Genomic DNA, 57671 nt, shown 5'->3' on the forward strand with positions numbered 1-57671 from the left:
GTCGCCCAGCGTCAGCTCCAGGCTCGCCACCGGGCCCTCGACCGTCCGCTCGGCCGGGCCGCCCGGATCGCCGCCGACCCGCACCTCCCGGCCGTCCGCGAGCATCACCCGCGCCGCCGCCTCCCCGCTGGCCAGCACCGCGAGCCCGGACGTCCCGGACGGCCCGGCGACCGCGCACGCCGCCGGGCGGCTCCCGCGCCGGGCCGCCAGCACCCGCGCGGCGCGCCGCACCAGCTCCGCGCCGTCGCCGCCCGCCTCCGCGACCTGCCGCAGCGCGGCCAGCAGCGCGTCCACCAGCGGCGCGGTCACCGCGTCCGGCGCCGCGCACACCAGCGACAGCTCGCCCTCCTGCGCGACCAGCCCGTCGCCGGGCAGCGGCCGCGCGAACGCGCCGCCGCTCACAGCAGCCGTCCGCCGCGCAGCCTCCACCGCACGAAGAACACCCGGATCGGCCCGTTGACGAACAGCCACTGGCCGAGCCACACGAACACGAACATCGTCAGGAACATCGAAGCCGACACGTGTCCTTCGATGCCGGGAACGAGCCCCGCGTTCAGCAGCAGCCACATCACCGTCCCCTCCGGGACGACGGTCACCAGCCCGAACAGCGTCGGCCAGTCCTTGTCCCAGCGGAACTGCATCAGCAGGTGGTACGCCAGCTCCCACACCAGCCCCACCGCGATCACCGCGAGGAGCATCAGGAACGCCGTCCGGTACGCCGCGCCGAGCGAGCCGGGCCGGCCCGGCAGCACCGGGACGACCAGCGCGGTGAGCAGCGCTCCGACGGTGGCGAGCACGAACACGCGGGTCTGCAGGCGGCCGGCGAGGGTGGGGATCACGGTGGGGAGCTCCTGCTGGTCAGATGGGGCGGCCGGCGAACCACTTGATCCACTGGCCGGTCGAGCGCACCGGGCCGAGCCGCGCGCAGAACCCGCGCCGGGCCAGGTCGGCGGCGATGTCCAGCGCCGCGGTCTGCATGCCGAGGAAGCTGTCGACGGCCGGGAAGTGGTTGCCCGCGGCGGCGGCGCCGGAGGCGTACAGCACGCCGCCCTCGCTCTCGGCGCCGAGCACCTCGAAGTGCTCGCCGACCGCGAGCCGGCCCGCGCCGTTGCGCCGCGCGCCGCCGTACTGCAGCAGGTCGGCCAGCACCCGGTGCTCGGGCATGTCGGCCTCCAGCCCGGTGCAGTCGATGATGAAGTCCGAGGCGTACCGGCCGAGGCGCCCGTCGTCGCTGCGGGTCAGCGACAGCAGCCGCCCGTCCGGGGACGGCTCGACCCGGTCCACGACGGCCTGGAACGGGTGGTACCAGCCGCCCGCGCGGCCCTCGCGCATCTGCTGCTGCCAGCGCCGCAGCCGCGGCGTGGTCGTCCCGCCGACGGCCTTGGACAGCGCGGCGCGCCCCTCGGGCCCGGCGCGCCGGAACTGCGCCTTCAGCTGCCCGCCGAACGCCGACTTCGGCAGCGTGAACGCCTGGTAGGCCCAGCCGTCGCCGCCCTTGCGCCGCATCCACAGGCCCTGGCCGTGCGAGCCGGTGACAAACGTGCGGAACATGTGCAGGATCTGCGTCTGCAGCCCGTACTTCGCCCGGTCGTCCATCAGCCGCTGCAGCACCCGGGACGCGACGATGCCGGCGCCGCGCACCACCACCACGCCGGGACGCGACTTCAGCGTCTCGTACACGTGCTCGTGCGGCTCGTAGGCGTTGACGACGCGGTGGTAGTCGTTGTGGGTCTCGCGGAACTGCTGCAGGTCGGGCAGGAACTTCAGGCCCGGGTAGCCGACCGCCAGGTGCACGTACTGCGACCGCATCACGACCCGCTTGGTCGCCGACGCGCCGGGCGGCGGCGTCAGGACGGTGAAGTAGCCGCCGCCCATCCGGCGCCGCACCATCCGGACCTGCCCCTTGGCGAGCATCTGCCAGTAGGAGATCCGGTCGGCCTCCCGGCGGACCGTCTCGAACACGGTCGCCGCGCGGGGGCTGAAGAAGTCGGTCAGGATCGGCTCGGTCAGCACCTGCCACAGCAGCTTCACCGACTTGTCCTGCCACGCCTCGTGCAGCGCGTAGGAGGGGAAGCCCCAGATGTTGTCGGGCCGGGCGCCGGCGTCGGAGCGGATCCGCTCGCCCGGCGGCAGCTGCGAGACGCGGGTCAGGTACTCCCAGGACTGCCAGGGCGCGTCGCGGCTGGACAGCACCCGGATCGAGCCCGCCGGGACGCCCTGGACGCGCAGCACGTCCACAAGCGTGAACGACCCGAGCCCCCCGCCGACCGACACCAGCGGCGCGTCGTGGACCGGGATGCCCGCGGCCTGCACCTGCTGGTCGTGCCAGACCGGCGATCGGAGCAGTTCGGGCGTGAGATCACCAACTGGTCGGGCACCCTGCAACGACGTCCCCCGCGACAAGATCAGACGAATCGGCCGACACCCTATCCCAAACGGTCCGGCGTGCAGGGCCGATCGCGGCGGCCGCAGGATTGAACGCCGCCGTCCGGGTATGCGGTCGGGCATGTCTGCATCGGCGGAGCGTCTGCGTCAGGTCGGGAGGTTCGCGCAGGGTGGTAAGTACGTAAAGCGGGATAAAGCTGGAAAGGCGGCCGGTGCGGCCGAGGACTGGAAGACCGCGGCGCTGCGCCGCGACCTGGCCGACCGGGTGGACGGCGAGGTCCGCTTCGACCCGGGATCGCGCGCCGCGTACGCGCACGACTCGTCCAACTACCAGCAGCCGCCCATCGGCGTGGTGGTGCCCCGCACCGTCGAGGCCGGCGTCGAGGCGGTCGCGGTCTGCGCCGAGCACGGCGTGCCGGTGCTGTCGCGCGGCGGCGGGACGAGCCTGGCCGGGCAGTGCTGCAACACCGCCGTCGTCATCGACTGGTCCAAGTACTGCCGCGAGCTGATCTCCGTCGACCCGCAGCGGCGGACCGCGATCGTCGAACCCGGCGCGTGCCTGGACGACCTGAACGAGGCGCTGTCGGGGCACGAGCTGATGGTCGGCCCGAAGCCGTCGACCCACGACACCTGCACGATCGGCGGGATGATCGGCAACAACTCGTGCGGCGCGTCGGCGCAGGCGTACGGGAAGATGGTCGACTCGGTGGTCCGGCTGGAGGTGCTGACCTACGACGGCGTGCGGATGTGGGTGGGCCCCACCTCCGACGAGGAGTACGAGCGGATCCAGGCCGAGGGCGGCCGCCGCGCCGAGATCTACCGGGCGCTGCGCGCGCTCCGCGACGACGGCATGGAGCTGATCCGCACCCGCTACCCCGACATCCCGCGCCGCGTGTCCGGCTACAACCTCGACTCGCTGCTGCCCGAGAAGGGCTTCGACGTCGCGCGCGCCCTGGTCGGGTCGGAGTCGACACTGGTCACCGTGCTGCGCGCCGAGATCTGCCTGGTGCCGGTCCCGCCGTTCCAGTCGCTGGCCGTGCTCGGCTACGACGACATCTTCGCCGCCGGCGACGCGGTCAAGCGGGTCCTGCCGTCCGAGCCGCTCGCGCTGGAGGGCATGGACGACACGCTCCTCAACCTGGCCAGGCAGGACAAGCTCGCCGGGCCCGAGGTGCTGAAGGACATGCCGGAAGGCGCCGGCTGGCTGATGGTGAGGTTCGGCGGCGACACCAAGGACGAGGCCGACCGGCGCGCCCGCGAGCTGATCGAGCGCCTGGAGAACGAACCCGACCCGCCGCACTGCACGTTCGTGCACGACCCCGCGGTCGAGGAAATGCTCTGGAAGGTCCGGGAGGCCGGGCTCGGCGCCACCGCCTACCCGCCCGGGCAGCCCGACACCCACGAGGGCTGGGAGGACTCCGCCGTCCCGCCCGACCGGCTCGGCGACTACCTGCGCGACTTCCAGGCCCTCATCGACGAGTTCGGCTACGGCCCGGTGTCGCTGTACGGGCACTTCGGGCAGGGCTGCGTGCACACCCGCATCCCGTTCGACCTGGAGGACGAGAAGGGCACCGGCAACTACCGCCGGTTCATCGAGCGCGCGGCCCGCCTCGTCGTGGACTACGGCGGGTCGCTGTCGGGCGAGCACGGCGACGGGCAGTCCCGCGGCGAGCTGCTGCCGCTGATGTTCGGGGACGAGGTCGTCCGGCTGTTCGGGATGCTGAAGGCGATCTTCGACCCGCGCGGGAAGATGAACCCCGGCAAGGTCGTCCGCCCCTACCGCCTCGACGACAACCTCGACCACCTCGGCTACGACCCCGCCGAGCCGAAGACCCACTTCTCCTTCCCCGACGACAAGCACCGCTTCACGCACGCGGCGGCCCGCTGCGTGGGGATCGGCAAGTGCCGCGCCTCGTCCGGCGGCGTCATGTGCCCGAGCTACCGGGCGACGGGGGAGGAGGAGCACTCCACCCGCGGACGCGCCCGCATCCTGATGGAGATGATGCGCGGCATGCCCGGCGGCGGGCCGGACGGCGGGGTGCCGGACCCGGCGGTGCCCGGTCCCGGCGGCGCCGCGGTCATCACCGACGGCTGGCGCTCCGACGACGTCCGCGACGCCCTGGACCTGTGCCTGGCCTGCAAGGGCTGCCGCAGCGACTGCCCGGTCAACGTCGACATGGCGACCTACAAGGCCGAGTTCCTGTCCCACCACTACGCCGGCCGGATCCGCCCGCCCGCGCACTACACGATGGGCTGGCTGCCGCTGTGGGCGCGGATGGCCTCGGTGGCGCCCGGCGCGGCCAACACCGCGCTGAACGTCCCCGGCCTGGACCGGGTGATCAAGCGGCTCGGCGGCATCGCCCCGGAGCGGCAGATGCCGCGGTTCGCGTCCGAGCGGTTCACCGACTGGTTCAAGCACCGTCCCGCGCGCACCGGCGGCCGGCGGGTCGTGCTGTGGCCCGACACCTTCACCAACAACTTCCATCCGCACATCGCCAAGGCCGCCGTCCGCGTGCTGGAGGCGTCCGGCTACCAGGTCGAGGTGCCGCCGGTACCGCTGTGCTGCGGCCTCACCTGGATCTCCACCGGCCAGCTCGGCGTCGCGGCCCGCGTGCTGCGCCGCACCGTCGACGCCCTGGCGCCGCGGCTGCGCGAGGGGATCCCCGTGGTCGGCCTGGAGCCCAGCTGCACGGCGGTGTTCCGCGCCGACGCCCCCGAGCTGATGGAGGGCGACCGCGTCGAGGACGACGTCAAACGGCTGCGCGACCAGACCCGCACGCTCGCCGAACTGCTCGACGAGCACCAGGAGGAGGCCGGCGGCACCTCGCCCGTCGCGTCCCACGACGTGGTCGCCGGACTCGACCGGCCAAAGGTCCGCGCCATCGCCCAGCCGCACTGCCACCAGCACGCCGTCATGGGGTTCGGCACCGACGAGCGCGTCCTGGCCCGCGCCGGCGTCGAGGTCGAGACGCTCGACGTCGGATGCTGCGGCCTGGCCGGCAACTTCGGCTTCGAGAACGGCCACTACGAGGTGTCCACGAAGATCGCCGAACAGGGCGTGTGGCCCGCGGTGAAGGACGCCGACCCCGGCACGACCGTGCTGGCGGACGGGTTCTCCTGCCGCACGCAGATCGAGGCGGGCACCGACGCCCGCCCCCGCCACCTCGCCGAACTCCTCGCCGACCTGCTCCCCGACGACGACGGGGACTGACCGGCCGCGGCGCGGCGGTCAGCCGCGCGGGACCACCAGCGCCCACGACTTCACCGAGCCGTGCCCATGCCAGGGCAGATGGTCGGCGATGTGCCCGAACGAGGCGGCCGCGTCGCCGTTCATCAGCGTCACCTCGGTGATCGGCCCGGACGGCAGCCGCGCGCAGAAGGTGAACAGCCACACCGGGCGGTCCGGCAGCGCGTAGCCGGTGAACAGCTCCTCGATCACCACCTGCGTCGGGGGCCGGTCGGCCATCGCCGCCCGGTCGGCCTCGGTCAGCCCCCCGAAGTCGCGGGTCGCGACGGGCCCGTACCAGACCCGCGCGGACCGCTCGCCGGCGGCCAGCGGTGCCTCCGTCGCGTGCGCGGCGAGGTCGCTGCCGGGCAGCAGCGCGGCGGCGAACACCGGGAACACCGTGTGCGCCCAGCCGTCGAGCGCGTCGGCGGCCGGATGCCGGTCGCCGCCCGGCACGCCCACGGCCTGGTCCCAGGCGAACATCCCGCCGAAGCTCGGGTGCGACACCCCGATCGGCAGCTGGACGAGCCCGTTGTCCTGCGGCTGCGGCGCGGCGATCGCGATCCGCACGCCGGTGCCGGCCACCTCGACCTCCGCGCCGCCGGCGGACGCGGGCAGCCCGTGCCCGTCCGCCAGCATCCGCGCGAGCAGCCCCGCGATCTCTTCCGCCCCGATGTCCATGATGATCACCGTAGCGGGGCGGGCCCGCGGGCACCCGCCGTTCCCCGGATCGGCCCGCGGCGGGCGGGAGCCGTCAGGCGGTCAGGCCGACGAGGGCGTCCAGGGTCCGGCCGAGCGGCGCGTCCAGGGTCACCAGCGCGTGCTCGTCGCCGCGCGTCGCGCCCCGGTTGATGATCGCCACCGGGATGCGGTGCCGCGCGGCGTGCCGGACGAACCGGTACCCCGACAGCACCGTCAGCGACGACCCCAGCACCAGCAGCAGCCCGGCGGACTCGGTGAGGGCGTAGCAGTCGCGGACCCGGGCGGGCGGCACGTTCTCCCCGAAGAAGATCACGTCGGGTTTGAGCAGGCCGCCGCAGCGCGCGCAGTCCACCGTCCGGAAGGAGGCGACCTCGGCGTCCGACAGCACCGCGTCGCCGTCCGGGTTGATCACGTCGGGGCGGGCGTCCCAGCCGGGGTTGGCGGCGCGCAGCCGCTCCTCCAGCCGCGTCCGCGGCGTGCGCTCCCCGCAGCCCAGGCACACCACGCGTTCCAGGCCGCCGTGCAGCTCGACGACGCCCGTGGCGCCCGCCGCCTGGTGCAGGCCGTCCACGTTCTGGGTGATGATCCCGGCGAGCAGGCCGCGCCGCTGCAGCTCGGCGACCGCCCGGTGGCCGGTGTTCGGGCGGGCGCCCGCGATGTGCCGCCAGCCGAGGTGGCTGCGCGCCCAGTAGCGGCGCCGCGCCGCCGCGTCGCCGGTGAAGCGCTGGTAGGTCATCGGCTCGGCGCGCCGCCGCCGGCCGGTCTCGCCGCGGTAGTCGGGGATGCCCGACTCGGTGGACAGCCCCGCCCCGCTCAGCACCACCACGTCGCCGTCGGCGGCCAGGTCGGCCAGCACCGCCAGCTCCGGGGCCGCCGCCCCCGCCCGTTCTTCAACAACCTGCGTCACCTCTCCATGGTGCACGACGGCGCGGCTGACCGTCCGTCCTGACAGAGCGTGAGCGTCCGCCCGTCGCGAACGGGCCGATCTTGACCGCGTTGACTGACTCCCGTCACGACCTGACCGGGATACGTGCAGGTCAGATGCCCCAATGACGGAGTTCGAGCAATTTTCTGGCGGGTGGTGACCGAAGTCGGTCACGGGTGCTACGTTCCCCTGCGTGACCTCGAGCAAGCGACGTGCGCAGATCGTGTCATCGGTGCGCACGAAGGGGGCGGCGTCCGTCCGGGAGCTGGCCGCGAGCCTTCGGGTGAGCGAGTCCACGATCCGCCGCGATCTGGACCTGCTCGACCGCAACGGCGAGCTCGTCCGCACCTACGGCGGCGCGGCGCCGACCCCCCGGGCGGCGGCGCCGGAGGTCTCCTTCGCGGTGTCCGCCGAGCACGACAGCGCCGAGAAGGAGGCGGTGGCGGCGCGGGCCGCCGCCCTGGTCGAGGACGACATGGTCGTCGTGCTCGACATCGGCACCAGCACCCGGCTGCTCGCCCGGCACCTGCGCGGCCGCCCGGTCACCGTCATCACCGCCAACCTCGCCGTGCTGGACGAGCTGCGCGACGACGAGGCCGTCCGGCTCTGCCTGCTCGGCGGCGTGGTGCGGCGCAACTACCTGACGCTGGTCGGGTCGCTCACCGAGACCGCGCTCCGCCAGGTCCGCGCCGACCTGGTGTTCCTCAGCTGCACCGGGGTGCGGCCGAACGGCCTGGTGGTGGACGACATGGAGGTCGAGACCCCGATCAAGCAGGCGATGATCGAGTCCGCCGACCGGGTCGTGCTCGTCGCCTCCGAGGCCAAGTTCCCCGGCACCGGCTCCCTGCGCGTGTGCTCGCTCGCGCAGGTCGACGCGCTCGTCACCACGGCCGGCGCCGATCCCCAGACTCTCGAGCTCTGCCGGCAGGCGGGCGGGAAGGTGTTCATCGCATGAAGCTGGCCATTCTCGGCGGCGGCGGGTTCCGGGTGCCCTACGTGTACCAGGCGCTGCTGCGCGACCACGGCTCCCCGCGCATCGAGGAGGTCTGGCTGCAGGACTCCGACGCCGGCCGCCTGGAGGCGATGGCGGCGGTGCTGGCCGCGCTCGCGGGCGAGAGCGGCGACGCGGCCGGCGAGGCCCCGAAGGTGTTCACCTCCACCGACCTGGACAGGGCGCTGGAGGGCGCGGACTTCGTGTTCGCGGCGATCCGCGTGGGCGGGCTCGCCGGGCGGGTGTGCGACGAGCGGGTCGCGCTCGACCTGGACGTGCTCGGCCAGGAGACGACCGGCCCCGGCGGGCTCGCCTACGGCCTGCGGACCATCCCGGTCATGCTCGACATCGCGCGGCGGGTGAAGGCGCTCGCGCCGGACGCCTACGTCATCAACTTCACCAACCCGGCCGGGATGATCACCGAGGCGATGCAGTCGGTGCTCGGCGACCGGGTGCTCGGCATCTGCGACACCCCGTCCGGCCTCGGCACCCGGGTCGCCGCCGCGCTCGGCCTCGACCCGTCCCGCGTGCAGCTGGACTACGTCGGCCTGAACCACCTCGGCTGGATGCGGCGCATCCTGCACGACGGCGTGGACGTGCTGCCCCGGCTGCTCGCCGACGACGAGCTGCTCGGCTCGCTGGAGGAGGGCGTGGTGTTCGGCCGCGAGTGGCTCCGCGAGCTCGGCGTGATCCCCAACGAGTACCTCTACTACTACTACTTCAACCGGGAGGCGGTGCGCGCGACCCTCGACGCCCCGCAGACCCGCGGCGAGTTCCTGGCCGAGCAGCAGGCGGCGTTCTACGAGCGGATCGCGGCGGCGTCCGGCGGCGCGGCGATGGAGCTGTGGCGCGAGACGGTCGCGTCCCGCAGCGCCAGCTACATGGCCGAGATGAAGGGCGCGGCCACCGGCACCGAGCTGGAGGGGCACGCGGGCGTCGACCCGGTCGACGAGGGCTACGCCGGGGTCGCGCTGAGCGTGATGGCCGCGATCAGCCGCAACGAGCCCGCCACCATGATCCTCAACGTGCGCAACGGGTCGACGGTGCCCGCGCTGCCGGCCGACGCGGTGGTGGAGGTGCCGGTGCTGGTGGACGCCGGCGGCGTGCACCCGCTGTCGCTGGCCCAGCCCGACCTGCACCAGACCGGGCTGATGCAGCAGGTCAAGGCGGTCGAGCGGCTGACGATCAGCGCCGCGCGGACCGGCTCGCGCGCCGAGGCCGCCCGGGCGTTCGCGCTGCACCCGCTGGTCGACTCGGTGTCGGTCGGGCGGCGGCTGCTGGACGGCTACGCCGCCCGCATCCCGGAGGTCGCGGCCGTGTTCGCGGGCGGGACGTGACGGGCGGCCGGCCCGGAGGAGCTCCGCCCCGCCCGGGTCCCCGACCATCCGGTTTTGTCATGACATTCGGTCATCCTGGTCTCAGCTCTGACGGTCCTCGTGAGGAGGCGCAATGACAGCAGGAACCCTGCGCGGGGTCCCGTCCGCGGAGGTCCGCGGCGGCGGCACCGGAGCGGCCGCCGGCACCGAGGCGGCCGGGGCCGCGGTCCCGGGCCGGCCGCCCGAGCCGTCGATGGCCGACCCGTGCGCGGAGCGCGAGGCCGTGGGCGAGCGGCTGCGCCGCACGCACGACGCGGGCGAGGAGGGGCCCGCGCCCGACCTCGACGTCTTCCTGTCCGGCCAGGTCTTCATGGACATGATCTTCACCGGGCTGCCCGGCCTGCCGCCGCCCGGCACCGAGCTGTTCACCGACGGGCTCGGTTCGGCGCCCGGCGGCATCGCCAACATCGCGGTGGCGATGAGCCGGCTCGGGCTGCGCGTCGGGCTCGCCGCCCCGTTCGGCGACGACCTGTTCGGCGCCTACCTGTGGCGCACCCTCGCCGAGCAGGAGGGCGTGGACCTCGGCCACTCCCGCCGGGTCGGGTCCTGGCCCACGCCGGTCACGGTGTCGCTGGCCTACGACTCCGACCGCAGCATGGTCACCTACGCCAAGCCCGTCCCCGACATGGGCTCCGCCGACGACTCCTACGAGGAGGTGCTCGGTTCCGCGCCGCCGTCGGCGCGGGCCTGCTTCATCGACATCGAGCGGCCGGTGCCCGCGTGGGCGCGGCAGATGCGCGCGGGAGGCACCCTGGTCTTCGCCGACCTCGGCTGGGACGCCACCGAGACGTGGTCCAGCGAGGTCCTCGACCGGCTGGAGCACGTGGACGTGTTCCTGCCCAACGCGGTCGAGGCGATGGCCTACACCCGCACCGCCTCGCCCGAGGCCGCCGCCCGCGCCCTGTCGGAGCGGGTCCCGGTCGTGGTGGTCAAGCGCGGCGGCGCCGGCGCGATCGCGATCGACGCGCGCACCGGCGAGGTCGCCGAGACCGACGCGCTGCCGGTCCGGGCGCTGGACGCCACCGGCGCGGGCGACGTGTTCGGCGCCGGGTTCCTGTTCGGCACCCTCGCCGGGCTGCCGCTGGAGGAGCGGCTGAAGTTCGCCAACCTGTGCGCGGGCCTGTCGGTGCGGCACCGCAGCGGCTCGCTCGGCGCGCCCTGCTGGGGGGAGATCGCCGCGTTCGGGGAGTCCGGCGAGGTCCCCGAGGAGGTCCTCGAACCGTACGCCTTCGTCGTCGACTACATCCCCGACTCGGCCACCGACACCGTCGTGCGCGCCGAGCCCACCCTCCGCGACGACCTGCAGCACTCGTCCTGACGGACCGTCCGAGCCCCCCGCCCCACCCCCCGGACCCGTACCGCGCGGCCCGCCGCCCGGTACGGGGACGGCAGCGCAGAAAGGAGCCGCAGGAATGCCGACGCTCACGAGACGGGGCACGGTCGCCGCGGCGGCGGCCCTGGTGACCGCGCTCGCCGCCGCCTGCGCGCCGGGCTCGTCGGACGACAAGCCGGCGAGCAAGGCGCCCGCGGCGGTCAGCACCGACGTCGCCAAGGCCGGCAACGTGACGCTCACCGTCTGGGACCAGGAGGTCCAGGGCGGGCTGAAGGAGCAGATCGAGAAGCTCAACGGCCAGTTCGAGGCCAAGTACCCGAACGTGAAGATCAAGCGGGTGTCGCGCTCGTTCAGCGACCTGCAGAAGACGCTGCGGCTGGCGCTGTCGGGGAGCAACCCGCCCGACGTCGTCGAGGCCAACCAGGGCTACGCGTCCATGGCGCAGTACGTCAAGGACGGCATGCTGCTGCCGCTCGGCGCCTACGACAAGGCCTACGGGTGGTCCAAGCGGTACCCGAAGGGGCTGCTCGACCTCAACAGCGTCACCAAGGACGGCAAGCTCATCGGCTCCGGCGACCTGTACGGCGTCTCGCTGAACGGCGAGATCGTCGGGCTCTACTACAACAAGGAGAAGCTCGCCAAGCTCGGCATCCAGCCGCCGAAGACCTGGGACGAGTTCGAGCAGGCCCTCGCCACCGCCAAGGGCAGGGGCGAGGTGCCGATCGCGTTCGGCAACCTGGAGAAGCTGCCCGCGATGCAGCTGTACGGCATCCTCCAGGACGCCGCGACCGGTAAGGACGCCGTCCGGAAGCTGGTGTTCGGCAGCGCCGGGTCCTGGACGGACGCGCCGAACGTGCAGGCCGCGCAGAGGCTCGCGGACTGGGCGAAGAAGGGCTACCTCACCAAGGACTCCAACTCGGTGAAGTGGGACGACACCCCGGTCAACTTCGCCAAGGGCGAGGGCGTGTTCATGTTCGGCGGCACCTGGTGGGCGCCGGACCTCGACGACCGGATGAAGGACAAGGTCGGCTTCGCGCTGCCGCCCGCGCCGCAGGCGGGCGCGCCGGTGGCGACCATGGGCGGCGAGAGCCTGCCGTGGTCGATCACGTCCAAGTCCAAGCACGCCGACGTCGCCGCCGCCTACATCAACTTCATCACCTCGCCCGAGGCGATGAACGTGGCGGTCCAGACCGGCAGCCTGCCCGTGCTGCCCGCCACCACGCAGCCGGACAAGCCGCTGATGAAGGAGGTGTCGGCGGCCTGGGCCGAGCTCAGCAAGAACGACGGCACCACCCCCTACATCGACTACACGACCCCGACGTTCACCGACGCGTTCGGCGGCCCGCTGCAGGGCCTCGTCGCCGGCAAGACGTCCGCGCAAGAGGCCATGAAGGCGGCCCAGGACGACTACACCGCCTTCCAGAAGAAGAAGTAGTGACGACCGGCCCGGCGTGACCGCCGGTCCCGCCGCCGCCCGGCATCCCCGGCGCGGCGGCGGGGCACCGGCCGCCCCCGCGCAGGACGCGGGGCGGTCCGCGCCGACGAGGTGACAGCGAGGAGCGCGCACATGACGACCGTCGCGCGGCAGAAGACCCCCGAGCCGGGGGCCGAGGCGTCCGGCTCGAGCAACGGGCGGCCCGCGGGGCGCCGGAGCAGGTCCCGGCCGCCGGGCGAGCCCCGCGCCGTCGGCTGGCTGTACGTCCTGCCGGCCCTGGCGGTGTACGGGACCTTCCTGCTGTGGCCGCTGCTGCGCGGCGCGCAGTTCTCCCTGTACCACTGGGACGGCATCGGCCAGGCGACCTGGGCGGGGCTGTCCAACTACACCGCCACCTGGACCGACCCGACGCTGCGGGGCGCCTTCGGGCACCTGCTGATCCTGATCGTGTTCTACGCGGTCCTGCCGTGCTGCATCGCGTTCGTGCTGGTCGCCGTCATGTCCCGGACCAAGGTCCGCGGCCTGACGTTCTTCCGCACCGTGCTGTTCATGCCGCAGGTCATCGCGATGGTCGCGGTCGCGGTGGCGTGGCAGTGGGTGTACTCCACGCACGGGCCCGTCAACACCGTCCTCGGCTGGCTGCACGACCTCGGCCTGCCGGACTGGCGGCACGGCTGGCTCGGCGACTTCACGTTCGCGCTGCCCGCCATCGGGCTCGTCGGCACCTGGGTCGAGATCGGGCTGGCGCTGGTGCTGTTCCTCGCCGGCGTGCAGAAGATCCCCCGGGAGCTGTACGAGGCGGCGCGGATCGACGGCGCCGGGGCGGTCCGGGAGTTCTTCACCGTCACCCTGCCGGGGCTGCGGCGCGAGTTGTCGGTCGCGCTGACGCTCACCACGATCATGGCGGTGCGCAACTTCGACCTCATCTACATGGCGACCGCCGGCGGCCCGGGCGACTCCACGAAGGTGCCCGCCTACGAGGTCTACAACCGCACGTTCAACACCGGCGAGGTCGGGCTCGGCTGCGCCATCGGCGTCACGCTGGCCGTGCTGGCGTTCGCGGTCACCGCGGGCGTCGGCCGCCTCGTGGAGGGGAGGGGCGAATGAGCAGGCGCTACGAGCGGATCTTCAACCACGCGGTGCTGGCGCTGTTCGCGGTGGTCGCCCTGTTCCCGATGGTCGGCATCGTGGCGCAGGCGCTGCAGCTGCCGGGGAACCTGTCGTTCGGCACCTTCCGGGTCGCCTGGAACGAGGGCCACTTCGGCGCCTACCTGCGCAACAGCGTCATCGTCACCGCCGTCACGGTGGTGCTGGCCAGCGTCTTCTCGATCATGTCGGGGTACGCGCTCGGCGTCATGCGCTTCCGCGGCGCCGGGGCGCTGTTCCTGCTGTTCCTGGCCGGCCTCACCATCCCCACCGAGGCCGTCGTGGTGCCGCTGTACTTCGACCTGCGCTCGGCCGGGCTCGACAACACCTACGCCGGGCTGATCCTGCCGCAGGTCGCGATGTCGGTCGCGTTCGGCACGTTCTGGATGCGCGCCTACTTCCGCAGCGTGCCGCCGTCGCTGATGGAGGCGGCGCGGATGGACGGCGCGTCCAGCTGGACGACCCTGTGGCGGGTGCTGGTGCCGATCGGCCGGCCCGCCATCCTCACCATGGTCGTGCTGATCACCATGTGGACGTGGAACGAGTTCCTGCTGCCGCTGGTGATCGTCAACTCCGACGAGGGGCTGCGCACCGCGCCGCTCGGCCTGTCGTTCTTCCAGGGCGCGCACAAGACCGACTACTCGCTGCTCATGGCGGGCGCGCTGATCATCGCGGCGCCCGTCGTGATCGTCTATGTCTTCCTGCAACGCCGGTTCATTGCAGGGATGCTCTCGGGGGCCATCAAGGAGTAGGGAGTCCGGGGCCGCCCCCGGCGGCCCCGCAACGGAACAGGAGAGTTCATGCGAAGACTCGCCCTACCCGCCGTCCTGTCCGCCGCGCTGGCGGGCTCGGCCATCGCGCTGGCCGGCCCGCCCGCGCAGGCGCGGACGGCACCGTCCGACCGCACGGCACCGTCGGAACGGGGCCGGCTGGACGTGCTGTTCGTCGGGGCGCACCCCGACGACGAGTCCGGCACCCTGTCGACCCTCGGCCAGTGGAACGAGTTCGATAAGGCCAGGACGGGAGTGCTGACCGTCACCCGCGGCGAGGGCGGCGGCAACGCCGCGGGGACGGAGGAGGGCCCGGCGCTCGGCCTGCTCCGCGAGGACGAGGAGCGCCGCGCGGTCGGCAAGGCGGGCGTCACCGACGTCCACAACCTCGACAAGGTCGACTTCTACTACACGGTGAGCGCGCCGCTCACCGAGGACACCTGGGGCCACGACGACACCCTCGCCAAGGTCGTGCGGATCGTCCGCGAGACCCGCCCCAAGGTGATCGTGACGATGAACCCGGCGCCGCTGCCCGGCCAGCACGGCAACCACCAGGAGGCCGCGCGGCTGGCGACCGAGGCGTACCGCGCCGCCGCCGACCCCAACGCGTTCCCGACGCAGCTCAGCAAGGAGGGCCTGAAGACCTGGGCGCCCGGGCGGCTGTTCCAGGGCGGCGGCGCGTCCGGCCCGACCGGGCAGGAGTGCGCCGCCAAGCTCACCCCGAGCACGCCGGCGTCGGTGGCCTACGGCGTGTGGGGCGGCCGGACGTCGGCCCGCAACGGCGGCAAGACGTGGGCGCAGGTCGAGCGGGAGGCGCAGCGGCTGTACGTGAGCCAGGGCTGGGCCGGGTTCCCGGACGCGCCGTCCGACCCGTCGAAGATCGGCTGCGACTACTTCACGCAGATCGCGAGCCGCGTGCCGTTCACGCTCGGCAACACCGACCCGTCGGCGCCGCTGGAGGGCGCGGTCACGCCGGTCAAGGGCGGCCTGCCGCTCGGCACGCAGTTCTCCCTGACGACCGGGTCGTACGGCGTGACGCCCGGCGCGGCGTTCACGGTGACGGCGCACGCCAGCGCGCCGAAGAAGCTCGGCAACGCGCGCGCCGCGCTCTCGGTGCCGTCCGGTTGGAACGTGACAGGAAGCGGTGACCTGGGCAAACTCGGGTCCCGCGAGCGGACGGCGACGTTCACCGTGACGCCGCCCGCCGGCGCCTCGGTGGGCCGCGCGCAGATCTCCGCGACGCTCACCTCCGGGCGCGCCACCGGCCAGACCGCGACGATGGTGAACGTCCAGCCGCCCGTCACCGGCCAGCAGCAGCCGCTGCCGCGCGTCGACGACTTCGACACCTGGGCCACCAAGACCGGCGTGCCCGCGCTCATCGGCCAGATGAAGCGGGTGCTGACGGTCGGCTCCGGCAAGTCCCGCGACGTCCGGGTGGACCTGGTGAACACCACCTCGTCCGCGCAGTCCGGCACGGTGAAGCTGGACCTGCCGAAGGGCTTCTCGGCCGACGCCGCGTCCAAGCCGTACACGCTCGCGGCCGACGCGAAGGGCACCGCCACCTTCAAGGTGACCAACACCGACGCCTCGCTGCCGACCTCCAACCAGGGCGGCTCCGGCGGCGACTACGACTACACCATCACGACCACGCCCTCGTCCGGCCCGGCCGACGTGGAGACGGCGGCGCTGGAACTGGTCCCGGTAGCCGAGATCCCCAAGGCGGCCGCCGCCCCGAAGATCGACGGCAAGGAGGAGACCGGCGAGTACACCGGCGCCGAGCTGAACCTGTCGCGGGTGTGGGAGGGCGACGCCTGCGCGTCGGCCGCCGACTGCTCGGCCACCGGCAAGGTGACCTGGACCGACGACGCGCTGAACGTGCTGGTGAAGGTCCGCGACGACAAGCAGGGCACGGTGCTCGGCGCCGACGACTGCAAGCGGCACTGGCGCACCGACTCGGTCGAGATCGGGATCGACCCGCGCGGCGACTCCGAGAACACCTCGACCACCTTCAAGACCGGCATCTTCCCGCAGATGGCGGACGGCAAGCCGTGCTTCGAGCGCGACGCCGACGCCCACCAGGGCGGCGCGGATGCCGCGCCCGGCATGCAGGTCGCCGCGACGGTCAACCAGCCCTACGACGGCTACACCGTCGAGGCGAAGATCCCGTTCAAGGACCTGCCGACCGCCGTGGACCCGGCGCGGATGGGCCTGAACGTCTTCGTCTACGACTCCGACACCCAGGACAAGACCGGCCAGACCCGGATCGGCTGGTCGACCTGGGGCGGCGTGCAGGGCGACCCGTACCGGTGGGGCCAGACGACCCTGCCCGGCTACACGCCCGACCCGGGCCTGCCGACCACCCCGCCCGCGCCGGTCATGCCGACCGACGCGGCGGCCTCGGTGAACTCGCCGCAGTCCATCGAGCAGGCCGTCCGGACCGGGATCCCGCTCGCGGGCGGCCCGGCGGCGCCGCGCTCCGACAGCGCGCGCATCTCCGGTACGCCGAAGGTGTCCGGTGGGTCGACGACCTTCCGGCTGCGGGCGACCGGCCCCGGCACCGCCCACGTGACGGTCTGGGACGGCAAGGTCCTCGGCACCAGGACGGTCGAGGTGAAGCGCGCCGGCCCGCAGTCGGTGACGGTCACCGGCGCGAGCGGCCTGCTCGCCGTCGCGTTCGAGGCGAAGAAGGGGGGCACGGCGAGCAGCGTCGCCCGGCTGACGCGGTGAACGGTGCCGCCGCGCCGGGTTCGCGCCCGGCGCGGCGGCGTTCCGCCCGCCTGTTTTCGGGCCGGTCAGCGGCCCACGAGGGTGTGGGAGAAGGAGTAGCGGTCGGCCCGGTAGACGTGGTCGCCGTACTCGACCGCGGTGCCGTTGTCGTCGAACGCGGTGCGGGTCATGGTGAGCAGCGGGGTGCCGCGCCGCTCGTCCAGCAGCCGCGCCTCCGCGGCCGTCGCGGCCCGCGCCCCGATCGTCTGGTGCGCGATCCGCAGGTTCACCCCGGCGGAGCGCAGCGTCTCGTACAGGCCGTGCTCGGCGAGATGCTCGGCGGTGACGTCGAGCAGCCCGGCGGGCAGCACGTTGGTCAGCAGCGCCAGCGGCTCGCCGCCGGTGAGCCGCAGCCGGCGCAGCCGCAGCACCTCCGTGCCGGCCGGGACGCCGAGCCGCTCGGCGGCCTCCTCGCCGGCCGGGGCGGGCCCGAACTCCAGCACCTGAGTTCGGGGCTCGGCGCCGGCGGCGGCGAGGTCGTCGTGCAGGCTGGTCAGCTCGATCGGCCGCCGCACCTGCGCCTGGACGACCTGGGTGCCGACGCCGCGCTTGCGCACGAGCAGCCCCTTGTCGACCAGGTGCTGGATCGCCTGCCGGACGGTCGGCCGCGACAGCCGGTAGCGGGCCGCCAGGTCCAGCTCGTTGTCCAGCCGGGCGCCCGGGGGCAGCTCGCCGGACCGGATAGCCGCCTCGAGCTGCTGGGCGACCTGGAAGTACAGCGGCACGGGGCTGCCGCGGTCCAGCGTCACCGTCGGTCCTTGCACGCGGGCTCCTTCCGTGGGTCGCGAGGCAGGATAGCCGACCCGCCGTCCGGAGATATTTAAGTCCTTATGTCAGGACATAGTGTTGACAGAGATTAGATCGTTCCATGAGACTCGGTCGCGGTTCACGGGTGGAAGGGGTGCGATGAGGATCGGGCTGGCTGGAGCGGGACGGATCGGGACCGCGCACGCGGAGACGCTGCGCGCGCAGCCCGGCGTCGCGGAGGTCGTCGTCGCCGACGCCGACCCGCGCCGGGCGCGGGAGGCGGCGGACAAGCTCGGCGTCCGCGCCGCCGCGGACGTCGGCGCGCTGTTCGGCGCCGGGCTGGACGCGCTGGTCGTCGCCGCGCCGACGGACGCGCACGCCGGCCTGGTGGTGCGCGCGGCGCGGGCCGGGCTGCCGGTGTTCGTGGAGAAGCCGGTGGCCTCCGACCTGGCCGGCACCGTCGAGGTGCTGGAGGCGGTGCGCGGCGCGGGCGTGCCGGTGCAGGTGGGCTTCCAGCGCCGCTTCGACGCCGGGCACGTCGCGGCGCGGGAGGCGGTGCGCTCGGGCCGGCTCGGCTGGGTGCACACCGTCCGCTCCTGCACGCTGGACCCGGCGCCGCCGCCGGAGGAGTACATCCCCGCCTCGGGCGGCCTGTTCCGCGACTGCTCGGTGCACGACTTCGACGCCGTCCGGTTCGTCACCGGCCGCGACGTGGTGGAGGTGACCGCGACCGGCGCCAACCGCGGCTCGGCGGCGTTCGCCGCGGCCGGCGACGTCGACACCGGCGCGGCGATGCTGACGCTCGACGACGGCACGCTCGCCGTGGTGTCGGCGAGCCGCTACAACGCGGGCGGCTACGACGTGCGGCTGGAGGTCCTCGGCTCGCTCGGCGGCGTCGCCGCCGGCCTGGACGACGGGACGCCGCTGTCCCCGGCGGGCGCGGGGCTCCAACCGGCCGGGCCGCCGCACACCGGGTTCCTGGAGCGGTTCGCCGGCGCCTACGCGGCCGAGCTGCGGGCGTTCGTCCGGATGGTGGCCGGCGGCACCGACAGCCCGTGCCCGCCCGAGGAGAGCCTGGAGGCGTTCTACGTGGCCGAGGCGTGCGAGATCTCCCGGCGCGAGCGTCGCGCCGTCACGATCGAGGAGGTGCGGCGATGACGACCGCAGCGAGCCGCGCGGCCCACGACCTCATCACCATGGGCCGCGTGAGCGTGGACGTCTACCCCCACCAGGTCGGCGTGCCGCTGGAGGACGTCGAGTCGTTCGGCAAGTACCTCGGCGGGAGCCCCACCAACGTGGCCGTTGCCGCCGCCCGCTATGGGCACCACACCGCCATCGTCACGCGGACGGGCGCCGACCCGTTCGGCCGGTTCGTCCACAAGGCGCTCCGGGGCTACGGCGTGGACGACCGGTTCGTCACCGACGTGCCGGGCCTGCCGACCCCGCTGGCGTTCTGCGAGATCTTCCCGCCGGACGACTTCCCGCTGTACTTCTACCGGTACCCGAAGGCGCCCGACATGGAGATCCGCGCCGACGAGCTGGACCTGGACGCGATCGCCGCCGCCCGGATCTTCTGGGCGACGGTCACCGGGCTGTCGCAGGAGCCCAGCCGCGAGGCGACGGTCGCCGCGCTGGCCGCGCACCCCGGCACGACCGTCCTGGACCTGGACTACCGGCCGATGTTCTGGGAGTCGCCGGACGCGGCTCGCACGCGCGTGCGAGAGGCGCTGGAGCACGCGACCGTCGCGGTCGGCAACCTCGAGGAGTGCGAGGTCGCCGTCGGCGAGCGCGAGCCCCGCGCCGCCGCCCGCGCGCTACTGGACCGGGGCGTCGAGGTGGCGATCGTCAAGCAGGGGCCCCGCGGCGTCCTGGCCGCCTCGGCGGACGGCGCCGTCCAGGTGCCGCCGACGCCGGTGGAGGTGGTCAACGGGCTCGGCGCCGGGGACGCGTTCGGCGGCGCGCTCTGCCACGGGCTGCTGAGCGGCTGGGACCTGGAACGGATGGTGCGGTTCGCGAACGCCGCCGGGGCGATCGTGGCGTCCCGGCTGTCGTGCGCGGACGCGATGCCCACCGCCGGCGAGGTCGAGCGGCTGCTCGCCGCGTCCGGCGGCCCCGCGGCGGGGGAGAGCAGGGAGGTCACCGCGTGAGCGCGGGAACGTTCGCCGAGCGCTACGCCGCCCTGGCCGGGACCAGGGCGGCGCATCCGGAGGCGGTGGCGCGGGCCGCGGCGCTGCGGGCGCGCCCGGCCGGGCCGCCCGGCGCGTCCGGGCCGCTGATGATCATCGCGGCCGACCATCCGGCGCGCGGCGCCCTCGGCGCCGGGGGCGACCCGCTGGCCATGGCCGACCGGCGGGACCTGCTGGAGCGGATGTGCGCCGCGCTGGAGCGGCCGGGGGTGAACGGCGTCCTCGGCACCCCCGACGTGCTGGAGGACCTGCTGCTGCTCGGCGCGCTGGACGGCAAGGTGGTGCTCGGGTCGATGAACCGGGGCGGCCTCGCCGGCGCATCGTTCGAGATCGACGACCGGTTCACCGCCTACACCGCCGCCGCGATCGCGGCGGCCGGGCTGGACGGCGGCAAGATGCTGCTGCGGGTCGACCCCGCCGACCCCGCCACCGCGCGGACGCTGGAGGCGTGCGGGCGCGCGGTGACCGAGCTGGCCGGGCATGGGCTGATGGCGATGGTCGAGCCGTTCATCTCGGCGCGCGGCGGCGACGGGCGCGTCCGCAACGTGCTGACGGCGGAGGCGATGATCCGCGCGGTCGCGGTCGCCTCCGGGCTCGGCGCCACGTCCGCGCACACGTGGCTGAAGGTCCCGGTGGTGCCGGAGATGGAGCGGGTCATGGCGGCCTCGACGCTGCCCGCGCTGCTGCTCGGCGGCGAGGTCTCCGCCGACCCGGACGCCGCGCTCGCCGGGTGGCGGGAGGCGCTGAAGCTGCCGACCGTCCGCGGCCTGGTGATCGGGCGGAGCCTGCTGTACCCGCCGGGCGGGGACGTCGCGGCGGCGGTCGACGCGGCGGTGGCGGTCCTGTGAACGCAGGCGACGAAGGGATGGACATGGGCATGGACATCGCTCCGGCGGACGCCGGATGGACCTACTCGGGGCTGCGCGTACTGGCGCTCGGCCCGGGGGAGGAGACGGCCGTCGAGACGGGGGACGCCGAGACGCTCGTGCTGCCGCTCGCCGGATCCTGCCGGGTCGCCGTCACCGTCCCCGGCGAGCCCGCGGTGACGTTCGACCTGGACGGGCGCGCCGACGTGTTCTCCCGGGTGACCGACTTCGCCTACGCGCCGCGCGACGCGACGGTGACCGTGTCGTCGCGCGACGGCGGCAGGTTCGCGCTGCCGTCGGCCCGCTGCGAGCGCCGGCTGCCTCCCCGCTACGGCCCGGCGGGCAAGGTGCCGGTCGAGCTGCGCGGCGCGGGGCGGGCGAGCCGCCAGGTCAACAACTTCTGCACCCCGGAGGCGTTCGAGGCCGACCGGCTGATCGCCTGCGAGGTGCTGACGCCCGGCGGGAACTGGTCGTCCTACCCGCCGCACAAGCACGACGAGCCCACGGCCACCGAGTCGGTGCTGGAGGAGATCTACTACTTCGAGGTCGCGGACGGCCCGGACGGCCGCCCCGGCATGGGGTACCAGCGGGTCTACGGCACCGCCGACCGGCCGATCGACGTGCTGGAGGAGGTCCGCACCGGCGACGTCGTGCTCATCCCGCACGGCTGGCACGGCCCGTCGATGGCGACGCCCGGCTACGACCTGTACTACCTGAACGTGATGGCGGGCCCCGGCGAGGAACGGGCGTGGCGGATCTGTGACGACCCGGCCCACGCCTGGGTACGCGGCACCTGGGAGGAACAGCCGATGGACCCGCGGCTGCCGATGACCTCGGCCGCCGGACGCGAGTGAGAACGGCGACGGCTCCAGCGCCCATTAACGCGACGGGAAAGAGGACAAGCGTCCCCTGAGCCGAACCGCGGTGAAGGTGTTTTCGCCGTTCTCGCATGGTGGTGACAAAAACGCCTGTGGGAAATGTGCGCGGTGGGGCAAGTGGCGGCGCGCGCCGTGCCAGTAGCTTCCGAATCCTTGCCTTCCCAGAAGACCGCGAGGTGACGGATGACCGCTGTGCGCCGGGCCGACGGAACTCCCCGGGTGGTGGTCACCGGGTTCGGCGTGAAGAGCCCGGCGGGCGGCACCCCGGACGAGGTCGTCGCCACCGTCTTCTCCGGGAAGTCGCAGGCCGTCCACGTCGCCGAACTGCTGGAGGCGGGGACGGCCGTGTCGTACGGATGCCCCGCGCAGCCGTTCGACGAGGAGCGCTATTTCACCCGTCCCGAGCGGCGCCGGCTGGACCGGATGACCCGGCTGGGCGTCGCCGCCGCCGACGACGCGCTCGCCGACGCGGGACTGCTCGGCGCGGAGCGGCCGCCGCCGGGCCGGCGCGGCGTGTTCGTCGGGACGGCCGCCGCGAACCTGGCGTCGGTGGTGGCGCTCGGCGGCCACGAGCACGCCGGGACCCTGCACCGGGTGCCGGTCCCCGCCGTCCCGATGATCATGCCGAACGCGACCGCCGCGAACATCTCCATCCGGCACGGCTGCGAGGGGCCGTGCCCGACCTACTCGACCGGCTGCGCCAGCGGCGCCACCGCGATCGGGGAGGCCGCCCTCGCGATCCGCGCCGGCCGGATCGACACGGCGGTGGCGGGCGGCGTCGACGCGATCCTCACGCCGTTCGTGATGGCGGCGTTCGCCCGCATCGGCACGCTCGCCCGCCGCGACGACGCGCCGCACACCGCGAGCCGCCCGTTCGACGCCGAGCGCGACGGGTTCGTCGTCGGGGAGGCCGCCGCGTTCCTGGTGCTGGAGCGCGCCGACCGCGCCGCCGCCCGCGGCGCCCGCGTGCACGGCGAGATCGCCGGGTACGCCGCCGCGAGCGACGCCGCGCACATCGTCGCGCCGCGCCCGGACGGCAGCGTCGCCGCCCGCTGCATGGCCGCGGCGCTCGCCGACGCGCACCTGGACCCGCGCGACATCGGGCACGTGTCCGCGCACGCCACCGGCACCCGCGGCAACGACGCCGCCGAGGCCCTCGCGATCGACCGCTGCTTCGGCGGCGGCGCGCCGCCGGTCACCGCGACCAAGGGCGTGACCGGGCACGTCCTCGGCGCCGGCGGCGCGCTGGAGGCCATCGTGGCGCTGCGCGGCGCCGCCGCCGGCCTCGTCCCGCCGACCGCGAACTTCGCCGGGCCGGACGGGGAGACCGGGCTGATCGACGTGGTGCACGGCGAGGCGCGCGCGGTCCCGGTGGCGCCGGTGCTGTCGAACTCGTTCGGGTTCGGCGGGCACGACGCCGCGCTCGTCCTCGCCCCGGTGTGAGCGGTCACGGGCCTGACGGGCGTGTCAGCGGGTCGTGGCGAGCGGCTTGCCGCGCTGCCGGTCGCGCGGCGGCCGGCGCCCGCCGGCGCGGCCGACGACGGCGCCCGCCGCCAGCAGCACGGCGCCGACGGCCGCGGCGCCGATCGGGACGGCGGTCTTCAGCAGGTTGATCTTCGCGGCGCCGTCCGAGGACTTGCCCTGCAGCGACTTCTGCGACTCCGGTGTCATCCGCAGGTCCATCTGCCCGACGACGAGGCGTCCCGGACCGGTCCGGGGCTGCAGGGTGGACAGCACCTTCTGCTCCTGGTCGATCGGCGCGCCGGTGCGCGGATCCACCCAGTAGGTCGCGTCCGCCTGGTAGTAGCGGTCGACCGCGACGGACGGGCTGTTCTTCCCCCGGCCGAGCAGCTCGCCGGGCACGTCGGGCAGCTGCTGGCCCGGGACCTTGGTGGCGGGGACGTGCTGGACGAACCGCCAGGCGAGGACGCCGTGCACGCGCTCGCTGCCGTCGAACACCGCGGGCCACGGACGGCGCGTCGCCGGGTCGTAGACCTGCTTGGCCTTCTTGGTGGCGTGCACGGGCCAGAACAGCCCGAGCCCGGACTGGCGCACGGAGGTCTCGCCCTGCACCGAGGCGCCGCAGCAGTTGGTGAGCCGCCCGGTGCGCCGGTCGAAGGCGACCCGCTGGTTCTGGATCTCGATCGTGGTGCCCCGCGCGACGTCCTGCACGACCGTCGAGGACTCCCACACGGCGATGTCGTCCTGCGAGGACGTCACGTCGCCGCGGACGGTGTTGGTGGCGACGACCGTGGCGCCGGTGACCTGCTGGAGGCGCGCGGCGTCGAAGTAGGTGGCGTTCTCGGCCCGCAGCCGGGTGACCTGGTACACGTCCGTCGGCGCGGCGATCAGCCGGGGGGCGACGTAGAAGCGGACCAGCACGGCGGTGAGGACCAGGAACGCGCCCAACCCTATGAGCACCATGCCGATGACGTTGCGCAATGCCGCCTCCTCGTCGTCGCCGACTCCCTCGCCCCGATCGCCGGACGCGGTGCCCGGTCCGCACATCGTCCGCCAAGAAGGCGACGAAATGAATGCGTGCGCTCGGGAAAGTGAAATTTTGTGCGGGCGCCCACCGCCGCCGGGCGGCGTTTGTGCCCCGGGACGGGCCGCGCGCCGAGCACGGCCGAGCGCGGGCCGCGCCCCCCGCCGAGCCCCCGGCGGGGTGTGAGCGCCAGTTAACGCGGGGGTGATGTCCGGGACCCATACGGGAAATAAGGCTTGCCGAGGATCAAGGCATGGAAGCTCGCAACGAACCGGACATGCACCTGGTCGTGGTCGGCCACGGACCGGCCTCGCACCGCCTGGTGGAGGCCCTGCGCGAGCGCGACGGCGCCGGGACGTGGACGGTCACCGTCATCGGCGAGGAGTCGCGCACCGCCTACGACCGCGTGGCGCTGACCACCCACCTGGAGGGCGCCGACCTGGCCTATCCGGCGCACGGCGGCGGGGTCTCGGTCATCACCGGCGAGCGGGTCACCGCGATCGACCGCGCCGCGCGCACCGTGGCCACCTCCGCCGGGCGGACCGTCGGCTACGACGCGCTGGTGCTCGCCACCGGCTCGGCGCCGTTCGTCCCGCCGGTCGAGGGCCGGGACCTGCCCGGCGTGTTCGTCTACCGCACGATCGACGACCTGGACGCGATCCGCGAGTACGCGCGCGACCGGGCGACCGGCGCGGTCGTCGGCGGCGGGCTGCTCGGCCTGGAGGCGGCCCGGGCGATCCAGGGACTCGGCCTGCGCAGCGGCGTGGTGGAGGTCGCGCCGTGGCTGATGCCGCGCCAGCTGGACGAGGGCGGCGGCGCGATGCTGCGCCGCCACATCGAGGCCCTCGGCATGGCGGTGCACGCGGGCACGCCGATGCAGCGGATCGAGGCGGGCGAGGACGGCGCCGCCGCGCGGATCGCGCTGGCCGACGGTTCGCGGATCGACGCCGAGGTCGTGGTGTTCTCCGCCGGGATCCGGCCGCGCGACGAGCTGGCCCGCGGCTGCGGGCTGCCGGTGGGGGAGCGCGGCGGCATCGTCGTGGACGCCTCCTGCCGCACCGAGGACCCGGCGATCTGGGCGATCGGCGAGTGCGCGCTCGTCGGCGGGACGGTGTACGGGCTGGTCGGGCCGTGCTTCTCGATGGCGGAGGTCGTCGCCGACCGGCTGCTGAACCCCGGGAGCTCCGCGGCATTCGAGGGCGCCGACATGTCGACGAAGCTGAAGCTGATGGGCGTGGACGTCGCCAGCTTCGGCGACCCGTTCGCCGGCCCGGACCAGGGCGCGCTCGGCGTCACCTACACCGACCCGGTCGCCGGGGTCTACAAGAAGCTCATCGTCAGCGACGACGCCAAGACGCTGCTCGGCGGCGTGCTGGTCGGCGACGCCGAGTCGTACGGGGCGCTGCGCGCCTACGTCGGCGGGAGCCTGCCCGGCGCCCCCGAACAGATGCTGTTCGGCGGCACGGAGGCGGCGGGCGGCGACCTGCCGGGCGCCACCGTCATCTGCTCCTGCAACAACGTCACCGCCGAGACGATCCGCGGCGCGATCGCGGCGGACTCCCTCACCGACGTGGCCGCGGTGAAGGGCTGCACGAAGGCCGGGACGAGCTGCGGCAGCTGCGTCCCGCTGGTGAAGCGGATCCTGGACGCCGAGCTGACCGCCGCCGGGATCGAGGTCAGCAAGGCGCTCTGCGAGCACTTCGACTACAGCCGCGCCGAGCTGTTCGACATCATCCGGGGCGGGCGGGTCACCAGCTTCACCCAGCTCGTCCAGGAGCACGGCCGGGGACGGGGCTGCGACATCTGCAAGCCCGCGGTCGCCTCCATCCTCGCCAGCCTCGGCAACGGGCACATCCTGGAGGGCGAGCAGGCCGCGCTGCAGGACACCAACGACCACTTCCTGGCCAACCTGCAGAAGAACGGCACCTACTCGGTGGTCCCGCGCGTCCCCGGCGGCGAGATCACTCCGGAGAAGCTGATCGTGATCGGCGAGGTGGCGCGCGACTTCGGCCTCTACACCAAGATCACCGGCGGGCAGCGCATCGACCTGTTCGGGGCCCGGGTCGAGCAGCTCCCGGAGATCTGGAAGCGGCTGGTCGACGCCGGGTTCGAGTCCGGGCACGCCTACGGCAAGGCGCTGCGCACGGTGAAGTCGTGCGTCGGCTCCACCTGGTGCCGCTACGGCGTGCAGGACTCGGTCGCGATGGCGATCCGGCTGGAGCTGCGGTACCGGGGCCTGCGCGCCCCGCACAAGCTGAAGTCGGCGGTGTCGGGCTGCGCCCGCGAGTGCGCGGAGGCGCAGAGCAAGGACTTCGGCGTCATCGCCACCGAGAACGGCTGGAACCTCTACCTGGCCGGGAACGGCGGCATGCGCCCCCGGCACGCCGACCTGTTCGCCTCCGACCTGTCCGACGAGGAGCTGGTCCGCACCATCGACCGGTTCCTGATGTTCTACATCCGCACCGCCGACCGGCTGCAGCGCACCGCGAGCTGGATGGAGGCGCTGGACGGCGGCGTCGACTACCTCCGCGAGGTCATCGTGGACGACCGGCTCGGCATCTGCGCCGAGCTCGACGCCGCCATGGAACGCCACGTCGCCGGCTACTCCGACGAGTGGCACGACACCCTCGCCGACCCCGACCGGCTCCGCCGGTTCGTCTCGTTCGTCAACGCGCCGCAGACCCCCGACCCGAGCATCGAGTTCGAGGTCGAGCGCGAGCAGATCAAGCCCGTGCTCCTGCCGCTGGAGGTCAAGTGAAACGCGAACGGATCGTCGTCGTCGGGAACGGGATGGCCGGGGCGCGCTTCGTCAGCGAGCTGCGCTCCCGTGACCCCGGCGTGCCCGTCACGGTGTTCGGCGCCGAGACGCAGCGCCCCTACAACCGGGTGCTGCTGTCCAACGTCCTCGCCGGGAAGACCAGGCCGGACCACATCAGCCTGGTCGACGCGGCCTGGTACGCCTCGCACGGGGTGGACGCGAGGCTCGGCGTCGAGGTCGTCCGCATCGACCGGGAGGCGCGCGCCGTGCACGCCTCCGACGGCACCGTCACCCGCTACGGCACGCTCGTGCTGGCGACCGGCAGCACCGCGTTCGTCCCGCCGATGCCCGGCCTGGAGGACGGGCTGCCCGGCGGCGCGCTGGTGTTCCGCACGCTGGACGACTGTCGGCGGATCTCCGAGCTGGCCGAGACCGCCAAGCGCGCGGTGGTGGTCGGCGGCGGGCTGCTCGGCATCGAGGCGGCGCGCGGGCTGATGGGCCGCGGGCTGGAGGTGACCGTCCTGCACCTGGCCGGGCACCTGATGGAGCGCCAGCTCGACCCGGCCGCCGGCCGGGTGCTGGCGCGGACCCTCGCGAGCCTCGGCATCGGCACCCGCGTGCAGGCCAACGTCGCGGGGCTGTGCCTCTCCGGCACCGGCGACGACCGGGTGGTCACCGGCGTCGAGCTGGCCCTGCCGGACGGCGGCCGCGAGGTGATCGACACCGACCTGGTCATCCTGTCGTGCGGGGTGCGGCCCGAGGTGTCGCTGGCCCGCGGCGCCGGGCTCGCGATCGGCCGGGCGATCGTCGTGGACGACGAGCTGCGCTCGGTCTCCGACCCGTCCGTCCGCGCGATCGGGGAGTGCTCCGAGCACCGCGACGAGGTGTACGGGCTGGTCGCGCCCGCGTGGGAGCAGGCGACCGTGCTGGCGGGGCTGCTGGCGGGCACCGACCCCGCCGCGCGCTTCACCGGCGCCCGGCAGATCACCCGGCTGAAGGCGGCCGGCATCGAGCTGGCGTCGATGGGGGAGACGCACTTCGGCGACGAGGACGACGGCGTGGAGGTCGTCCGGTTCACCGACGCGGCGCGCGGCACCTACAAGAAGGCGGTGATCCGGGACGGCCGGCTGATCGGCGCGATCCTGCTCGGCGAGACCTCCGCCGCCGGGGCGCTCACCCAGCTCTACGACCGGGCCTCGCCGCTGCCGTCCGAGCGGCTGGACCTGCTGTTCCCCGGGCTCGGCGGCGCGCCGGAGGCCGCCTCGCCGGTGCGGATGCCGGACGCGGCGACGGTCTGCAACTGCAACAACGTCAGCAAGGGCCAGATCCGCGCCTGCTGGCAGGACGGCGCGCGCACCGCCGACGAGGTCTCCCGGCGGACCCGCGCCGGCACCGGCTGCGGGAGCTGCCGCGGCGCGCTGGAGGGCATCGTGTCCTGGCTGGACGAGCAGGAGTCGGTGGACGCCTGAGGAAATAACCCGAACAAATCTGTTCAAGTTATTGGCCGAGCGGGCTACGCTAACCCGAACAATGATGTTCGAGTTAGGAGCCGTCGTGCACGACCACGCGACCGCGTCACCCCGCGCGCACCCGGGCCCGCCGCCCGCCGACCCCCGCCGGTGGCGGGCGCTCGCCCTGCTGTGCGCCGCCCAGTTCATGCTGATCATCGACATCACCGTGGTGAACGTGGCGCTGCCCTCCATCGCCGCGGACCTCTCGCTCGGCCGCGGCGGCCAGACCTGGGTCGTCACCGCCTACTCGCTGTGCTTCGGCGGCCTGCTGCTGCTCGGCGGCCGGCTCGCCGACGCGCTCGGCCGCAGGCGCGCCCTCCTGCTCGGGCTCGCGCTGTTCACCGCCGCGTCGCTGGTCTCCGGCCTCGCCGCCACTGGGGGAGTGCTCATCGCCGGGCGCGCGGCGCAGGGTATCGGCGCCGCGCTGCTGTCGCCGGCCGCGCTGTCGATCGTCACGACCACCTTCCACGGCCCCGAGCGCAACCGCGCCCTCGGCGTGTGGGCGGCCATCGGCGGCACCGGCGCGGCCGTGGGCGTGCTGGCCGGCGGACTGCTCACCAGCGGACCCGGCTGGGAATGGGTGTTCTTCGTCAACGTCCCGGTCGGCCTGGCCCTGCTGGCCCTGGTGCCGGCGACGGTCGCGTCCGTGCCGCCGGTGCGCGGGCCGCTCGACCCGGGCGGCGCGGTCACCGCCACCCTCGCCGCCGGGGCGCTCATCTACGGCCTGGTCAAGGCGGGCGAGGACGGCTGGGACGCGGCGTCGGCGCTCGTCCCGATCGGGGGCGCCGTCCTGCTCGCGGCCGGGTTCGTACTGGTCGAGCGGACCGTCCGGACGCCGCTGGTCCCGCTCGGGCTGCTGCGGCGCCGGACGGTCGCCTCCGGCAACGCGCTGATGGTGTCGGCGTCCGTGCTGCTGCTGTCGGGGTTCTTCCTCTGCTCGCAGTACCTGCAGAACCTGCTGCACTTCTCCGCGGTGAAGACGGGCCTCACGTTCCTGCCGGCCGCCGCCGCCACGATCACGGGCGCCCACCTCGCGTCCCACCTGGTCGGCCGGATCGGCGGACGGCCCGTCGCCGCGTCCGGGTTCGCGGTCGCGGCGGCCGGGGCGCTGCTGTTGGCCCAGGTCCCCTCCGGCGGGCACGCCTGGCCGGACGTGCTGCCCGGCTTCGTGCTGCTGTCGCTCGGCGTGGGCGCCGGATTCGTGTGCGCCACCACGACCGCGATGAACGGGATCGGCCACGACGAGGCGGGCCTGGCCTCCGGCGTCGTCAACACCGGCCACGAGATCGGCGGCGCCCTCGGCGTCGCGCTGGCGACCGCCCTCGCCGGCGCGAGCATCGGCGGCCACACGGCCGGCGGGTTCCAGACCGCGTTCACGGTGTTCGGCGTGATCGCCGCCGCCGCCGCGGTCCTCGCGCTCGCGCTCGTCCCGGCCGGGCGGCCCGAGCCCGGCGACGGCCCGGTCTTCGCGCACTGAACCGCCGCCCGGCGAGCCCTACCCTGGCCCCATGACCTCCGCGACCCGCCGCCGCGCCGACGCCGAGCGCAACATCGAGGCGATCCTCGACGCCGCGCTCGCCCGCCTCGGCCGCGACCCCTCGGCAAGCATGACCGAGATCGCCAAGGCCGCCGGGGTCGGGCGGGTCACCCTCTACGGGCACTTCCCGTCCCGGGAGGCGCTGGTGGACACCCTGTTCGACCGGTCGCTCGCCGACGCCGACGCCGTCCTCGGCGCCGTCGACGTCGACGCCGGGCGGGCGGACGAGGCCCTCGCGCGCCTCGTCCGCTCGTCCTGGCGGGTCCTGGACCGGCAGCGGACGGTCCTGGCGGTCGCGCTGCGGGTGCTCGGCCCCGAACGGGTCCGCGACCGGCACGCCGCCGTGTTCGCCCGCCTCGAGCGCCTGCTGCGGCGGGGCCGCGAGGAGGGCGTGTTCTCCGCCGCCGAACCGCCCGGCTGGCAGGCCACCGCGGTCTACTCGCTGATGCACGCCGCCGCGCTGGAGGTCGACGAGGGTCGGCTGGACGCCGCGCGGGCCGCGGAGACGCTCGTCCCGACGATCCTGGGCGCCCTGCGCGGCGGCGCGGCGGGGGCCGCCGGGTAGGCTCCGCCGCATGGCCGTCTACGCGCTGGGAGACCAGGTCCCCGACATCCATCCGACCGCGTACGTCCATCCGGGCGCGACCGTCATCGGGTCGGTGACCCTCGGCGAGGGCGCGACCGTCTGGCCGGGGGCCGTGCTGCGCGGCGACTACGGCTCCATCACCGTCGGCGCCCGCACCTCCGTCCAGGACGGCACCGTCGTGCACACCACCGAGGAGTGGCCGACCGTCATCGGCGCCGACTGCGTCGTCGGCCACAACGCCCACCTCGAGGGCTGCGTCGTCGAGGACCGCTGCCTCATCGGCTCCGGCTCGGTCGTGCTGAACCGCGCCCGCGTCGGCACCCGCGGCGTCGTGGGCGCCGGCGCCGTCGTCACCGAGGACGGCGCCGTCCCCGCCGGCCACACCGCGCTCGGCGTCCCCGCCAAGGCCAGGCCCGGCGGCATCGACGAGAAGTGGCACGCCGAGGCGGTCGCGATGTACGTCGCCAACGGCCGCCGCTACGCCGCCGAGCTCGAGCAGATCCGGCCCTGACGCGGGGGAGGCGCACATGCTCGACGGACGGCCCCTCATCGACGCCCACGTCCACACCGCGCGGCTGCCGACCCTGCCCCCGGCGTGGCGGCAGTGGGCCGAGGAGTTCGGCTCCGCGCACCCCTGGCAGGACCTCTACGACGACTCCGGCACCCTCGTCCCCGAACGCGTCGACGCCTACTTCGAGGCCGAGGGCGTCGACGTCGCGCTGCTGCTGTGCGAGTACAGCCCCAAGACCACCGGGTACCAGCCCATCGAGGACCTGGTCCCGCTGCTCAAGCACAACCCGCGCCGGTTCAAGCCGATCGCCAACCTCAACCCGCACCTGCACTACCCGATCGACGCCGAGCTGGAGCGCCAGCTCGGCTTCGGCGCCGTCGCGCTCAAACTGCACCCCGTGCACGGCGGGTTCAGTGTCGCCGACCCCGACCTGTACCCGGCGTACGCGGTGTGCCGGGACGCGGGCGTCCCGGTCGTCGTGCACTGCGGCACCAGCTCGTTCCCCGGCTCGGCCAACCGGTACGCCGACCCGACGCCGATCGACGACGTGCTCCGCCACTTCCCGGGCCTGACGTTCGTCCTCGCCCACGGCGGCCGCGGCTGGTGGTACGACGCCGCCGCGTTCCTCGCGCTGTCCCGCGAGGAGGTCTGGATCGAGCTGTCGGGGCTGCCGCCGCGCCGGCTCCCCGAGTACTACGCCCGGCACGACCTGAAGCGGCTGGCGCGCAAGTTCGTGTTCGGCACCGACTGGCCCGGCGTCCCCGGCATCGCCCGCAACGCCCGCGCCATCGCCGACCTCGGGCTGGACGAGGAGACCGTGTCGCTCGTCCTCGGCGGCAACGCCATGCGCGTCTACCCGGGGATCGCCGCCGGACCGGAATAGGGACACGACGCGATCGGCTGATTGGGATGTCCGAAAAGGGGACGCGGTTTCACGAGCGCGCAACCGGTGATCGTTGCGGCGACCAGCGGGGCGCCCAGCGCTCCTCGACCCCCCATCGGAGGACCGCATGCTCGCGATCGTCGCCGCGATCGTCTTCGCACTCGCCCTGCTCTTCGACCTGGCCGACATCTCCTCGGACGCCATCAACAACGGGACGCTGACCGTCCTCGGCCTGCTGCTGCTGTCGCTGCACTTCGCGGGCGTCGGCACCGGCCGGGACTGGCGCAGCTACACGCGCCGCCGCCGGCGCCGCTGACCGGCCCGCAAACGCCGCGCCCGGCGCCGTGACACCTCAAAAAATCTACAATGTAAAGGCGCCGGGCCGCGGCACCGGTCCCTCACTCGTCCGGCTCGTACGCGAACGCGCGCAGGGCGTCCGGCGCCACCACCGTGATCTTCCGGCGGCCCGTGCGCACCAGGCCCTCGCGGCGCAGCGCCGCGAGCGCGCGGGCGACGGTCTCGCGGGAGGCGTCCATCCAGCTGCCCAGCTCCTCCTGCGACAGCGGCGGCCCGATGTCGACCGAGCCGTCCGCGGCGGGCGGGGCGTAGCGCGCCGACAGCTCGGCGAGATGCGACAGCAGCATCGCCAGCCGCCGCGGACCCTGCGCCGACACGTTCGCCTGCACGCGGCGGTCCGCGTCGTCCAACCGCCGCACGAACGTGCCGCTGACCAGCAGCCACACCCCGGGGTGGGCGTCCAGGAACGCGGTGAAGCGGGCGGCCGGGACCACCAGCGCGCGGATCGCGGTCAGCGCCGTCACGGTCGCCGACCGCTGCCGGCTGCCGAGCACCGCGCTCTCGCACACCAGGTCGCCGGGACCGCGCACGGCCAGCACCACCTCGTGGCCGTCGGTCGTCGCCGACGTCGCCTTCGCCCAGCCGGACCGGATGACGATGATGTGGTCGGAGTCCTCGCCCTGGTAGCACAGCGGGGCCTTCGCCGGGTAGGTGCGCGGCCGGGCCGCCGCCTCCAGCGCGGCGCGCTGCGCGGGATCGAGCTCGCCCCAGAAGCCCTCGCCGCGGCCGGGCGGGGAGGGCGCGGCGACTCCGCCGCGCGGTGGGGTCCTGGTGTTCACGGGGTGCCGGCTTTCCGAGCCCCGCCGGGCTCACGGGTCGGGACGGTCGGCCGGCGCGCGCCGCTGCGCGCCGGCTGGTGAACCGGTATCCGCGGCAGATGGGGGGAGTGGGGCGGTGAGGCCCAGTGCCGCGGATACCGGTCCGCTCGTGCGGCCGCCGCGGCCCGACCGGGCGCCCGGTCGACGGCCGTCATCGCCCGTCCCGCGGCGGCGTGCGTGCTCTCCGCATGTCCCTGGGAGAACCCCTCATTGAGCCACATGCTGCGCGCGCGGACGCGCCCCGTCTGCGTCATCTGACACTTTCGGGGAAAATTGCAGCCGAGATTTCTCCGCGCCGGGACCCGGCCGCGCCCCCGGTGCCGCCGGAGGCTAGCGGGAGAGGGCGTTCAGCAGCCGGTTGACGGGGCTGGAGAGGTTCCAGGTGTCGGCGAGCTCCAGCAGGGCCTCGGCGTCCCGCGGCTCCGAGGGCAGCCGGTCGTCGAGCTTCGCCAGCTCCGGCGCGTCGATGTCGGTGACGACCCGGACCACGGTCTCGGCGGACGCCAGGTACTCCCGCGCCGCCTCCATCCGCTTGCGGGCGCCCGCCGGGAACCCGTCGGTGATTCCCGCGTCCAATGCCGCGAGGATGCCGTCGACCGACCCGAACCGGGTGATCAGCGCGGCGGCGGTCTTGTCGCCGACGCCCGGCACGCCCGGCAGCCCGTCGCTCGGGTCGCCGCGCAGCGTCGCGTAGTCGCCGTAGCCGCGGCCGGGGATGCCGTACTTGGCCGCCACCTCCGCCTCGTCCATCACCTGCAGGTTCCGGATGCCGCGCGCGGTGTACAGCACCGACACCGGAGCGGTGTCGTCGACGAGCTGGAACAGGTCGCGGTCGCCGGTGACGATGTCGACCGGGCCGTCGGCCGCGCCCCGCACCGCCAGGGTGCCGATGACGTCGTCGGCCTCGTAGCCCGCGACGCCCACGCGGGCGAGCCCGACGGCGTCCAGCACCGCGTCGATCACCGGCAGCTGCGCCTCCAGCGCGTCGGGGGTCTGGTCGCCGCCGTCGTCGGCGACCCGGTGCGCCTTGTAGGACGGCAGCGCCTCGACCCGGAACGCGGGCCGCCAGTCGGCGTCCATGCAGCAGACCAGGCGGTCGGGGGAGCGGTCCTGGACGAGCCGCGCGATCATGTCGATCAGCCCGCGGACGGCGTTCACCGGCGTCCCGTCCGGCGCCGTCACCGACTCGGGCACCCCGTAGAAGGCGCGGAAGTACAACGACGGCGTGTCCAGCAGCATCAGCCCGCTCATGGGCTCATGCTGCCACGCGGCCCCGACATCGCGGCGGCGCCACGTCACATGCGCCGCCACGTCACACGAACCGACGCGTCACACGAACCGACGCGTCACACGACCTGGACGGCGAGCACGCAGGTGTCGTCGTCGGGGTTGGCGGCGCCCAGCGAGCGGAGCACGTGGTCGATGACCGCGTCAGGTCCGGCGCCCGGACGCTCGCGGACGGCGGCGAGCAGCATCCGGAACCCGTCGGCGACGTCGCGGTCGCGGCGCTCGACGAGGCCGTCGGTGTAGAACAGCAGCAGGTCGCCGGGGTGCAGCCGGGTGATGACCGACTCCAGGTCCGGGGAGTCCAGCGCGCCGAGCAGCACGCCCTCGGGCGCCTCCAGCAGCTCCGCCGCGCCGCCGCGCAGCAGCAGCGGCGGCGGATGCCCGGCCCGAGCCCAGGTCAGCACGCGCGGGCCCGGCTCGTAGCGGGCGGCGACGGCGCCGGCGGTCAGCGGCCGGTCCCGGCCGCGCGCGGGCGCGTCCAGCGGCGACGGGTTCAGCAGCATCCGGTTCAGCGACGCCAGCAGCCGGTCGGGGGCCGCGCCGGTGCACGCCAGCCCGCTGAGGGCGCCCCGGACCCGCGCCATGGCCGCCGCGGCGGCCGGCCCGTGCCCGGACACGTCGCCGATCGCCAGGAACACCTCGTCCCGCGACAGCGCGGTCGCCTCGTACCAGTCGCCGCCGACCCGCGTCTCGCTGCACGCGGGCAGGTAGCGGACGGCGGCGCGCAGCCCGGGCAGCTCGCGGGGGCCTCGGGGCAGCGGCAGCAGGGCCCGCTGGATCTCCACGGCGGTGTGCCGCTCCTCGGCGATCCGGCGGCGCCGGCGCGCCAGCTGCAGGCGGGTCGCGGCCATCAGCTCGCCGCGGCACCGCGGCGAGGCGTCCTGGAAGACGATGTGGAGCGCGGCCGGTTCGCCGCCGGCGTCCAGGACGGGCTCGGCCATCACCCGCAGGTGCCGGACGGCGCCCCCGGCGCGGACGCGCAGCTCCACGTCGGCGGGCTCGTGCCGGGCGAGCAGGGTGCGCATGAGGTGCTCGGCGTGCGGCAGGTCGGCGGGGACGACGTGGTCGGCGAGCCGTTCCAGCGGCGGCGGCCCGGCCGCGCGGTCCCGTCCGAACAGCTCGTACAGCCGGGCCGACCAGCGGGCCTCCCCGGTGGTCAGGTCCCAGCGGCCCCAGCCGAGGTCGCCGAGCCGCTGCACGAGCGCGAGCTGCGCCGCGAGGTCGCCGGCGTCGCCGGGGCCGGCGGCGGGCGCGGCGGCGTCCGGGCCGCCCCGTGCCTCCGGGGCCGCGCGCGGTGCCTCCGGGGCCGCGCGCGGCTCCGGGACGTCACCGGGGTCCGGGCGCTCGCCGGGCAGGTCGGGGTCGGCGCCGACCAGCAGCGCGGCGGCCGCCTCCGGCTCCATCCCGGCGTCGGCGGCCAGGTCCAGCAGATGGTCGTAGGCGGTCTCCACGTCGCGGCCGAGCCGCTCGGCCAGCATGCCCTTGGCCTGCTCGACGACGGCGACGACGCGGGCCGCCGCGGGATCGGCGGCGGGCGCTCGCGGCTCCTCGGGACGGGCGGCGTCTCGGTCCTGCCGCATCGGCTCAGCCCCGGCGGGCGGGCGCGGGCGGGCCGGAGCGGCGGCGGCCCGGCATTGTTGGGATCCTGGTGCGGTATCCGAGGCGGTGCGAGCTGTGTCGGAGCACGGACAGAATGTAACAGGAGCAGGTCACAGGGGAGGAGGAAGCGGTGCTCCACGGCGCGGCCCGCGCCTTGCGGCGGGGCGGCCCGGCACCGCGACCGGTATGGAGACGGATGTGACAACGGAGTTGTATCCGCGCGAGCGCCTCGGACGGGTGCGGGAGGCGACCGCGAAGGCGGGCCTCGGCGCGGTGCTGCTGACGCCCGGCCCGGACCTGCGCTACGTCGCCGGGTACGACGCCAAGCAGCTCGAGCGGCTCACCTGCCTGGTGGTGCCGGCCGACGGCGAGGCGTTCCTGGTCGTGCCGCGGCTGGAGCTGCCGGCGGCGCAGGAGTCGCCCGCGGGCTCGCTCGGCGTCGAGCTGGTGCCGTGGGACGAGACCGACGACCCGTACGCGCTGGTCGCCCGCCGGCTGCCGGGCGGCCTGGCGTCGGTGGGCGTCGCCGACCGGATGTGGGCGGCGATGGCGCTGCGGTTCCGCGCGGCGATGCCGGGCGCCGACCAGGTCGCCGCGGGCGGCGTGCTGCGCGAGCTGCGGATGCGCAAGAGCGCGGCCGAGGTGGCGGCGCTGCGCGAGGCCGGCGCGGCGATCGACCGGGTGCACCGCCGCGTCCCGGACCTGCTGCGGGCCGGGCGGTCCGAGCGGGAGGTCGGCCGGGACATCGCCGAGGCGATCATCGACGAGGGGCACGCGGCGGTCGACTTCGTCATCGTCGGGTCGGGCCCGAACGGCGCGAACCCGCACGCCGAGCTGTCGGACCGGGTGATCCGGCGCGGCGAGCCGGTGGTCGTCGACATCGGCGGGACGATGCCGAGCGGCTACTGCTCGGACTCCACCCGCAACTACTGCGTGGGCGAGCCGCCCGCCGACTACGCCGCGTACTTCGCGGTGCTGCAGGAGGCGCAGCGGGCCTCTTGCGAGGCGGTCCGGCCGGGCGTGACGCCGGAGGCGGTGGACGCGGCGGCCCGCGACGTCATCGCGGCGGCGGGGCACGGCGAGCACTTCTTCCACCGCACCGGGCACGGCATCGGCCTGGAGTCGCACGAGGACCCCTACATCGTGGCGGGCAACCGCGAGCCGCTGGAGCCGGGGATGGCGTTCTCGATCGAGCCGGGTATCTACCCGGGCCCGCACGGCGCCCGCATCGAGGACATCGTCGTGTGCACCGAGGACGGGTACGAGCCGATGAACGTGACCGAGCGGGGTCTGGTGGTCGTCCGCTGAGCCACCGGCCTCCCCGGCGTCCGGGGACGGGCGCGCGAGGGCGCGGACGGGTTTCCGTCCGCGCCCTCCGCTTGTTTCCGGTCGGCGGAAAATGACCCGGAAACGGGTCGGTAACGATCTCTGTACCAAATGCGTCTGCCGGTGCCGCGCGTATTGCGATCCGCCCGCCCCGCCCTGTACCACCTTGTTTCGAGTTACGCCGGGGTAGCGCTTGTCAAGCAGAGGAGACGCCGTGGCAGAGGTCGACCTGACCAGCGTCGGGAAGGTCTATCCCGACGGGACGCGGGCCGTGACCGACCTGAACCTCAGCATCGCCGACGGGGAGTTCCTGGTCCTGGTCGGACCGTCGGGGTGCGGCAAGACGACCGCGCTGCGCATGGTCGCCGGCCTGGAGGACATCTCCGAGGGCACGGTCACGATCGGCGGCCGGGCCGTCAACCGGGTCCCGGCCCGCGACCGCGACGTCGCCATGGTCTTCCAGAGCTACGCCCTCTACCCGCACCTGTCGGTGCGCGACAACATCGGGTTCGGGCTGTCGCTGCGCAAGCTGCCCAAGGCCGAGATCCGCGAGAAGGTCGACCGCGCCGCCGAGATCCTCGGCCTCACCGACCACCTGGACCGCAAGCCCCGCAACCTGTCGGGCGGCCAGCGGCAGCGGGTGGCGATGGGCCGCGCGATCGTCCGCGAGCCGCAGGCGTTCCTGATGGACGAGCCGCTGTCCAACCTCGACGCCAAGCTGCGCGTCCAGATGCGCGCGGAGATCGCCCGCATCCAGCGCGACCTCGGCGTCACCACGATCTACGTCACGCACGACCAGACCGAGGCGATGACGCTCGGCGACCGGGTCGCGGTGATGAAGAAGGGCGAGCTCCAGCAGGTGGCACCGCCGCAGGAGCTCTACGACCGGCCGGCGAACCTGTTCGTCGCCGGCTTCATCGGCTCACCCGCCATGAACCTGCTGCACGGCACGCTGTCCGGGGACGCGGCGAACCCGCGCCTGGAGATCGGCGGCCAGACCCTGGCGCTGCCGGCCGGGGTGCTCACCGGGCGCCCCGCCCTCGCGTCCTACCTCGGGCGCGACCTCGTGGTCGGCATCCGTCCCGAGGACATGGAGGACTCCGAGCTCGTGGACGCGCCCGAGGGGTCCGGGCTGACCTCCACCGCCGACCTGGTGGAGGCGATGGGCTCGGACGTGCTGGTCCATTTCGCGGTCGAGGCCGCCCAGGTCGTCACCGAGGACACCAAGGAGCTCGCCCGCGACGCGGGGACCGACGTGCTGGGCCACATGGAGCGGCCCCGCACGGACCTCGTCGCGAGGTTCAGCCCCCGCACCCGCGTGAAGGTCGGCGACCCGGTGACGATCCGCGTCGACACCGGGCGCCTGCACTTCTTCGATATCGAGTCCGGCGCGTCGATCTGGGGATCGGACGCGGCCGGGTCCGCTCAGGAAGGATGAGGGATGAGGGTCAGCAGAGGCATGGGGCGCCGGACGGTGGGGGCCGCCGTCGCGGCGGGACTCCTGCTGTCGGCCGCCGCCGCGTGCGGCGGCGGAGACGACGACAAGGGGAGCGGCTCGAAGTCCTCGGCCGGGGGGACGGAGCTCAAGGGCGTCACCGTCTCGGTGGCCGCCAAGTGGACCGGGACGGAGGAGACCAACTTCCGCAAGGTCCTGCAGGCGTTCGAGAAGAAGACGGGGGCGACCGTCCAGTACGCCTCCACCGGTGAGAACACCGACGCCTACCTCGGGCCGAAGCTGGCCGCGCACAACCCGCCGGACGTGGCGATCCTGCCGCAGCCGGGCCTGATGCAGCAGTACGCCGCCAAGGGCGACCTCAAGCCGCTGGCCCCCGACGTGGTGTCGGAGGTGTCGCAGAACTTCTCGCCGTACTGGAAGGACCTCGGCTCCTACCAGGGCAAGACCTACGGCGTGATCGCCAAGGCGGCCTACAAGTCGATCATCTGGTACCGGCCGCAGGCGTTCTCCGACGCCGGCGTGCAGCCCCCGGCGACCTGGGCGGACCTGGTGAAGGGCGCCGGCACCCTGCAGGACTCCGGCACCACCCCGTTCACGCTGGCCGCCGGCCCGCAGGACTCCTGGACGCTGACCGACTGGTTCGAGAACGTCTACCTCTCGCAGGCCGGCCCCGACAACTACGACAAGCTGGCCAAGCACGAGATCAAGTGGACCGACCCGACGGTCGCCAAGGCGCTGCAGACGCTCGCCGAGATCTGGGGCAAGCCGCAGTTCCTCAACGGCGGCCTCGCCACCGCGACCAAGACCAAGTTCGACGAGTCGATCACGCAGGTGTTCGGCCAGAGCAAGGCCGCGATGGTCTACGGCGGCGACTTCGCCGCCGCCAACATCGGCACCACCAAGGCCAAGGTCGGCACCGACGCCAAGGTGTTCGCCTTCCCCAAGGCCGGTGACACCGCCCCGGCGGTCATCGGCGGCGACGTCGCGGTCGCGATGAAGGACGGCAAGGGCGCGCAGGCGCTGATGAAGTTCCTCGCCTCCCCGGAGGCCGGCAAGGTCTGGGCCGGGCTCGGCGGCTACCTCACGCCGAACAAGGCGGTGCTGCCGGACGCCTACTCCGACCCGATCGCCAAGCAGCTGATCCAGCAGATGCAGCAGGCCGGCGACAACGCCCGCTACGACATGTCCGACCTGACGCCGGCCGCGTTCGGCGCGACGCCCGGCGCCGGCGAGTGGGAGGCGCTGCGCCAGTTCGTGAGCAAGCCGACCGACGTCAAGGGCACGCAGGCCAAGCTGGAGGCCGCGGCCGCCAAGGCCTACAAGTAGGGGAGCGGACGACCCCGGATGAAGCCTTCGAATGAGGGGGTGCCGCCGGCCGCCACGGCCGGCGGCGCCGCCGCCGTCACCGTCCCGGCAGCCCCTGGGCGCGGGCGCGGCGCGCGCGAGCGGCTGACGCCGCCGTCCTGGCTGGCGATGCTGTTCCTGCTGCCCGCGCTGGTGCTGCTCGGCTTCCTGGTCGTGTACCCGATCGTCTACTCGGTGATCCGCAGCTTCTTCGACGCCTCGGGCGGCTCGTTCGTCGGCCTCGACAACTACACCGGGGTGTTCCAGGGGCACGACAACCTCGTCGCGGTGCGCAACACCGTGGTGTGGGTCGTGGTCGCGCCCACGATCGTGACCATCATCGGGCTGTTCTTCGCCGTGCTCACCGAGCGGATCCGGTGGGCGACGGCGTTCAAGCTCGTGGTGTTCATGCCGATGGCGATCTCGTTCCTCGCCTCCGGCGTGATCTTCCGGCTGGTGTACCAGCAGGACCCCGACCAGGGGGTGGCGAACGCGGCGCTGGTCGCGATCCACGACACCTTCTCGCCGGGCACCAGCTACCCGGGCGCGGGCCCGCGCACGGGCGGCGACCAGCTCGTCCACCAGCAGGGCGGCGCGGTGCTGTCCTCCCGCCCGGTGGCGGCGGGGCAGACCGCGCTGCTCCCGCTGGTGAAGGTCAAGCCCGAGTACCTGCCGAAGGACGCCAAGCCGGCCGCGCAGCCGCCGGCGGCGAAGGACGGGCAGGTGACCGGGGCGGTCTGGTTCGACTTCACCAAGGGCGGCGGCGGCGAGCCGAACAAGCCGAACGCCGGTGAGAGCGGGCTGCCCGGCATCAAGGTCGAGGCGGTGCGCGACGGCAAGGTCGTCGCCAAGGCGACCACCGGCAAGGACGGCACGTTCACGCTGAAGAAGGTGCCGTCCGGCGCGGTGACGGTGCGGCTGCCCAAGAGCAACTTCACCGCCTCCTACGGCGGCGCCGAATGGCTCGGCAGCACCCTGATCACCCCGGCGATCATCGGGTCGTACCTGTGGGTGTGGTCGGGATTCGCGATGGTCCTGATCGCCGCGGGCCTGGCCGCCATCCCGCGCGACGCGCTGGAGGCGGCCCGGGTGGACGGCGCGACCGAGTGGCAGGTGTTCCGGCGGGTGACGATCCCGCTGCTGGCGCCGGTGCTGATGGTCGTGCTGGTCACGCTCGTCATCAACGTGCTGAAGGTCTTCGACCTGGTGTTCATCATCGGCGGCGGCGATCCGAACGCCAACGTGCTGGCGCTGGAGATGTGGACCGAGTCGTTCGGCGGCGGCAACGACCCCGGCGCCGGCAGCGCGATCGCGGTGCTGCTGTTCCTGCTGGTGCTGCCCGCCATGCTGTTCAACATCCGGCGACTGCGGCAGGAGCGCAAATGAGCACCGCGGACGGCACTGACGTCACCCCGGACGGCGCGCCCGGCGACACCGGAGGCACGGGCGGGACCGCCGCCGCGGCCGAGAGGGGCCGCCCGGCGAACGGGGCGGCCGGCGCGCCGCGCCGTGGCCTGGCCGCCCGGCTGGTCGGCCGCGCCGGCGGCACCGTCGCGCAGGTGCTGCTGGTCCTGGTCGCGCTGTTCTGGCTGGTGCCGACGTTCGGCCTGTTCGTGGAGTCGCTGCGCTCCACCGAGGACAACAACGCCGGCGGCTGGTGGAAGGTGTTCTCCCACCCGGCCCAGATCACGACCAGCGCCTACAGCTCGCTGCTGGACAAGCCCGACTTCGTCGACTCGTTCTGGAACACGGTGCTGATCACGGTGCCGGCGACGGTGCTGGTGGTCGCGATCGCGTCGCTGGCGGCGTACGCGTTCGCGTGGCTGGAGTTCCCGGGCCGCGACTGGCTGTTCCTGGTCGTCGTGGCGCTGCTGGTGGTGCCGGTGCAGGTGGCGCTGCTGCCGGTCGCCAAGCTGTACGGCAACATCGACGTCGGCGGGTTCAAGATGTACGGCTCGATCACCGGCGTGGTGCTGTTCCACGTCGCGTTCGGGCTGCCGTTCGCGATCTTCCTGCTGCGCAACTTCTTCGCGGCGATCCCCCGGGACCTGCTGGAGGCGGCGCGGATGGACGGCGGCTCGGAGTGGACGATCTTCCGGCGGGTGATCTTCCCGCTGGGCGGCCCGGCGATCGCCTCGCTCGGCATCTTCCAGTTCCTGTGGGTGTGGAACGACCTGCTGGTCGCCCTGGTGTTCGCCAACACCGGCGCGCAGCCGATGACCAAGTGGCTGCAGTCGCAGATGCGGCAGTTCACCGGCAACATCGACATCCTGGCGCCCGGCGCGTTCCTGTCGCTGGTGGTCCCGCTGGTGGTGTTCTTCGCCTTCCAGCGCTACTTCGTCCAGGGAGTGCTCGCCGGCTCGGTCAAGTAGTCGCCGGGCCGGCGCGGCCCGGCGACGTGAAGGCCCGTGCGGGGCGTCCCCGCACGGGCCTTCACGTCGCCTGCGACCGCTCCGGGGTCAGTCCTTGTTCAGGTTCGGCGCGGCGGCGGCCGCGGCGCCCGGGTGGCCGATCGCCAGGCCGCTCTCCGGGTCGAAGAAGTGCAGCCGCTTGGTGTCCACGGCCAGGTCGATGGCCTGCCCGGGCCGCACGTGCGAGCGGGAGTTGACGCGGGCGGTCCACAGCGCCTTGTTGTCCACCAGCGGGATCGCCATGTCGGCGTCGCCCTCGGCGGCGTCCTCGGCGAGGTCGGCGGTGTCCTTGTGCTCGACGGGCGGCGCGTCGATGGTGAAGATGACGTTGATCTCGCTGCCCAGCTCCTCGGTGACGCTGCTCTTCACCGACATCGGCGCCCAGTCGGGGTTGGCGTGCGCGGCGTCCTCGAAGTCGGAGGGACGCGCGCCGAGGATCACCTCGCGGCCGATGTAGTCGCGCAGCGCGGGCCGGTCGTTGAGCAGCGCGTCCGGTACCGGCAGCGTGAACCCGGCGAAGGAGACCTGCGCGCCGCCGTCGCCGCGGCCGAGCTGCGCCGACACGAAGTTCATCGCGGGCGAGCCGATGAACCCGGCGACGAACAGGTTGACGGGGTTGTCGAACAGCCGCTGCGGGGTGTCGACCTGCTGGAGCTTGCCCTCGCGCAGCACGCACACCCGGGACCCGAGCGTCATCGCCTCGATCTGGTCGTGGGTGACGTAGACGGTGGTGACGCCGAGCCGCTCGTGCAGCTGGCTCAGCGAGGCCCGCATGGAGACGCGCAGCTTGGCGTCCAGGTTGGACAGCGGCTCGTCCATCAGGAACGCCTGCGGCTCGCGGACGATCGCGCGGCCCATCGCGACCCGCTGGCGCTGGCCGCCCGACAGGGCGGCGGGCTTGCGGGCCAGGAACTGCTCGAGGCCGAGCATCTTGGCGGCCTCGCGGACCTTCTGCTTGATCTCCGCCTTCGGCGTGCCGCGCAGCTTTAGCCCGAACGCCAGGTTCTGCTCCACCGTCATGTGCGGGTAGAGCGCGTAGTTCTGGAACACCATCGCGATGTCGCGGTCCTTGGGCGCCAGGTCGTTGACCACCTGGCCGCCGATGGAGATCTTGCCGCCGCTGATCTCCTCCAGGCCGGCGATCATCCGCAGCGCGGTCGACTTGCCGCAGCCGGACGGACCGACCAGCACCATGAACTCGCCGTCCTCGATCGTCAGGTCCAGGCCGTCCACCGCCTTGACCCCGCCCGAGTAGATCTTGTCCACCTGGTCCAGCTTGATCTCGGCCATCCCCGCTCCTTTTTGGAAACGTTTCCCGTCCACCCCTGCCCAGCAGGGCGTTCTCTCAATGGCTGGAGTAAACATCATGGAATCGTTTCCATGGGAGAGTTGATCACGATAAGGTCGGAAACCTCCGGACATCAAGGGGGTGGGCGCCGGTGGCGGACGGCCGGTCGGCGACGATCAAGGACGTGGCGGCCGCGGCCGGCGTCGGCATCGCCACCGTGTCGCGGGTGTTCTCCGGCGGCTCGGTCAGCGCGGCGACCCGCGAGCGGGTGCTGGCCGCGGCCGCCGAGCTGGACTACCGGCCGAGCGCCCTCGGCCGCGGCCTCAAGCTGCGCCGCAGCGGCGGCATCGGCCTCGTCCTGCCCGGCGTCACCGACCCCTTCCACGCCGAGTTGCTCGCCGGCGTGCTGGCCAGCGCCCGCACGCTCGGCGGGCACGTGATCGTGGAGGCGTCCGAGGGCGACCCCGCGCAGGAGGCCGAGATCGTCGACCGGCTCGTCGAGCAGCGGGTGGACGGGATCATCGCGCTGCCCGCCGGGGACGAGGCCGACTGGCGCGCCGCCGTCCGGGTGTGCTCCAGCGTGGTGTTCGCCGACCGGGTGCTGCCGGGGCTGGCGGAGATCCCCGCGGTGCTCGCCGACGACGCCGGCGGCGTCCGCTCGCTGGTGGAGTACCTCGCCGGTCTCGGGCACCGGCGGATCGCCTTCCTCGGCGGGGCCGCGCCCGGCGGGCGGCCCGGCGTGCGGGAGCGGGCGTTCCGCGACGCGCTGGCCCGGCTCGGCGTCCCGGTGGAGGAGGACCTGATCGTCGCGGCCCGGTCCGCGCGCGACGCCGCGTACGCCGCCGCGGCCGGGCTGCTGCAGCGCCGCGCCGACGTGACCGCCGTGCTGGCCGCCGGGCACCTGCTCGGCGAGGCGGCCGTGCTGGTGGCCCGGGAGCTGGACCTGCGCGTCCCCGCCGACGTGTCGATCGCGATGGTCGACGACGTGGCCTGGGCCGAGCTGTGCGACCCGCCGCTGACGGCGGTGGCGCGGCCGGGCCGCGACATCGGCCACCGGGCCTGCGAATTGCTGCTGCGCGACCGGGCCCGGCGGGGCCGCGGCGGGCCCGTCCTGCTGCCGACCGAGCTGGTGGTGCGCGGCAGCTGCGGGGCGCTGCGCGGGGCCCGGCGCTGACCGTCCCGGGGGAAAAGAGCTGATCTGTGATCTGTGCGGGCCCGTTCACCGCCCGTGGCGCGCTAGATTTCCCGCGTGGAGGAGATCGATCGTCAGATCATGGCGCTGCTGGCCGAGGACGGGCGGATGAGTTTCACCGACCTGGCCAAGCGGACGGGCCTGTCGGTGTCCGCGGTGCACCAGCGGGTGCGGCGGCTGCAGAAGCGCGGCGTCATCCGGGGGTTCACCGCCCAGCTGGACAACGAGCAGATCGGGCTGCCGCTCACCGCGTTCGTGTCGATCAAGCCGATCGACCCGGCCGCGCCCGACGACGCGCCCGACCGGCTGGCCCACCTGGAGGCGATCGAGGCGTGCCACTCGGTGGCGGGCGAGGAGAGCTACATCCTGAAGGTGCGCGTCGCGTCCCCCAACGAGCTGGAGGACCTGCTGCAGCAGATCCGGGCGGCGGCGAACGTCGCCACCCGGACCACCGTCGTGCTCAGCACCCCGTGGGAGGGGCGCCGCCCGGCGCTGTGACGCCGGGGCGCGCCCTCCGGTAGCGGTTTCCGTGTCAGGTGCGGGGGGCGAACGCCTCCAGCGCCTCGCGAGCCAGGTACATCGAGTCCCACGGGTCGGCGTCCGGCCCGGTCAGCTCGGGGTCGAAGTTCAGGTCGACGAACAGCTCGGTGACGCCCTGCTCCGCCAGCGCGGCGAAGTCGCCGATGATCTGCTCGTAGGTGCCGGTGAGCGGGCGGCGCTCCCCGTCCGGCGGCGCGGCCTCCTCGGTGCGCACCCGCACCGCGCCCCGGCAGACGAACCGCAGCGCCGCCGCGTCGCGGCCCGCCCGGTCCGCGGCGTCCCGGACGATCGCGATCGAGCGGCCGATCGCGGCCAGCTCGGCGCGGCTGGAGCTGACCCATCCGGCGGCGAGCCGCCCGGCGCGGCGCAGCGCGCCCTCCGACGACCCGCCGAGCAGGATCGGCGGCTCGGGCGCCTGCAGCGGCCGCGGGTCCATGGTGACGGGCGGGACGTCGTAGAACTCGCCGTGGAACTCGCTGACCTCGCCGGGCTCGCCGGTCCACATGGCGCGCAGCGCGGCGATGAACTCCTCGGCGCGGGCGCCGCGCCGGGCCATGGACGCGCCGAGCGCGGCGAACTCCTCGGGCATCCAGCCGTTGCCGAGCCCGAGGTCGAGCCGCCCGCCGGTGACGTGGTCGAGGGTGATCGCCTGCTTGGCGAGCATCGCGGGGGAGTGGAACGGCATGTTCAGCACGGCGACGCCCAGCCGCACCTGGCTGGTGTACCCCGCGAGGTAGGCCAGCGTGACCAGCGGGTCGGGCACGTTGCGGTAGGTCTGGTCGGCCGAGCCGGCCGGGTTGACGACGCGCTGCAGCGTCCACAGGGAGTGGTAGCCGAGCTCCTCGGCGCGCTGCGCGATCAGCACCTGGTTGGCCGGGGTGGACCACGCCCCCGACACCGGTACCGCGAACCCGATCTGCACGGCTCTCCTCCTCGTCGCCGGGCCGCACCTTACAACGTCAAGGACGGGGCCCGGATGCGGCTTGGTCAAAGCGCCGAATCTACCGGACGCGCGGGCGCCGGAACGCCTTCCGCAGCGCCGCGTGCGCGGCCGGCGGGGCGCCCAGGTGGTCCAGCCCGAGCAGCGCCGCGCCGAGCAGCGGCGGGTCGTCCGGGACGATCAGCCGGGCGCGCGGCGCGAGCGCGGCGTAGCGCTCGGCGACCGCGTCCATCAGCAGCGGGCGGCGGGCGGCCAGCACGCCGCCGCCGAGCACCACGTCGGCGGGGGAGCCCAGCAGGCCGAGGCGGCGCAGCGCGACCGAGCCGAGGACGGCGACCTCCTCGGCGAGCCGCAGCACGACCTCGCGGGCCACCGCGTCGCCCGCCTCGGCGGCGTCGATCAGCACCGGGGCCAGGGCGGTGAGCCGGCCCTCGTCGAACTCGCCGAGGTGGATGCCGAGCCCGACGTCGATGGCGCGGTCCACGCCGAAGTGGGCGGCGACGGCCCCGGTCAGCGCGGTGCGCGGGCCGCGGCCGTCCTCGCCGCGGATGGCGTGCCAGAGCGCGGCGCGGCCGAGCGCGCCGCCGCCGCCCCAGTCGCCGGTGTGCTCGCCGAGGGAGGGGAAGCGGGCGGTGCGCCCGTCGGGGGCGACACCGGCGCAGTTGATGCCGGCGCCGCAGACGACCGCGACGCCCCATCCCTCGGTGACCGCGCTGCGCAGCAGCGCGAACGTGTCGTTGCCGACGACCACGCTGGGCGCGACGCCCCGGTCCAGCAGCAGCCGTTCCAGCCGTTCCTCCTCGCCGGGCAGGTCGACGTTGGCCATGTACGCAGCGAGGTGTACGACGTCGCCGTGCGGGACGCCGGCCTCGGCGAGCGCGGCGTCGATGGCGGCGCCGAGCGCGTCCAGGGCGCCGCCGAGCCCGGTGGTCTGCGGCCGGAACCCGGCGCCGCGCGCGGTCGCCAGCAGCTCCCCGTCCGTCCCGGCCACGGCCGCGTCGATCTTGCTGTTGCCGCCGTCGACGGCGACCAGCACCCCGCCCCGGCGGCGCGGCGGCGCTGCGGCCATCAGGCGGCCCACGGCAGGTGGGCGCGGTTCGCGGCGACCAGGTCGCGGGCGAGCCGGCCGGCGGCGTCCAGCTGCCCGACGAGCGGGTGCGCGAGCAGCGCGTCGGCGACCCGGTCGACGCCGCCGTGCAGCGCCGCGTGCAGCGCCAGCTCCTCGTAGCCGGACACGTGCGCGACCAGCCCGGAGAACAGCGGGCCGAGGGGCGGCACCGGCAGCGGGACCGGGCCGGACGCGGTGATCCGTGCGGGCACCTCGATCACGGCCCGGTCGTCGAGGAACGGGAGCGTGCCGTTGTTGCGGACGTTCACGACCTGCACGTCGCCGCGCCCGGTGAGCAGCGACGCGGCGAGCTGCACGGCGGCCTCGGAGTAGAAGGCGCCGCCGCGTTCCTCCAGCCGGGCGGGCTTGGTGTCCAGGGCCGGGTCGGCGTACATGGCGAGCAGGTCGCGTTCCAGCGCGGCGACCTCCTCGGCCCGTGTCGGCGCGCCGCGCTGCTCGCGCACGACGCGGTCGTGCTCGTAGAAGTAGCGCAGGTAGTAGGAGGGGACGGCGCCGAGCCGCCGCACGAACGGCGCGGGCAGCCCGGCCATCGCGGCCAGCTCCCCGGCGTGCCGCTCCAGCAGATCGGGCAGGACGTCGCGGCCGTCCAGCTCGATCGAGCGGACCCAGGTCAGGTGGTTGAGGCCGGCGTGGCCGAGCGCGATCCGCTCGGGCGCGGCGTCCAGCAGCGCGGCGGCGCGGCGCTGCACGCCGATGGCGACGTTGCACAGGCCGACGGCGCGGTGCCCGGCGTCCAGCAGCGCGCGGGTGACGATGCCGACCGGGTTGGTGAAGTCGATGATCCACGCGTCCGGCGCGCGGGCGGCGACGCGCTCGGCGATGTCGAGCACGACCGGGACGGTCCGCAGCGCCTTGGCGAGGCCGCCCGCGCCCGTGGTCTCCTGCCCGACGCAGCCGCACTCCAGCGGCAGCGTCTCGTCCACGTGCCGGGCTGCCTGCCCGCCGACGCGCAACTGGATCAGCACGACGGCGGCGCCGTCCACGGCCTCGTCGAGATCCCCGGTCGTCACGACCTTCGCGGGATGCCCGGCGCGCGCGAGCATCCGCGCGGCGAGCCCGCCGACCAGCTCCAGCCGCCGCGCGTCCGGGTCGGCGAGGACCAGCTCCGTCACCGGCAGCGCCGCCCGCTCGCGGGCGATCCCGTCGACCAGCTCCGGGGTGTAGGTGGACCCGCCCCCGATGACCGTCAGCTTCAACCCTTCACTCCCGTCAACGTCACACCCTGGATGAACACGCGCTGGGCCAGGAAGAACACCACCAGCACCGGCATGATGGTCAGCAGCGTCGCCGCCATCGTGAGGTTCCATTCGACGTGGTGCGCGGCGCGGAACGTCGCCACGCCGATGGCGAGCGTCCAGTTCTCCGGCTTGGCGTACACCAGCGGCCCGTAGTAGTCGTTCCAGCAGTAGAAGAACTGGAACAGCGCGACGGCGGCGAGCGCGGGCTTGGCCATCGGCAGCACGACCCGCAGCATGGTGCGCAGCTCACCGCAGCCGTCGACGCGCGCGGCGTCGGCGTACTCGCGGGGGATCGTCACCAGGAACTGGCGCAGCAGGAAGATGGAGAAGGCGTCGCCGAACGCCTGTGGGATGATCAGCGGCCAGAGCGTCCCGGTGAGGTGGAAGCGGGACCACACGATGTACAGCGGGACCATCGTCACCTGCGGCGGCAGCATCATCGCCGAGATGACGACGACCAGCGCGAGGTTGCGGCCGCGGAACCGGAAGCGGGCCAGCGCGTAGGCGACCGGGACGCTGGACACCAGCATCAGCGCCGTCGACAGCGCCGCGTACACGGTGCTGTTGACCGTCCACCGCAGCATGTCGCCGCTGAAGGCTCGGTGGAAGTTCTCGAAGTGCCATTCCTTCGGCCACAGCGAGGTGCTGAGGGCCTGCGAGTCGCTCATCACCGCGGTGAGGAACATGAACACCAGCGGCGCCAGGAACATCAACGCCAGGACGATCGCGGCGGCGTGCGTGGCGATCCACATCAGCGTGCGTCGGCCGCGCCCGCCGTAGACCAGGGAGGTTCCCGTCGTGGCGGTCACTGCGCCTCCTCTCCGGCGAACGCGTGGAACTGGCGCAGGAGCAGCAGCGTGAACGCCATCGCGATGACGAACATGACCAGCGCGAGCACGCACGCGTACCCCATGTTGAACTGCCGGAACCCCTCGTCGTAGAGCCACTGCGGGAACGTCAGCGTCGACCCGCCGGGGTAGCCGGGCGCGAACTGGGTGCCGGGCGTGTCGGCCTGCCCGGCGGCGACCTTCCCGGCGACCATCGCCTGCGTGAAGTACTGGAGCGTCTCGATCACGCCGGTGACGGCGGCGAACGCCAGGACGGGCGAGACCGTCGGCAGCGTGATGTGCCGGAACCGCGCCCAGGCGCCGGCGCCGTCGATGGCGGCCGCCTCGTACAGCGAGCGCGGCACGTTCAGCAGCGCCGCCAGCAGGATGATCATGACGTCGCCGACCGCCCACAGCCCGAGCAGCGACAGGCCGGGCTTGGCCCACGCGGCGTCGTTGAAGAAGTCGGGCAGCGAGAACCCCAGGTGCCGGGCGATCACCGGGAACGGGCCGGTGCCGGGGTTCAGCACGAACACGAACGCCACGGTCGCCGACACCGGCGGGATCAGGTACGGGACGTAGAACACCGCGCGCAGCAGGTTCCCCCCGCGCCTGATCCGGGTGAGCAGCTGCGCGACGCCGAGGCCGAACAGCACCCGCAGCGGGACGAGCACCGCCACCAGCCACAGCGTGTTGCGCATCGCCGTCCAGGCGTCGCCGTCGTGCAGCAGGTACCGGTAGTTGTCCAGCCCGACGTACTTCAGCGTGAACAGGTTGTAGCGGGTGAAGGAGAAGTACACGGTCGCGGCGAGCGGGTAGGCGAAGAACAGCCCGAACCCGGCCAGCCACGGCGCCAGGAACGCCAGCACCCGCAGCCGCCGGCGGCGGCCGGCCCGGGACACCGTCCCGAGCCGGTCGCGCCGCAGCGGCAGGCGCAGCGAGCCGGAGGCCACGGCGTCAGCCCCCGGCCAGCTTCAGCGACGCGTCGACCTTCCCGTCGAGGTCCTTCAGCGCCGTGTCCAGGTCGCTGACCTTGCCGGGCTCCCACTGGTCCTGCACGAACTGCTGGAACTTCACGACGTAGTCGTTGCCGTTCGGGGTGGGCGGCGTCGTGGCGCTGGCGGGGTTCTTGAAGACGTCGAGGAACGTCTTGAACTGCGGCGGCAGCGTCAGGTCGGGCGACGACAGCGAGGCGATCGTGGTGGGGACGTTCCCGAGCGCGTTGGCGAAGGTGACGAGCGCGTGGGTGTCGGTCGTCAGGTACCGGATGAACTCCCACGCCGCCGCGCGGTGCTTGGCGCCGCGCGGGATGCCGATGACGGTGCCGGTGACGAACCCGCTGCCGTAGCGGGAGTCCTGACCGTCGGGGACGGGCGCGGGCGCGGTCCCGTAGTCGACCTTCGGCGCCTCCTCCTGCATGAACTTGGTGCGCCACTCGCCGTCCACGGCCATGGCGACCTTGCCCTTCTCGAACGGGTTGGACGACTCGAACTCCTGGCCCATCGAGTGCAGGAACTTCTTGACGTTGTCGTAGCCGTACCAGTCGATGAGGCTCTTGTTCCATTGCAGGTAGGCCTTGACGGCGGGGTCGGCGGCGAAGCCGGCGCGCCCGTCGGGGGTGAGCCATTTCGCGCCGAACTGGGTGGCGAGGTGCTGCACCTGGTGCTCGTAGTACTGCGCGGACGGCATGAACCCGGCGACCTTGATGCTCCCGTCGGGGGCTCGGACGGTGAGCTTCTTGGCCAGCGCGGTCAGTTCGGAGAACGTCCGCGGCGGCTGCTCGCCCTTCATCAGGGCCTTGTTGTAGTAGAGCCCGTAGGCGTCGGCGAGCAGCGGCATCGCGCACCGGCGGCCCTTGTACCGGGTGTACTGCTGGACCGGCTTGGGGAACTGGTTCAGGTCGAGCTTGGATCCGGCGATGTCGCCGGACAGGTCCTGCCAGGCGCCGCTCTGGCACCACTGCCCGACGCTGTCGGTGGTGAACGAGGACACCACGTCGGGCGGGTTGCCGCCGCGGATGGCGTTGGTGATGCGGTCGTCGGTCTGGTCCTTGACGAGCTTGACGGTGATGTTGGGGTGCAGCTTGCGGAAGCCGGCGACGGCGTCCTGGAACGCCTTCACCTCGTGCGGGGCGCTCCAGCCGTGCCAGACCTCTATGGTCTGCTTCTCCCCGGCCTTCGGGCCGCCGGACTGGCCGCCGCTGCCGCCGGCCGTGCAGGCCGTGAGGCCGAGCCCGGCGGCGGCCAGCGCCGCGGCGAGCCGGCGCGTTGTCGATGTGCGCACTCCGGTTCTCCTTCGGGGGAGGGGACGGCCGGTGCCGCCGTCCGCTGTGGGGGAGCGGGGGTGGGACGGGTGCGGGTGCGGGACGGGGCGGTTCAGGGCCGCGCGGTGTCGGGGACGGTGGTGGAGAACACCGCGTCGCGGGTGTCCTGGAGCGCCTGCTGCAGCGCGCCGGCCAGGACCGGGTTCCCCTCGACGGAGCTGAGCCGCACCTTCGGGCGCGGGATCGTCAGGCTGTGCAGGTGCTGCTCGACGCGGGCGCGCAGCGGTTCCCCGCCGGCGCGCAGGACGTCGCCGGTCAGCACGACCAGCGCCGGGTCCAGGACGGCGACGACGGTGGCGAGCGTGGCGCCGAGCCGGGTGGCCAGCTCGGTGAGGGCGCGCTCGGCGCGGGCGCCGGCGTCGGCGGCGCCGCGCGTCCCCGGCCGGTCGGCGCCGGCCTCGGCGGCGGCGCGGCCGAGCGCGGTGGCCGCGTCCCGGCCGCGGAACCCGTGCTCGCGCATCAGCTTCAGCACGGCGGCGCCGCCGGTGAGGCTGTGCACGCCGCCGGTGTGGGTGCGGCGGACGTCGCGCATCAGCGGGGCGCCCACCGCGGGCGCGTAGCCGATCTCGCCGGCGCCGCCGGTCGCGCCGCGGTGCAGCGCTCCGTCCAGGACGACGGCCATGCCGACGCCGTCGGCGACCCACAGCAGCACGAAGTCGCGGGTGCCTGCGGCGCGGCCGCCGGCGCGTTCGGCGAGCGCGGCGAGGTTGACGTCGTTCTCGATGGCGACCGGGAGGCCGAGCCCGCCGGTGAGGGCGCCCACCGGGTCGGGGACGTGCCAGCCGGGGATGTGCGAGGCGTAGCCGAGCCGGCCGGTGGCCGGGTCGATCGCGCCCTGGATGCCGATGACGGCCCGGTGCAGGGCCGCGCGGGTGAGGCCCGCTGCGGCGGCGGCCTTGTCGAGCGCCTCGGCCATCCGGGCGACCGCGTCCACGCCGGTGCGGCCGGGCGTGGGCAGGGTGTGCTCGCCGACGACCGCCCCGGTGAGGTCGGCGACGCTGACCGTGATGCGGGCCGGGGTGACGTCGGCGCCGGCGACGTGCGCGGCGGCGCCGTTGATGCGGTACAGCTCGGCGGTCCGGCCGGGCAGCCCCTCGCGCAGGCCGTCCCGCACGACCAGGCCCGCCTCCTCCAGCCGGGCGAGCAGCTGCGAGGCGGTCGGCTTGGAGATGCCGGTGAGGTCGGAGATCTGCGGGCGGGTCAGCGGCCCGCGGGCCAGCAGCGCCTCCAGCGCGGCACGGTCGTTGATGGCGCGCAGCAGGCTCGGGGTCCCGGGGACCCCGGGGTTGCCGGAGGCGGGCACGGCGGCTCCTCGGAGTTAAGAAGGTTTCCTAACTTGGAGGAGAAAGTAAGGACTCTTAACGAATACGTCAAGCCCTGGGGCGTCCCGAAGCGGATCGGGCCGCGCGTCAGGGGGCGGCGACGATGTAGCCGACGTTGCCGAAGCCGAGCTCGTCGCCGGGCCGGACCCGGGCCGGGCCGGTGAGCCGCCAGCCGTTCACCCGGGTGCCGTTCATCGACCCCAGGTCGGAGACCATCCAGCCCTCGTCGGTGCGGTACAGCTCGGCGTGGAAGCGCGAGACCGTCAGGTCGGTGAGCACGAACTGGCAGGTGGGGGCGCGGCCGACGACGATCCGCGCCGCTCCGGCGGGCGGCAGCACGAAGCGCGGCAGCCGCGGGCCCCGCCAGGCCGCCTCGATCCGCGCGGTCACCTGCGACACCGTCGCCACCAGGCCGGTGAGCCGGCCCACGACGCGGCTGGTGGGCGGCAGGTCGTGCACGATGTCGTCCAGCTCGGCGCGGCTGCGCGCCTGCAGGACCTGGTCGACGCGGCGCTCGAAGGTCTCGTGCGACATCCGGCCCTCGGCCACGCGGTCGCCGAGGACGCGCAGCACCCGGTCCCGCTCGGTGTCGGACGCTCGCACCGGATACGAGGGCTGACCGTCCATGGCTGTGAGTATCCAGTTCCCGTCGTCGGCTGTCCAGAAATGGCCGTCTGGTGGAGGGCGGGCGATCGCCCTCACCCGCCCTCCACCTTTTCGATGCCTTCGAGACGCCGGAAGTTCGGGACCGTTCCCCGTACAGCCGCCGTTAGCGGACGGGAATCAGCGCGACAGCAGGTCGCGCGCGATGTGGGTCACCTGGATCTCGTCGGTGCCGGCGTAGATCTGGAACGACTTGGCGTCGCGGGCCAGCTGCTCCACCCGGTACTCGCTCATGTAGCCGTTGCCGCCGAACAGCTGCACCGCCTCCTGGGCGACCTCGCTGGCGGCCTGCGCGGCGTACAGCTTCATCGCCGACGCCTCGGCGAGCGTCGGGGTGCGGCCCGAGCGCTGCATCTCCACGTGCCGGAACACCAGGTTCTGCACGTTGAGGCGGGCGACCTCCATCTTGGCGAGCTTGAGCTGGATGAGCTGGAAGTCGCCGATCCGCTGCCCCCACAGCTCGCGGGTCTTGGCGTACTCCACCGACAGCTTCAGGCACTCCTCGATGACGCCGAGGGCCATCGCGGCGACGCCGGCGCGCTCGGTGACGAAGTTCTGCTTGGCCGACTCCTTGCCGCCCTGCGCGCCCGACGACAGCAGCCGGTCGGCGCCGGCGCGCACGTCGTTGAGGAACAGCTCGCCGGTGGGGGAGGAGTGCAGGCCCATCTTGCGCAGCGGCCTGCTCTGCTCCAGGCCGTCCATGCCGCGGTCGAGCACGAACGTGAGGATCTCGCGGTCGCGGGGGTCGCGCCCGTCGTCGAGCTTGCAGTAGAAGACGATGGTGTCGGCGTAGGGGCCGTTGGTGATGAAGGTCTTGCCGCCGTTGATGACGTACTCGTCGCCGACCTTCTTCGCGGTGGCCTGCATGCCGCCGAACGCGTCCGACCCGGAGTTCGGCTCGGTGATCGCCCACGCGCCGACCTTCTCCATGGTCAGCAGCGGCAGCGCCCAGCGCTCCTTCTGGTCGGGCGTGCCCCGCTTCATGATGGTCCCGGCGGCGAGGCCGAGGCCGACGCCCATCGCCGAGACCATGCCGGGGGCGACCTTGCACAGCTCGATGACCGGCAGCATCGTCATCGCCGCGTTGCCGCCGCCGGGGCCGTCGGCGTCCCTGTCCTTGTTCTCTGCGGCCTTCTTCTCAGGGCCGCCCTCGCGCTCCTTGGCGATCCGGGCCTGGAAGGACGAGCGCGCCATCTCGTCCATCCCGAACGTCTTGTACAGGCTCCGGAGCAGGTCGTAGGGCGGCAGCTCGCCGGAGTCCAGCGCGTCCAGGTTCGGCCGGACCTCCGCGTCGATCCAGCCGCGGACCGCGTCCCGGATCATCAGGTCTTCCTCGGACCACTCGATCATTCTCAGCCTCGCCCTTCCGGTTCCCGCAGGTTGCGGCACCATCCAAGCAGATCGCGGAAGCGAGCACTTATTTGGGGAGCCGGACGACGTCGGCCAGCACCCCGCCGTCCGCGGTGAGCCGCTCCGGGGACGGGCTGTCGTAGACGACCATCAGCCGGGTCCCCGCACCGTCGGAGCCGTCCAGGACGGCGAGGCCCTCGGCGTGGTCGTCGCCGTCGCCGTAGGGCAGGTCGCCGAGCAGCGGCAGCTCGTCGGCGGTGACGACCTCGGGCGCGTCCACCTCGGCGATGCCCGGCCAGCGGTGCACGCGCACGGGGCCGTCGAGGTCCATGCTGGGGCCGGTGAGGATCAGCAGGTCGTCGCCGTCCGGGCACAGGTCGCGGATGCCGAGCCCGCCGAGGTCCAGGAAGTGGGTGCGGTACAGCGCCTTGCCGTCGCCGACCGGCAGCAGTTCCAGCCGGCGCGGGTCGTCGGGGTGGGTGCCGGGGCGGATCTCCACCAGCACGGCCCAGCCGCGCAGCACCGGCCCGCGCAGCCCGATGTAGAGCCGGTCGCGGTGCGCGGCGATGCCCTCGATGTCGATGCCGTTGTCCTTGCTCGGTATCGACAGGAACGGCGCCAGGTGCGGGTCGTCCTCGAGCAGGTCGGTGACGGAGTCGTGGTGCAGGCCGAGGACGGCGGCGGTGCGGTCGCCGTCCTCGCGGACGACCTGCGGCAGCCCGTCCGCGCCGTTGGCCAGCGGGAGGCGGGCCAGCACGAACCGGTTGTCCTCGCGCACCACCGAGGCCAGCCGCTTGCGGGCCTTCGCGCCGGTGTGGCTCGCCTTGATCTTCTTGCGCTTGAGGCTGTGCGAGCCGATCGCCCACAGCCAGCCGTTGCTGCGCGCCAGGCCCTCGATGTCGGCCTCCTCGTCGGGGCCGGCGGGCAGCTCGACGAGGTCGGCGAGCGCGACGGTGGTGTGCCCCTCGTAGCCGGTGACGAGGCCGTCGTCGCCGAGCGTCGCGGTGAGCCGCTCGATGGTGGCCGTCTCGTCGCCCGCCACCCACAGGCAGCGGCCGTCCTGGCGCACGGCGGACAGGTTGGTGTGCGTCCCGGCGTCCCGGCTTTCGCGTTCGAAGCGCAGCTCGACCCGGCGTTCCACGATCATGAGCGGAATGTTCCCACAAAAGGGGCGTCGCTCCGGCGCGCCGCGCGCGGGGCGGAGCGGCCGCTACCGGTCCCAGAGGACGTGCAGGTGCGGCGGCTTGCGGAAGACCAGTCCGTGCGCGCGCGGCGAGTGGGACGGATCGAGGCGCAGGCCCGGCAGCTCCAGGAGCGCGGCGACCGCCGTATGGGCTTCCAGCCTGGCCAGGTGGGCGCCGAAGCAGAAGTGCGGGCCTCGGGCGAACGCCAGGTGCTCGGCGGCGTTCGGCCGCCGCACGTCGAACCGGCCGGGGTCGGGGAACGCCGCCGGGTCGCGGTTCGCGCCCGCGATCGACACGCGCACCAGGTCCCCCTCGCGCACCGCGACCCCGCCGAGGTCGATGTCGCGGGTGGCGTAGCGGTCGACGACCGACGCCGACGGCTCCAGGCGCAGCGACTCCTCGATCGCGGCGGGCAGCAGGCCGGGGTCGTCCAGGACGAGCCGCAGCTGATCGGGATGGCCGAGCAGGTGCAGCAGCGTGTTCGCGATCATCCCCTCGGTGGTGTCGATGCCGCCGAACATCAGGATCGCGGCGTTCGCCACGACCTCCGCGGTGGTCAGCCCGGCCCCGTCCGCGGCGGCCTCGGCCAGCAGCGACCCGGGCGCGCCGGCGGTGATCGCCTTCTCGACGGCGGCGCGCAGCAGCGCGTACGCCTCGTCCGCGCGGGCGGGGGCCTCGCCGCCGGCGGTGATGGCGGACACCGCCTCGACGAACGCCCCGTACCAGGACCGGATCGTCGCGGCGTCCACGCCCTCCAGGCCGAGCGCCTCGGCGACGACCGCGACGGCCAGCGGCCCGGCCAGCTCGCCGCGCAGCTCCGCGCGGCCGGCCGGCGCGAGCCCGCCGACCAGCCGCGCGACCTCCGCCTCGACGAACGCGGTGAACCGCTCGCGGGTGCGCGCGGGCCGGAACGGCCGGGCGAACGGGTCGCGGTGCCGGGTGTGGACGGGCCCGTCCAGCGACAGCATGCTCGGCCCGACGACCCGCGCGGTGGAGAAGCGCGGGTCGTCGACGGTGAACGCCGCCGCGTCCCGCATGACCCGCTGCGCCAGGTCGCGCGAGGTGACCAGCCAG

The 57671-nt window shown here is 73.9% G+C and carries 48 protein-coding genes and 1 pseudogene (1 of these 49 running past the window's edge); 27 read left to right on the plus strand and 22 right to left on the minus strand.

Features of this window, described 5'->3' with window-relative positions:
* The 3 genes and pseudogenes from QP089_RS46085 to QP089_RS46095 form a co-directional block, all read right to left on the minus strand.
* Window positions 1–402, minus strand: a pseudogene (locus tag QP089_RS46085) (FHA domain-containing protein); the annotation flags it as partial.
* Window positions 399–839 carry a hypothetical protein gene (locus QP089_RS46090; protein WP_285920934.1) on the minus strand — a complete coding sequence of 147 codons (441 nt, stop codon included), beginning with the start codon at window positions 837–839 and terminating at the stop codon, window positions 399–401. The pseudogene QP089_RS46085 and the gene QP089_RS46090, both read right to left, overlap by 4 nt.
* 19 nt (window positions 840–858) lie before the next feature.
* Window positions 859–2313, minus strand: a complete 1455-nt coding sequence (locus tag QP089_RS46095) for a hypothetical protein (RefSeq protein WP_285920935.1) — start codon at window positions 2311–2313, stop codon at window positions 859–861.
* Window positions 2314–2506: 193 nt separating this feature from the next.
* Between QP089_RS46095 and QP089_RS46100 the strand changes: the two genes are divergently transcribed.
* Window positions 2507–5596: an FAD-binding and (Fe-S)-binding domain-containing protein gene (locus tag QP089_RS46100; RefSeq protein WP_285920936.1), complete on the plus strand. Its 3090-nt coding sequence runs from the start codon at window positions 2507–2509 to the stop codon at window positions 5594–5596.
* Between the two features lie 18 nt (window positions 5597–5614).
* On the opposite strand, the gene QP089_RS46105 is transcribed toward QP089_RS46100, so the two are convergent.
* Both QP089_RS46105 and QP089_RS46110 read right to left on the minus strand, forming a co-directional pair.
* On the minus strand, window positions 5615–6292 hold the full coding sequence (locus QP089_RS46105) for a DUF6348 family protein (protein ID WP_285920937.1): 678 nt from the start codon (window positions 6290–6292) through the stop codon (window positions 5615–5617).
* A gap of 73 nt (window positions 6293–6365) precedes the next feature.
* Window positions 6366–7220: an NAD-dependent protein deacetylase gene (locus QP089_RS46110; RefSeq protein ID WP_285920938.1), complete on the minus strand. Its 855-nt coding sequence runs from the start codon at window positions 7218–7220 to the stop codon at window positions 6366–6368.
* A 211-nt stretch (window positions 7221–7431) separates the two neighbouring features.
* Here QP089_RS46110 and QP089_RS46115 point away from each other — a divergent pair, with 211 nt between their 5' ends.
* From QP089_RS46115 to QP089_RS46145, 7 genes are all read left to right on the plus strand, one after another.
* Window positions 7432–8193 carry a DeoR/GlpR family DNA-binding transcription regulator gene (locus QP089_RS46115; RefSeq protein ID WP_285920939.1) on the plus strand — a complete coding sequence of 254 codons (762 nt, stop codon included), beginning with the start codon at window positions 7432–7434 and terminating at the stop codon, window positions 8191–8193.
* Window positions 8190–9566 (plus strand): 6-phospho-beta-glucosidase, encoded by a 1377-nt coding sequence (locus QP089_RS46120; protein ID WP_285920940.1) that lies wholly within the window; start codon window positions 8190–8192, stop codon window positions 9564–9566. The genes QP089_RS46115 and QP089_RS46120 overlap by 4 nt, the downstream gene beginning before the upstream one ends.
* A gap of 112 nt (window positions 9567–9678) precedes the next feature.
* Window positions 9679–10923 carry a carbohydrate kinase family protein gene (locus QP089_RS46125; RefSeq protein ID WP_285920941.1) on the plus strand — a complete coding sequence of 415 codons (1245 nt, stop codon included), beginning with the start codon at window positions 9679–9681 and terminating at the stop codon, window positions 10921–10923.
* A 94-nt stretch (window positions 10924–11017) separates the two neighbouring features.
* Window positions 11018–12373, plus strand: a complete 1356-nt coding sequence (locus QP089_RS46130) for an extracellular solute-binding protein (RefSeq protein ID WP_285920942.1) — start codon at window positions 11018–11020, stop codon at window positions 12371–12373.
* Between the two features lie 132 nt (window positions 12374–12505).
* Window positions 12506–13480, plus strand: a complete 975-nt coding sequence (locus QP089_RS46135) for a carbohydrate ABC transporter permease (protein WP_285920943.1) — start codon at window positions 12506–12508, stop codon at window positions 13478–13480.
* A complete protein-coding gene (locus QP089_RS46140) occupies window positions 13477–14271 on the plus strand; it encodes a carbohydrate ABC transporter permease (RefSeq protein WP_285920944.1) in 795 nt (264 codons plus the stop codon). The genes QP089_RS46135 and QP089_RS46140 overlap by 4 nt, the downstream gene beginning before the upstream one ends.
* Before the next feature lie 48 nt (window positions 14272–14319).
* On the plus strand, window positions 14320–17016 hold the full coding sequence (locus QP089_RS46145) for a sugar-binding protein (protein ID WP_285920945.1): 2697 nt from the start codon (window positions 14320–14322) through the stop codon (window positions 17014–17016).
* Window positions 17017–17081: 65 nt separating this feature from the next.
* Here the strand turns inward: QP089_RS46145 and QP089_RS46150 are convergent, their stop codons facing one another.
* Window positions 17082–17819 carry a GntR family transcriptional regulator gene (locus QP089_RS46150; RefSeq protein ID WP_285920946.1) on the minus strand — a complete coding sequence of 246 codons (738 nt, stop codon included), beginning with the start codon at window positions 17817–17819 and terminating at the stop codon, window positions 17082–17084.
* A gap of 142 nt (window positions 17820–17961) precedes the next feature.
* Between QP089_RS46150 and QP089_RS46155 the strand changes: the two genes are divergently transcribed.
* From QP089_RS46155 to QP089_RS46175, 5 genes are all read left to right on the plus strand, one after another.
* Window positions 17962–18960 (plus strand): Gfo/Idh/MocA family protein, encoded by a 999-nt coding sequence (locus QP089_RS46155; protein ID WP_285920947.1) that lies wholly within the window; start codon window positions 17962–17964, stop codon window positions 18958–18960.
* Window positions 18957–19949 (plus strand): 5-dehydro-2-deoxygluconokinase, encoded by a 993-nt coding sequence (gene iolC / locus QP089_RS46160; protein WP_285920948.1) that lies wholly within the window; start codon window positions 18957–18959, stop codon window positions 19947–19949. The genes QP089_RS46155 and iolC overlap by 4 nt, the downstream gene beginning before the upstream one ends.
* A complete protein-coding gene (locus QP089_RS46165; protein ID WP_285920949.1) occupies window positions 19946–20836 on the plus strand; it encodes a Cgl0159 family (beta/alpha)8-fold protein in 891 nt (296 codons plus the stop codon). The genes iolC and QP089_RS46165 overlap by 4 nt, the downstream gene beginning before the upstream one ends.
* Before the next feature lie 17 nt (window positions 20837–20853).
* Window positions 20854–21708: a 5-deoxy-glucuronate isomerase gene (gene iolB, locus QP089_RS46170; RefSeq protein ID WP_353070811.1), complete on the plus strand. Its 855-nt coding sequence runs from the start codon at window positions 20854–20856 to the stop codon at window positions 21706–21708.
* 207 nt (window positions 21709–21915) lie between these two features.
* Window positions 21916–23175: a beta-ketoacyl-[acyl-carrier-protein] synthase family protein gene (locus tag QP089_RS46175; protein WP_285920951.1), complete on the plus strand. Its 1260-nt coding sequence runs from the start codon at window positions 21916–21918 to the stop codon at window positions 23173–23175.
* A 24-nt stretch (window positions 23176–23199) separates the two neighbouring features.
* On the opposite strand, the gene pgfA is transcribed toward QP089_RS46175, so the two are convergent.
* Window positions 23200–24174 carry a cell envelope lipid trafficking protein PgfA gene (gene pgfA / locus QP089_RS46180; protein WP_285920952.1) on the minus strand — a complete coding sequence of 325 codons (975 nt, stop codon included), beginning with the start codon at window positions 24172–24174 and terminating at the stop codon, window positions 23200–23202.
* 296 nt (window positions 24175–24470) lie between these two features.
* Here pgfA and nirB point away from each other — a divergent pair, with 296 nt between their 5' ends.
* From nirB to QP089_RS46215, 7 genes are all read left to right on the plus strand, one after another.
* On the plus strand, window positions 24471–26975 hold the full coding sequence (gene nirB / locus QP089_RS46185) for a nitrite reductase large subunit NirB (RefSeq protein ID WP_285920953.1): 2505 nt from the start codon (window positions 24471–24473) through the stop codon (window positions 26973–26975).
* On the plus strand, window positions 26972–28444 hold the full coding sequence (locus QP089_RS46190) for an FAD-dependent oxidoreductase (protein WP_285920954.1): 1473 nt from the start codon (window positions 26972–26974) through the stop codon (window positions 28442–28444). Before nirB ends, QP089_RS46190 begins: the two co-directional genes overlap by 4 nt.
* A gap of 85 nt (window positions 28445–28529) precedes the next feature.
* Window positions 28530–29963 (plus strand): MFS transporter, encoded by a 1434-nt coding sequence (locus tag QP089_RS46195; protein WP_285920955.1) that lies wholly within the window; start codon window positions 28530–28532, stop codon window positions 29961–29963.
* Window positions 29964–29994: 31 nt separating this feature from the next.
* Window positions 29995–30588, plus strand: coding sequence for a TetR/AcrR family transcriptional regulator (locus QP089_RS46200; RefSeq protein WP_285920956.1), 594 nt, complete (start codon window positions 29995–29997; stop codon window positions 30586–30588).
* Window positions 30589–30598: 10 nt separating this feature from the next.
* The gene (locus QP089_RS46205; protein ID WP_285920957.1) at window positions 30599–31120 is read left to right on the plus strand and encodes a gamma carbonic anhydrase family protein; all 522 of its coding nucleotides are present in this window, start codon (window positions 30599–30601) and stop codon (window positions 31118–31120) included.
* A gap of 16 nt (window positions 31121–31136) precedes the next feature.
* Complete coding sequence (locus QP089_RS46210; RefSeq protein ID WP_285920958.1) at window positions 31137–32003, plus strand: amidohydrolase family protein; 867 nt, start codon at window positions 31137–31139, stop codon at window positions 32001–32003.
* 127 nt (window positions 32004–32130) lie between these two features.
* Window positions 32131–32319 (plus strand): hypothetical protein, encoded by a 189-nt coding sequence (locus QP089_RS46215; protein ID WP_285920959.1) that lies wholly within the window; start codon window positions 32131–32133, stop codon window positions 32317–32319.
* 82 nt (window positions 32320–32401) lie between these two features.
* On the opposite strand, the gene QP089_RS46220 is transcribed toward QP089_RS46215, so the two are convergent.
* The 3 genes from QP089_RS46220 to QP089_RS46230 all read right to left on the minus strand — a co-directional run bounded on the left by QP089_RS46220 (window position 32402) and on the right by QP089_RS46230 (window position 36045).
* Window positions 32402–33139, minus strand: a complete 738-nt coding sequence (locus QP089_RS46220; protein ID WP_285920960.1) for a Crp/Fnr family transcriptional regulator — start codon at window positions 33137–33139, stop codon at window positions 32402–32404.
* Window positions 33140–33508: 369 nt separating this feature from the next.
* On the minus strand, window positions 33509–34429 hold the full coding sequence (locus tag QP089_RS46225; RefSeq protein ID WP_285920961.1) for a 5'-3' exonuclease: 921 nt from the start codon (window positions 34427–34429) through the stop codon (window positions 33509–33511).
* A 95-nt stretch (window positions 34430–34524) separates the two neighbouring features.
* Entirely contained in the window at window positions 34525–36045 is a 1521-nt protein-coding gene (locus tag QP089_RS46230) for a SpoIIE family protein phosphatase (RefSeq protein WP_285920962.1), read from the minus strand.
* 217 nt (window positions 36046–36262) lie between these two features.
* Here QP089_RS46230 and QP089_RS46235 point away from each other — a divergent pair, with 217 nt between their 5' ends.
* The 5 genes from QP089_RS46235 to QP089_RS46255 all read left to right on the plus strand — a co-directional run bounded on the left by QP089_RS46235 (window position 36263) and on the right by QP089_RS46255 (window position 42562).
* Window positions 36263–37372 (plus strand): M24 family metallopeptidase, encoded by a 1110-nt coding sequence (locus QP089_RS46235; RefSeq protein ID WP_285920963.1) that lies wholly within the window; start codon window positions 36263–36265, stop codon window positions 37370–37372.
* A gap of 232 nt (window positions 37373–37604) precedes the next feature.
* Complete coding sequence (locus QP089_RS46240) at window positions 37605–38828, plus strand: ABC transporter ATP-binding protein (protein WP_285920964.1); 1224 nt, start codon at window positions 37605–37607, stop codon at window positions 38826–38828.
* A gap of 3 nt (window positions 38829–38831) precedes the next feature.
* Complete coding sequence (locus QP089_RS46245; RefSeq protein ID WP_285920965.1) at window positions 38832–40172, plus strand: ABC transporter substrate-binding protein; 1341 nt, start codon at window positions 38832–38834, stop codon at window positions 40170–40172.
* 18 nt (window positions 40173–40190) lie between these two features.
* Entirely contained in the window at window positions 40191–41576 is a 1386-nt protein-coding gene (locus QP089_RS46250) for a carbohydrate ABC transporter permease (protein WP_446474151.1), read from the plus strand.
* Complete coding sequence (locus QP089_RS46255) at window positions 41573–42562, plus strand: carbohydrate ABC transporter permease (protein ID WP_285920966.1); 990 nt, start codon at window positions 41573–41575, stop codon at window positions 42560–42562. The genes QP089_RS46250 and QP089_RS46255 overlap by 4 nt, the downstream gene beginning before the upstream one ends.
* Before the next feature lie 87 nt (window positions 42563–42649).
* On the opposite strand, the gene QP089_RS46260 is transcribed toward QP089_RS46255, so the two are convergent.
* The gene (locus QP089_RS46260) at window positions 42650–43891 is read right to left on the minus strand and encodes an ABC transporter ATP-binding protein (RefSeq protein WP_285920967.1); all 1242 of its coding nucleotides are present in this window, start codon (window positions 43889–43891) and stop codon (window positions 42650–42652) included.
* A 149-nt stretch (window positions 43892–44040) separates the two neighbouring features.
* On the opposite strand from QP089_RS46260, the gene QP089_RS46265 reads away from it, so the two are divergent.
* Entirely contained in the window at window positions 44041–45063 is a 1023-nt protein-coding gene (locus QP089_RS46265; protein WP_285920968.1) for a LacI family DNA-binding transcriptional regulator, read from the plus strand.
* A 75-nt stretch (window positions 45064–45138) separates the two neighbouring features.
* A complete protein-coding gene (locus tag QP089_RS46270; protein WP_285920969.1) occupies window positions 45139–45579 on the plus strand; it encodes an Lrp/AsnC family transcriptional regulator in 441 nt (146 codons plus the stop codon).
* A 34-nt stretch (window positions 45580–45613) separates the two neighbouring features.
* On the opposite strand, the gene QP089_RS46275 is transcribed toward QP089_RS46270, so the two are convergent.
* The 11 genes from QP089_RS46275 to QP089_RS46325 form a co-directional block, all read right to left on the minus strand.
* Window positions 45614–46543 carry a TIGR03619 family F420-dependent LLM class oxidoreductase gene (locus QP089_RS46275; protein ID WP_285920970.1) on the minus strand — a complete coding sequence of 310 codons (930 nt, stop codon included), beginning with the start codon at window positions 46541–46543 and terminating at the stop codon, window positions 45614–45616.
* Between the two features lie 79 nt (window positions 46544–46622).
* Complete coding sequence (locus QP089_RS46280; protein WP_285920971.1) at window positions 46623–47630, minus strand: N-acetylglucosamine kinase; 1008 nt, start codon at window positions 47628–47630, stop codon at window positions 46623–46625.
* Window positions 47630–48886 carry a 6-phospho-beta-glucosidase gene (locus QP089_RS46285; RefSeq protein WP_285920972.1) on the minus strand — a complete coding sequence of 419 codons (1257 nt, stop codon included), beginning with the start codon at window positions 48884–48886 and terminating at the stop codon, window positions 47630–47632. The genes QP089_RS46280 and QP089_RS46285 overlap by 1 nt, the downstream gene beginning before the upstream one ends.
* Window positions 48883–49737: a carbohydrate ABC transporter permease gene (locus tag QP089_RS46290; protein WP_285920973.1), complete on the minus strand. Its 855-nt coding sequence runs from the start codon at window positions 49735–49737 to the stop codon at window positions 48883–48885. The genes QP089_RS46285 and QP089_RS46290 overlap by 4 nt, the downstream gene beginning before the upstream one ends.
* Window positions 49734–50708 (minus strand): carbohydrate ABC transporter permease, encoded by a 975-nt coding sequence (locus QP089_RS46295; protein WP_285920974.1) that lies wholly within the window; start codon window positions 50706–50708, stop codon window positions 49734–49736. Before QP089_RS46295 ends, QP089_RS46290 begins: the two co-directional genes overlap by 4 nt.
* Before the next feature lie 4 nt (window positions 50709–50712).
* Window positions 50713–52038 (minus strand): ABC transporter substrate-binding protein, encoded by a 1326-nt coding sequence (locus tag QP089_RS46300; RefSeq protein WP_285920975.1) that lies wholly within the window; start codon window positions 52036–52038, stop codon window positions 50713–50715.
* A 92-nt stretch (window positions 52039–52130) separates the two neighbouring features.
* Window positions 52131–53381 carry an ROK family transcriptional regulator gene (locus QP089_RS46305; RefSeq protein WP_285920976.1) on the minus strand — a complete coding sequence of 417 codons (1251 nt, stop codon included), beginning with the start codon at window positions 53379–53381 and terminating at the stop codon, window positions 52131–52133.
* A 106-nt stretch (window positions 53382–53487) separates the two neighbouring features.
* A complete protein-coding gene (locus QP089_RS46310) occupies window positions 53488–54027 on the minus strand; it encodes an FHA domain-containing protein (RefSeq protein WP_285920977.1) in 540 nt (179 codons plus the stop codon).
* 156 nt (window positions 54028–54183) lie between these two features.
* Window positions 54184–55413 carry an acyl-CoA dehydrogenase family protein gene (locus tag QP089_RS46315; protein ID WP_285920978.1) on the minus strand — a complete coding sequence of 410 codons (1230 nt, stop codon included), beginning with the start codon at window positions 55411–55413 and terminating at the stop codon, window positions 54184–54186.
* Window positions 55414–55480: 67 nt separating this feature from the next.
* Window positions 55481–56560: a DUF3616 domain-containing protein gene (locus QP089_RS46320; RefSeq protein WP_285920980.1), complete on the minus strand. Its 1080-nt coding sequence runs from the start codon at window positions 56558–56560 to the stop codon at window positions 55481–55483.
* Window positions 56561–56623: 63 nt separating this feature from the next.
* Window positions 56624–57671, minus strand: the 3' portion of a protein-coding gene (locus QP089_RS46325) for a cytochrome P450 (RefSeq protein WP_285920981.1). Its footprint extends 134 nt past the window's final position; 1048 of the gene's 1182 nt are visible here — the last part of the coding sequence; its start codon lies beyond the right edge, outside the window; its stop codon occupies window positions 56624–56626.

It is taken from the genome of Actinomadura opuntiae (assembly GCF_030283205.1).
Classification (GTDB): Bacteria; Actinomycetota; Actinomycetes; order Streptosporangiales; family Streptosporangiaceae; genus Spirillospora.

Excerpts from the sequence above, each read along its gene's own strand:
- QP089_RS46100 (WP_285920936.1), top strand. The coding sequence starts at position 2,507 with ATGTCTGCATCGGCGGAGCGTCTGCGTCAGGTCGGGAGGTTCGCGCAG.
- QP089_RS46105 (WP_285920937.1), bottom strand. The coding sequence starts at position 6,292 with ATGGACATCGGGGCGGAAGAGATCGCGGGGCTGCTCGCGCGGATGCTG.
- QP089_RS46120 (WP_285920940.1), top strand. The coding sequence starts at position 8,190 with ATGAAGCTGGCCATTCTCGGCGGCGGCGGGTTCCGGGTGCCCTACGTG.
- QP089_RS46125 (WP_285920941.1), top strand. The coding sequence starts at position 9,679 with ATGACAGCAGGAACCCTGCGCGGGGTCCCGTCCGCGGAGGTCCGCGGC.
- QP089_RS46130 (WP_285920942.1), top strand. The coding sequence starts at position 11,018 with ATGCCGACGCTCACGAGACGGGGCACGGTCGCCGCGGCGGCGGCCCTG.
- QP089_RS46135 (WP_285920943.1), top strand. The coding sequence starts at position 12,506 with ATGACGACCGTCGCGCGGCAGAAGACCCCCGAGCCGGGGGCCGAGGCG.
- QP089_RS46140 (WP_285920944.1), top strand. The coding sequence starts at position 13,477 with ATGAGCAGGCGCTACGAGCGGATCTTCAACCACGCGGTGCTGGCGCTG.
- QP089_RS46145 (WP_285920945.1), top strand. The coding sequence starts at position 14,320 with ATGCGAAGACTCGCCCTACCCGCCGTCCTGTCCGCCGCGCTGGCGGGC.
- QP089_RS46155 (WP_285920947.1), top strand. The coding sequence starts at position 17,962 with ATGAGGATCGGGCTGGCTGGAGCGGGACGGATCGGGACCGCGCACGCG.
- iolC (WP_285920948.1), top strand. The coding sequence starts at position 18,957 with ATGACGACCGCAGCGAGCCGCGCGGCCCACGACCTCATCACCATGGGC.
- iolB (WP_353070811.1), top strand. The coding sequence starts at position 20,854 with ATGGACATGGGCATGGACATCGCTCCGGCGGACGCCGGATGGACCTAC.
- QP089_RS46175 (WP_285920951.1), top strand. The coding sequence starts at position 21,916 with ATGACCGCTGTGCGCCGGGCCGACGGAACTCCCCGGGTGGTGGTCACC.
- nirB (WP_285920953.1), top strand. The coding sequence starts at position 24,471 with ATGGAAGCTCGCAACGAACCGGACATGCACCTGGTCGTGGTCGGCCAC.
- QP089_RS46200 (WP_285920956.1), top strand. The coding sequence starts at position 29,995 with ATGACCTCCGCGACCCGCCGCCGCGCCGACGCCGAGCGCAACATCGAG.
- QP089_RS46205 (WP_285920957.1), top strand. The coding sequence starts at position 30,599 with ATGGCCGTCTACGCGCTGGGAGACCAGGTCCCCGACATCCATCCGACC.
- QP089_RS46210 (WP_285920958.1), top strand. The coding sequence starts at position 31,137 with ATGCTCGACGGACGGCCCCTCATCGACGCCCACGTCCACACCGCGCGG.
- QP089_RS46215 (WP_285920959.1), top strand. The coding sequence starts at position 32,131 with ATGCTCGCGATCGTCGCCGCGATCGTCTTCGCACTCGCCCTGCTCTTC.
- QP089_RS46225 (WP_285920961.1), bottom strand. The coding sequence starts at position 34,429 with ATGAGCGGGCTGATGCTGCTGGACACGCCGTCGTTGTACTTCCGCGCC.
- QP089_RS46230 (WP_285920962.1), bottom strand. The coding sequence starts at position 36,045 with ATGCGGCAGGACCGAGACGCCGCCCGTCCCGAGGAGCCGCGAGCGCCC.
- QP089_RS46245 (WP_285920965.1), top strand. The coding sequence starts at position 38,832 with ATGAGGGTCAGCAGAGGCATGGGGCGCCGGACGGTGGGGGCCGCCGTC.
- QP089_RS46250 (WP_446474151.1), top strand. The coding sequence starts at position 40,191 with ATGAAGCCTTCGAATGAGGGGGTGCCGCCGGCCGCCACGGCCGGCGGC.
- QP089_RS46255 (WP_285920966.1), top strand. The coding sequence starts at position 41,573 with ATGAGCACCGCGGACGGCACTGACGTCACCCCGGACGGCGCGCCCGGC.
- QP089_RS46260 (WP_285920967.1), bottom strand. The coding sequence starts at position 43,891 with ATGGCCGAGATCAAGCTGGACCAGGTGGACAAGATCTACTCGGGCGGG.
- QP089_RS46280 (WP_285920971.1), bottom strand. The coding sequence starts at position 47,630 with ATGGCCGCAGCGCCGCCGCGCCGCCGGGGCGGGGTGCTGGTCGCCGTC.
- QP089_RS46310 (WP_285920977.1), bottom strand. The coding sequence starts at position 54,027 with ATGGACGGTCAGCCCTCGTATCCGGTGCGAGCGTCCGACACCGAGCGG.
- QP089_RS46315 (WP_285920978.1), bottom strand. The coding sequence starts at position 55,413 with ATGATCGAGTGGTCCGAGGAAGACCTGATGATCCGGGACGCGGTCCGC.
- QP089_RS46320 (WP_285920980.1), bottom strand. The coding sequence starts at position 56,560 with ATGATCGTGGAACGCCGGGTCGAGCTGCGCTTCGAACGCGAAAGCCGG.